This is a genomic window from Gilliamella sp. B3367, from assembly GCF_026536825.1.
Lineage (GTDB): Bacteria > Pseudomonadota > Gammaproteobacteria > Enterobacterales > Orbaceae > Gilliamella > Gilliamella apicola_E.
Map to the genome: position 1 here is coordinate 1 of NZ_JAFNNJ010000007.1, position 57,671 is coordinate 57,671.

Consider the following 57,671-nt stretch of genomic DNA (forward strand, 5'->3'; position numbering starts at 1 on the left):
ATTTTACTGGCCACTAAGTCGGTAATAGTTCCTTCAAGCCCATAGCCAACCTCAATTCGCATGAGTTTATCATCTTTAACAATAACTAATAAAATACCATTGTCTTGTCCTTTTCGACCGATTTTCCATTGAATAAAGACTCTATCTGCGTATTGTTCTACCGTTTCATCATCCAGTTTGGGAATCATTAAAATCGCAATCTGGGCGCCATCTGTTCGAGGCTTTTCAAAGCCAATTAGGCTTGATTCTAATGACTCTTTTTGAGAATCGGTTAAAGTATGAGTCGTGTCGATAACACGATGTGCAAATTCCGGGATGTCAGTTAGCCCATAACAAAAACAACTGAATATTAACAATAAACTACTTAGAAAATATCTTTTCATTATATTTTCTGCCTCATGACTAACAACGCTAAATAAAACTATTATATAGTCAAATCAAAATCTTACTATTAAAATTTAATGAGTATGATCTTTGTTCATCTCATTACCAACGACCAGATGCACCACCACTGCGGCCGCGGCCGCCACCTCGGCACTCGAATAGCTATATGAAGATCGACTGCTTCTGCCACTCCCGCTACGACTTCTTCTTATGCCGTTTTTACGACTGATAGCGATGAATAACAAGTTAGCAACCACATAATTTATACCAAAAATAACGACATCGGTAAGATATAAGTAACTAAAATCGTGAACATACCAAGTTACAATAAGGAGAAACAAACTATTTGATAGTGATGTGATGATAATGCGTTTAAATTCACTTTTTTCGAATTTAACCGTGAAAACGAACGAACAAAAAAGAAAACACTTTCCAGCTTTGTTGAATAATCCAGTTAAACATCATATCTAACATTTCACTTAACCCAATTCTATGATTATTCTGGGCTTGTTTCTCTGGATTAATTTCATTACCTATTATGACATCTTTTAATACCGTAATTGCATCATTAATACCCTGATAATAGTTCTTTTGCTTAAATTGTGTGGCTTACTGTTCCCGAATGATGTGGCTAGCGATTGTTCTAAAAAATAAACTGCTATTAATCGATATGATTAAGGCGCATATAGCGCCTTATTTATTATCCTATTTACCAGCTACCGGAAGCGCCACCGCCACCACTGCGACCACCACCGCCGCCGCTAAAGCCGCCACCTCCGCCGAAGCCACCGCTAGAACCACCAAAACCGCCTCCTCCTCGATGATTTCCTCTTCCGCCACCAGCTCCGGGAGTCACAATGCGGCTGGCAATGGTACTCAAAATAAATACCACAAACATGATAAATACTATAATAAATATATCGCGCATATGCCAAAGGGTAAATCCACCAACAGATAGTGCGTTAAATAAACCAGTAAGAAGACATTGATTGGTTTTATCTTTACGATACAATAATTTGGCAAGTATAAGACAAATAACGAATGACACCAGCGCATAATTACTCAACATGGAAGTAAAATCTTCTGATGATAACAAGTTAAAGCCTTGTTCGTTATCTTCACTTTTCGGGGCAGGATTATCGATTTTTTGTTTTAGCACAGATAAGGCATTATCAATACCTTGATAATAGTTATTTTGTCGAAATTCTGGCGCTAATTGCTCACGAATGATTTTACTGGCCACTAAGTCGGTAATAGTTCCTTCAAGCCCATAACCAACCTCAATTCGCATGAGTTTATCGTCTTTTACAATAAGCAATAAAATACCATTGTCTTGTCCTTTTCGACCGATTTTCCATTGAATAAAGACTCTATCTGCGTATTGTTCTACCGTTTCATCATCCAGTTTGGGAATCATTAAAACCGCTATCTGGGCACCATCTGTTCGAGGCTTTTCAAAGCCAATTAGGCTTGATTCTAATGACTCTTTTTGAGAATCGGTTAAAGTATGAGTCGTGTCGATAACACGATGTGCAAATTCCGGGATGTCTGTTAGCCCATAACAAAACCAACTGAATATTAACAATAAACTACTTAGAAAATATCTTTTCATTGTATTTTTTGCCTTATGATTAACAACGCTAAATAAAATTTTAATTTTTACAACAAACAGTTAATTGCGATCCATTTAATAAAGCGTTTAGACAAGATATCATTGGTTAACTAAAACTAGTATATAGCCGAATCAAAATCTTACTATTAAAACTTAATGAGTATTATCTTTGTTCATCTCATTACCAACGACCAGATGCACCGCCACCACCACTGCGGCCGCCGCCTCCGCCGGTTCGGGAACTTCTACTCGAATGGCTATATGAAGATCGGCTGCTACTGCCACTCCCGCTACGACTTCTTCTAGTGCCGTTTTTAAAACTGATAGCGATGAATAGCAAGTTAGCAACTACATAATTTATACCAAAAATAAAAACGACATCGATTAGATATAAGTAAGTAAAACCGTGAACACACCAAGTTACAATTAGGATAAATAAACTATTTGATAGTGATGTAATGATAATGCGTTTAAATACATTTTTTTCGAATTTAACCGTGAAGGCTAAACAAACAAAAAAGGAAAACACTTTCCAGCTTTGTTGAATAATCCAGTTAAACAACATATCTAACATTTCACTTAACCCAATTCTATGATTATTCTGGGTTTGTTTCTCTGGATGAATTTCATTACCTATTGTGACATCTTTTAATACCGAAATTGCATCATTAATACCTTGATAATAATTATTTTGCTTAAATTGTGGGGCTAACTGTTCCCGAATGATGTGGCTAGCGACTAAATCGGTAACAATGCCTTCAAGCCCATACCCCACTTCAATACGCATCTGTCGGTCATCTTTTGCTACTAACAATAAAATACCATTATCCAGCCCTTTTCTTCCAATTTTCCATTGGTTAAAAACTCTCTGCGCGTACTGCTCTATGGTTTCGTTGTCGAGTTTTGCGATCATCAAAACCGCTATTTGCGCCCCATCAGTTTTCGAGTGTTCAAATTGAATTAGGCTTGATTCTAAAGACTTGACTTGCGATGCACTTAAAGTATTGGTTGTATCAATAATATGACTATTAAAAGCAGGAATTTCAGTCAAACCATAACTAAACCAACTAAGCATTAACAACATACTAAAGAAAACATATTTTTTCATTATATTTTGACCAAAATGACCTGCAATAGAATAATATTATTACTTTTAAAAAACGCATATCAAAAGCTAATCTACTCTATTTTAGGTTTAAGTAGTATAAGACATCAATGGGTAGAAATGACTATTATATAGCCAGATAACAATTTTGCTATTAACATCAGCTTTTTTTATCAAGTTTTGCCGTCATGGAAATTTGGCACTATTTATTTTGTATTGGGGAAACTTAATAGAGCTTTATTGTAAAATATTTCTATGAGATCGAGTTAACGTATGGTCATAACTCGATCTTAAAGGAAGAGAATTTCAGTTGATCGATACCAACTGATGATTAACAGCAAACTTAACACTCAATATTTTTTGAGCAATTATGTTTATTGAAAGTTAACTGCGGGTGCATTTGAAATTTCTTTTTCATTATCAACCGTAAATTGCTGTTTAGGTTCTACACCTATAAAGCCAGCAATCCACTTATTTGGTATTTTTCGGATATAAATATTAAACGATTGAACTGCTTGTATATATCGTCCTCTGGCAACTGCGATCCGATTTTCAGTGCCTTCTAACTGGCTCATAAGATCCTGAAAAAGTGAACTGGCTTTAAGATCTGGATAGTTTTCACTGACAGCAATTAAGTGGCTTAAGGCAGTACTTAATTCTGATTGCGCTTGTTGGAATTTAGCAAATAAAGCCGGATCGGTTAGCTGATCAGCGTTGATTTGAATTGAGCCAACTTTACTTCTTGCTTCGGTCACTTGAGTTAACACTTCTTTTTCGTGTGTAGTATAACCTTTAACCGTATTAACTAAACTTGGAGTTAAATCAGCCCGACGCTTATATTGGTTGACAACTTCTGACCATGCAGCTGCTACACCTTCGTCACGGGTTTGGATATCATTGTATCGACTAAAACAAAAAAATGCTCCAACAATAATTAATACCAAAACACATAATAGAAATTTTGATTTCATTGTATATTCCTATAAATAGTTGAATTTATGGATAGCTTAACAAATGAATACATCAAAAAATAGAATTAAAATAAGCTATCTGCGATTTTTAAACACTTATTTATACCTCAAGTTTAAATCTCACTAACAAATTTATACCGATATTTCGATAAAAAGAACAAGCTCTGAAAAAAACAAGGAATGTAAGTTATCAATCTGTGGACTCACTAATATTGAATTGGCTATATTGCAAATTAATATCGCCTTAATCCACACCGTTTAAGATAATTTACTCAATATTATTATAGCCATTTTTATAATGCATGCTATGTATAATCCTAATTTACGCATAAAAAATATACCGCTTATTTTTATTCTTGATCATAAAACTTTTATTAATGATGATTTAGGTAGATTTTACCAATTTATAATAAGCGGTTTATTATTTGATAATTATTTATAATACACTTTCAAAGCATTCTAACTGTGCCGGCTCATAGTAAATATCGTTATTATTTGGTCTATTTCCGGTATTACGATGTGTATGTTTGAATTGTTCTGAGTTTACCCAAGCGTCGAAATCGGCTTTTGATTCCCATTCGGCAAATGATGAAAATAACGTATAATTTTCCTCAGTTTTCCCTTTTAAAAAATAAAAACGATTAAAGCCTTTCATCTCTTTTAAATGGGTATCACGATTACGCCATATTTCAATAAAAGCCTCTTCACTACCTCGTTTTACTTTAAATCGGTTCATGACAATATACATATCAAAACTCCTTTTTTTAAATACACATAAAAAAATAGCACGTGCTTACACGTGCTATTTTAATAACTTAGTCCTACTGACTATTGATTTTCTTCTGCAGAATTGAGTAATTCTGCTAAGTTAGCTGTTGCTTCTTCAGCTGAAACAGTTGGTTGAATTTCATCATCAATAGGCATTGTACGTTTACGCAAACGCTCTTTATGATAAGCATAACCAGTACCAGCTGGAATCAAGCGACCAACAATAACGTTTTCTTTCAAGCCACGAAGCTCATCATTTTTACCAGCAACTGCTGCTTCAGTTAATACGCGAGTCGTTTCTTGGAACGATGCCGCAGAAATAAATGATTCAGTAGTAAGTGATGCTTTAGTAATACCAAGCAAATCATGCAAGTAAACAATTGGCTCTTTACCTTGTGCCTCAAGCTCACGATTAATAATCTTCAAGCGTGAAACTTCAAGTTGTTCGCCGTCAAGTAAACGAGAACCACCCGGATGAATAACTGTCGCTTTACGTAACATCTGACGAACAATAACTTCAATATGTTTATCATTGATTTTTACACCTTGTAAGCGATAAACTTCTTGAACTTCGTTAACGATGTAACGTGTCACTGCATTAACACCACGTAAACGTAAAATGTCATGTGCAGATTCTGGACCGTCAGAAATCACATCACCACGTCCAACTTGTTCGCCTTCAAATACGTTGAGTTGACGCCATTTTGGAATCATCTCTTCATATGGATCACTACCATCTAGTGGAGTGATAATTAAGCGACGTTTACCTTTGGTTTCTTTACCAAACGAGATAATACCATCGATTTCAGCAAGAATTGCTGGCTCTTTAGGTTTACGTGCTTCAAATAAGTCAGCAACGCGTGGTAAACCACCGGTAATATCTTTAGTACCAACCGATGCTTGTGGAATACGTGCAAGTGTATCACCCACATTGATTTCAGCACCATCTTCTAATTGTACTAATGCTTTACCTGGTAAGAAATATTGAGCAAGCATCTCTGTACCTGCAACATAAATATCTTTACCTTTAGCATCAACAATCTTAATTGCTGGACGTAAATCTTTACCAACACCTGTTCGTTCAGCGACATCTAAAATAACAATTGATGATAAACCTGTTAATTCGTCGGTTTGACGGGTGATAGTTTGACCATCAACCATATCAACAAATTTAACAAAGCCTTTCGCTTCAGAGATAACTGGCATGGTATGTGGATCCCAGTTAGCAACTGTTTCACCGGCATCAACCGCTGCACCATTACCTTTAGTTAGAATCGAACCATAAGGAACTTTATAAGTTTCTTTCATTCGACCTAATTCATCGATAATCGTTAATTCAGCATTACGAGATGTAATAACCAGTTTCTTATCTGGGTTAGTTACAAATTTAGCATTAGATAATTTGATGCTACCTTTGTTTTTAACTTGAACACTTGATTCTGCTGCTGCTCGTGATGCCGCACCACCGATATGGAACGTACGCATGGTTAACTGTGTACCAGGCTCACCGATTGATTGAGCAGCGATAACACCGATTGCTTCACCTTTATTTACTAGGTGACCACGGGCTAAGTCACGACCATAACATTTCGCACAAACACCAAAGTCAGTATCACACGAAACAACTGAACGAACTTTAACGCTATCTACAGATTCTTCTTCAAGTAAATCACAATAGTTTTCATCAAGTAGTGTATTACGAGGAATTAAAATATCCGCACTACCTGGTTTCAATACATCTTCTGCTGTTACACGACCTAATACACGTTCACGAAGTGGCTCTTTAACATCTCCACCTTCGATAACTGGTGTCATCACTACGCCTTCTAACGTGCCACAGTCATCTTCAATAACGACTAGATCTTGAGCTACGTCAACTAAACGGCGAGTTAAGTAACCTGAGTTCGCAGTTTTTAATGCGGTATCGGCAAGACCTTTACGCGCACCATGGGTCGAGATAAAGTACTGAAGAACGTTTAACCCTTCACGGAAGTTTGCCGTAATTGGTGTTTCGATGATTGAACCATCCGGTTTTGCCATCAATCCACGCATACCAGCTAACTGACGAATCTGAGCTGCAGAACCCCGCGCACCAGAGTCGGCCATCATATAGATGCTGTTAAATGAAGATTGAACTTCTTCTTTACCTTCATGATTGATCACTTTTTCAGTTGATAAGTTATCCATCATCGCTTTAGCAACACGTTCATTGGCTGCTGCCCAGATATCGATAACTTTGTTATAACGTTCACCAGCGGTAACTAAACCTGATTGGAACTGTTCTTGAATTTCAGCAACTTCAATTTCAGCTTCATTGATGATTTGTAATTTTTTAGCTGGAATTTCCATATCATCAATACCAACCGATACACCAGAACGTGCTGCATAAGCAAATCCGGTATACATTACTTGGTCAGCCAAGATAACAGTTTCTTTCATACCTAATTGGCGATAACAAATATTTAAAATTCGTGAAATCGCCTTTTTACCAAGTGGTTGATTGATGACAGAGAAGCTCATACCTTTAGGCATAATTAACCATAAGATAGCACGACCAACTGTAGTATCAACCACAGAAGTTGTATCTTCCCACTCACCAATACTATTGCGGTGGCTTTCAGTAATACGTACTTTAACTTTAGCATGTAGCTCAACAAGACCTAAGCGATACAGTTTTTCTGCTTCTTTAGGTCCGGTTAAAATCATACCTTCACCTTTCGCATTAACTTTATCACGAGTCATGTAGTAAAGACCTAATACCACGTCCTGAGAAGGAACAATGATAGGCTCACCACTCGCAGGCGAAAGAATGTTGTTGGTTGACATCATTAACGCACGCGCTTCTAATTGAGCTTCTAACGTTAATGGTACGTGAACCGCCATTTGGTCACCATCGAAGTCAGCATTGAATGCCGCACAAACTAATGGATGTAATTGGATCGCTTTACCTTCAATTAGGATAGGTTCAAATGCCTGAATACCTAATCGGTGAAGTGTTGGTGCACGGTTTAGTAATACCGGATGCTCACGAATAACTTCATCTAAGATATCCCAAACAATTGCATCTTCACGTTCAACCATTTTCTTGGCTGCTTTAATGGTAGTTGCATAACCACGACGCTCTAATTTACCGTAAATAAATGGTTTGAATAATTCAAGAGCCATTTTCTTCGGTAAACCACATTGATGTAATCGTAAGTATGGACCTACAGTGATTACTGAACGACCTGAGTAGTCAACACGTTTACCTAATAAGTTTTGACGGAAACGACCTTGCTTACCTTTAATCATATCGGCAAGTGATTTTAATGGACGTTTGTTTGAACCGGTAATTGCACGGCCACGACGACCATTATCAAGTAATGCGTCAACAGATTCTTGTAACATACGTTTTTCGTTACGTACGATAATATCTGGCGCTGCCAAATCTAATAAACGTTTTAAACGATTATTACGGTTAATCACTCGACGATATAGATCGTTCAAATCTGATGTTGCAAAACGTCCGCCATCTAGTGGTACTAATGGACGTAAATCGGGTGGCAACACAGGTAATACGTTTAAGATCATCCATTCTGGTTTATTTTCTGATTGAATGAATGCTTCAATAATCTTAATACGTTTAGTCAGTTTTTTACGCTTAGTTTCAGAATTGGTAGTTTCAAGCTCATCACGTAGTGCTTCACATTCAGCTTGCACATCGATATTACGTAGTAATTCTTGAATTGCTTCGGCACCCATACGAGCATCGAATTCATCACCAAACTCTTCTAACGCATCTAAATATTGTTCTTCTGTTAAAATTTGACCGCGTTCTAAGTTTGTCATTCCGCCGTCAAGAACCATAAATGATTCAAAATAAAGCACACGTTCAATGTCACGAAGTGGCATATCTAATAATAGACCAATACGTGATGGTAATGATTTTAAAAACCAGATATGTGCAGTAGGTGATGCAAGCTCAATATGCCCCATACGCTCACGACGTACTTTGGCTTGAGTAACTTCAACACCACATTTTTCACAGATCACACCACGGTGTTTTAAACGTTTATATTTTCCACATAAACATTCATAATCTTTTACTGGTCCAAAAATACGTGCACAAAACAATCCGTCACGTTCCGGTTTGAACGTACGATAGTTAATTGTTTCAGGTTTTTTAACTTCACCAAAAGACCATGAACGAATCATATCAGGAGAAGCAAGGCCTATCTTGATAGCATCAAAATCTTCAGTTTTAGTTTGTGCTTTTAGAAACTTTAGTAAGTCTTTCACAATTGACTCCTATGGAGTTAAACCAATTAGATAACTTATCATTGCTGATAAGTTATCCCTATAAATAGAAATCATTTCAGTTAGTTAAGATTACTCTTCATCTAACTCGATATTAATACCTAACGAACGAATCTCTTTTAATAATACATTAAATGATTCTGGAATCGCAGGCTCCATACGATGATCACCATCTACAATATTTTTATACATCTTAGTACGACCATTCACATCATCTGATTTAACAGTTAACATTTCTTGTAGAGTATAAGCAGCACCATATGCTTCAAGTGCCCATACTTCCATCTCACCGAAACGTTGACCACCAAATTGAGCTTTACCACCCAATGGTTGTTGTGTAACCAGACTATATGAACCTGTAGAACGCGCATGCATCTTATCATCAACTAAGTGATTCAATTTCAGCATATACATGTAACCTACAGTTACTGGACGTTCAAATTGCTCACCTGTACGACCATCAAACAATGTAATTTGACCTGACGTTGGCAAATCACCAAGTTCAAGTAATGCTTTGATTTCTTGCTCTTTTGCACCATCAAAGACTGGCGTTGCAAGAGGCATACCATTACGTAAGTTTTGTGCCAATGTCATCACTTCTTGGTCAGTAAATTCAGCAACATTAACTTTCTGTGCTGCCCCTAAACCAAGGTCATAAGCTTTCTGAATGAAATCACGTAATTTAGCTAACTCTTGCTGTTCTTTTAGCATTGCATCGATCTTCTGACCAATACCTTTTGCCGCCATACCTAAGTGAGTTTCTAAAATCTGACCGATGTTCATACGAGACGGAACACCAAGTGGATTCAATACGATATCAACTGGACGTCCTTTATCATCATATGGCATATCTTCAATTGGGTTGATTTTAGAGATAACCCCTTTGTTACCATGGCGCCCCGCCATCTTATCACCAGGCTGAATTTGACGTTTAACTGCTAAGTAAACTTTAACAATTTTGAGAACTCCAGGTTGTAAATCATCACCTTGAGTAATCTTCATTCGTTTAGCTTCAAGCTTCTTATTAAATTCAGCTTTGATTTCATCATGTTGTTCAGCAAGTTGTTCTAATTGAGCTTGCTTACTTTCATTAGAAATACCAATGGTTAACCATTTTTCACGTGGTAAAGCATCTAATTTGTCTGCTTTAATACCACCAGAAATTAATACATCACGGATACGAGCAAACAATGCTGCTTCTAAAATTTTAAGTTCTTCAGTTAAGTCTTTTCTTACTTGCTTGAGTTGCATCTCTTCAATTTCAAGTGCACGTTTGTCTTTTTGTACACCATCACGAGTGAAGACTTGCACATCAATAACCGTACCTGAAACACCATTTGGTACACGTAATGAAGTATCTTTAACATCAGATGCTTTTTCACCGAAAATAGCACGTAGTAATTTCTCTTCTGGTGTTAATTGCGTTTCGCCTTTAGGCGTTACTTTACCAACAAGAATATCACCACCTTTTACTTCAGCGCCGATATAAACAATACCAGACTCATCAAGTTTAGAAAGTGCTGCTTCACCCACATTTGGAATATCAGCAGTAATTTCTTCAGCACCAAGTTTAGTATCACGAGATACACAAGATAGTTCTTGAATATGAATCGAAGTGAAACGATCATCTTGTACCACTTTTTCAGAGACTAAAATAGAATCCTCAAAGTTATAACCGTTCCATGGCATAAATGCCACACGCATATTTTGACCAAGTGCTAACTCACCTAAATCCGTTGATGGGCCGTCTGCAAGTACATCGCCACGCTCAACTTTTTCACCTAATTCCACGCATGGAATTTGGTTAATACAAGTATTTTGGTTAGAACGGGTATATTTAGTTAAGTTGTAAATATCAATACCTGTTTCACCGGCATACATTTCATCATCGTTAACGTTAATAACAATACGTGAAGCATCAACATATTGTACTGTACCGCCACGACGAGCAACCGCAGTTACACCTGAGTCAACCGCAACCGCACGTTCCATACCAGTACCAACAAAAGGTTTTTCTGCTTTTAATGTTGGTACAGCTTGACGTTGCATGTTCGCACCCATCAAGGCACGGTTCGCATCATCGTGCTCAAGGAATGGGATTAATGAAGCACCAACAGAAACGATTTGTTGTGTTGATACATCCATATAATGAACTTGTTCCGGGCTATATAAACCAGATTCACCATTTAAACGGCAAGTCACTAAATCTTCTTTAAAGCGACCATCGTCATCAAGATTTGAGTTAGCCTGAGCTATAACAAACTCACTTTCATCGATTGCTGATAAATAGTTAATCTCATCAGTCACAACACCGTCAATCACTCGACGATATGGCGTTTCTAAGAATCCATACTCATTGGTACGTGAATAAACCGCTAATGAGTTAATCAAACCGATGTTTGGACCTTCCGGCGTTTCAATCGGACATACACGACCATAATGTGTAGGATGTACGTCACGCACTTCAAAGCCTGCACGTTCACGAGTTAAACCACCTGGACCTAATGCAGAAATACGACGTTTGTGAGTAATTTCAGATAATGGATTGTTTTGATCCATAAACTGAGATAATTGGCTAGAACCAAAGAACTCACGAATTGCCGCTGAAATTGGTTTAGCATTGATCATATCTTGTGGCATTAATGAATCAAGATCACCTAAAGATAGACGCTCTTTTACAGCTCGTTCAACACGAACTAAACCAATACGGAATTGGTTTTCAGCCATTTCACCAACACTACGGATGCGACGATTGCCTAAGTGATCGATATCATCAACTTCACCATGACCATTACGGATGCTGATTAATTTCTTCATTACATCAACGATATCAGCTTTTGTTAAGACACTTTCGCCTTCAATATCGTCTCGTCCTAAAGAACGATTGAACTTCATACGACCTACCGCTGATAAGTCATAACGTTCGTCGGAGAAGAATAGATTATCAAATAACGCTTCGGCTGCTTCTTTTGTTGGTGGCTCGCCTGGACGCATCATTCGATAAATTTCAACTAATGCACCTAATCGATCACGTGTTGAATCAACATTTAATGTTTCAGAAATAAATGGTCCATGATCTAAATCATTAGTGAATAATGTTTCAATTTTCTTATAACCAGCATTGGTTAATTCAAGTAATAGTTCTAACGAAATTGGCGTATTGGCAAAAGCAATAACCTCACCAGTTTCTTCATCAACATAATTTTTTGCTAAAACTTTATTTACAATATATTCAACTGGAACGTCGATTTTAGTTACTTTATCTTTTTCAAGCTCACGAATATGACGAGCTGTAATACGACGACCTTTTTCTGCGTAAACTTTGCCTTTAGATTCGATATCAAATAGCGCTGTTTCACCACGTAAACGCTCTGGCACAAGTTCCATTTTTAATTTTGATTTGCCTACTTCGAAAATAGTTTTTTCGAAGAACATATCTAAAATTTCTTCAGTTTCATAACCTAACGCACGTAAAATAATTGTTGCTGGAAGTTTACGACGACGGTCGATACGAGCAAAAAGATTATCTTTTGGATCAAATTCGAAATCAAGCCAAGAGCCACGATAAGGAATAATCCGAGCATTATATAAAACTTTACCAGAAGAGTGCGTTTTACCTTTATCACTGTCAAAGAACACACCTGGACTACGATGTAATTGTGAAACGATAACACGTTCAGTACCGTTAATCACAAAAGTACCATTGTCCGTCATTAAAGGGATTTCGCCCATATAGACGTCTTGCTCTTTAATATCTTTAACTGTTCCTTCTGGCGCATCTTTATCATAAATAACTAAACGTAATTTAACGCGCAATGGTGCTGAGTAAGTGATCCCTCTGATTTGACATTCTTTTACATCAAACACAGGTTCGCCCATTTTAAAGCTTACGTATTGTAACTCAGCGCTACCACTATAACTTTTTATCGGAAATATTGAACGGAATGCGGCTTCTAAGCCATATTGACCTTCTGGGTCTTGCTCAATAAACTTCTGGAACGAATCAAGTTGAATAGAAAGAAGATACGGTATATCCAAGACTTGTGGACGCTTACCAAAATTCTTACGAATTCGTTTTTTCTCGGTATAAGAGTAAACCATTAGTTCCTCAACTTGCTTATCTGCTATTTTAGCATGATTAAATATTCATCAGGGTACTACGAAATGATAACGCCTGACACCTCATCGAAAATATCTATAAATATCAATTGATTAGGCTTAATAAATATATTATTTCTTTATTACTTTTTATTGATAATCTTCAAATAAAATTATTTGACTTATTACAGCGCAAAAAGGCTGGAGGTATAAAACCCCCAGCCGTTTAGCTTGCTATTGATAAACTTACTTAAGTTCGACAACTGCACCAGATTCTTCAAGTGCCTTTTTAAGTTCATCTGCGTCAGCTTTGCTAACACCTTCTTTAACTGTTGCTGGAGCTGATTCAACAAGATCTTTTGCTTCTTTTAAGCCTAAGCCTGTTGCACCACGAACTGCTTTGATAACAGCTACTTTGTTAGCGCCAACATCTTTTAAGATTACATCAAATTCAGATTTTTCTTCAGCTGATTCAGCTGGACCAGCTGCTGCAACTGCTACAGCTGCTGCTGCAGAAACGCCAAATTTTTCTTCCATCATTGATACAAGTTCAACAACATCCATTACAGACATTTCTGCAACTGCATCTAAAATTTGTTCTTTAGTGATAGACATAATATAGTTTCCCAAATTTACATTTTTTTAATTAATAAAATTCACAATCACAGCGCTATTAAGCAGCTTGTTTTTGATCGCGAACCGCTGCAAGAGTACGAACCAATTTGCCAGCTGCGGCTTCTTTCATGGTTGACATCAAGCGAGCTAATGCTTCTTCATAAGTAGGTAATGTTGCTAAGCGATCAATGTTCGCTGCAGTAATTAACTCACCTTCAAAGGCTGCGGCTTTAATCTCAAAATTATCATTTTCTTTTGCAAACGCTTTAAAAATACGCGCAGCAGCACCTGGGTGCTCATTTGAAAATGCAATTAGAGTTGGACCAACAAACGAATCTTTTAAGCACTCGTATTGAGTTCCCTCAACAACACGGCGTAATAAGGTGTTACGAACAACACGCATATAAACACCAGCTTCACGAGCAGATTTACGTAATGCAGTCATGTTTTCTACAGTTACGCCACGAGAGTCAGCTACAACTGCAGATAGCGCACCTTTGGCGATTTCATTAACTTCAGCAACAATTTCTTGTTTATTTTGAAGATTTAGTGCCATTGGTATTGCTCCTGGATTAAACTAGGCAAAGCCTAGAATTATTTAAACTAACTACAAATGTAGTTAGCACAATCACGATGAGCAGAATGCCTGTATTATATCTTATCAGGTTCTGTCACCGTCTACGTAGGAAGATTAAGTAATTAAATATCAATTACACCTACGGTCTTGGACGGGGTCTGGTTAAGGCCAGACACCAACCGATTCTTTGTTTAACAATTAATTAAACAGATGCATTTAAAGTTGCTTGGTCGATAGCAACACCAGCGCCCATTGTAGTAGAAAGACTAACTTTCTTCACAAATACACCTTTTGAAGATGCTGGTTTTGCACGTTTTAATGCAACAAGTAATGCTTCTAAATTCTCTTTAAGCTTATCTGCATCGAAATCAGCTTTACCGATAGTAGTATGGATAATACCATTTTTATCATTACGGTAACGGATTTGACCAGCTTTAGCGTTTTTCACTGCTTCAGCAACGTTAGGTGTTACAGTACCAACTTTAGGGTTTGGCATTAAACCACGTGGCCCTAAAATTTGACCTAATTGACCAACAACACGCATAGCGTCTGGAGATGCAATAACAACATCAAAGTCCATTTCGCCTTTTTTGATTTGATCCGCTAGATCATCCATACCAACTAATTCAGCACCAGCTTCTTTAGCAGCATCAGCGTTTGCACCTTGAGTAAATACAGCAACACGTACACTACGTCCAGTACCGTGAGGAAGAACGATAGCACCACGCACATTTTGATCTGATTTACGTGAATCAATACCTAAATTAACTGCAACATCAACGCTTTCAGTAAATTTAGCAGTAGCAAATTCTTTTAATAAAGCGATTGCTTCATTGATTTCATATTGTTTAGTCGCGTTTACTTTTTCGCGGATAAGTTTAGCTTTCTTAGATAATTTAGCCATGAATTAACCCTCCACTTCCAAGCCCATTGAACGAGCAGTACCTTCAATAGAACGCATCATCGTTTCAATAGTTGCACCATTCATATCAGCAGCTTTCAATTCAGCGATTTCACGAATTTGAGCGCTTGTTACTTTACCTACTTTTTTCTTATTAGGCTCACCAGAACCAGACTTGATTTTAGCTGCTTTCTTTAATAATACAGCCGCAGGAGGAGTCTTAGTTACAAAAGTAAATGAACGGTCAGAATATACTGTAATAACAACAGGAATAGGTAGACCTTTTTCCATGCTTTCTGTTTTAGCGTTAAATGCTTTACAGAATTCCATGATGTTAACACCATGTTGACCAAGTGCTGGACCAACTGGTGGACTAGGATTTGCTGCGCCAGCTGCAACTTGCAACTTGATGTAGGCTTGTACTTTTTTTGCCATTTTAGTTTCCTTTTTCTCGGGTGCAAACGCTTCTATTAATCAATAGACAGCTCCCCTAAGTTAAATGAGGGCGAAATTATCCTACAACTAATACAAAAATGCAAGACTTTTTATTAGCGGATAAAATAAAAGCAGGAATAACCCTGCTTTTATATAATAATAAATGAATGATATTAAAGTACGTCGATCGCATTAAGTTCTTTAAATGCAAGTTCTAAACGAGCAACTAAAGATTCTTGACCTTTACGTAACCATACGCGTGGATCATAATATTTTTTATTTGGAGCATCAACGCCTTCAGGGTTACCTAATTGACCTTGAAGGTAAGCTTCATTTGCTTTGTAATATTCTAGAACACCAGCCCAGTTTGCCCATTGCGTATCAGTATCGATGTTCATTTTAACAACACCGTAACTTACTGCTTCTGCAATTTCTTCAGGAGTAGAACCAGAACCACCATGGAACACAAAGTTCAATGATTTAGCTGGTAAATTGAATTTCTCAGATACATATTTTTGAGAGTTATCTAAAATTTTTGGCGTTAATTTAACATTACCTGGTTTATAAACACCATGAACGTTACCGAATGAAGCTGCGATAGTGAAACGTGGGCTAATTGCACTTAAACGTTCATAAGCATAAGCAACATCTTCAGGTTGAGTATAAAGTGCTGAACTATCCATATGGCTATTGTCAACACCATCTTCTTCACCACCAGTACAACCAAGCTCTAATTCTAATGTCATTTTCATCGCTGACATACGAGCAAGATATTGACAACAAATATCAATATTATCTTTTAAAGATTCTTCTGAAAGATCGATCATGTGAGAAGAGAATAGAGGTTTACCCGTTTTAGCAAAGTGAGCTTCACCTGCGTCAAGTAATCCATCAACCCATGGAAGAAGTTTTTTAGCACAGTGGTCGGTATGAACGATAACTGGCACGCCATATTTTTCAGCCATAAGGTGAACATGTTTAGCGCCAGAAATTGCACCTAAAACAGCAGTTTCTTGCCCATCTAATTTCAATCCTTTACCTGCGATGAATTGAGCACCACCATTAGAGAATTGAACGATAACAGCAGAACCAACTTTAGCCGCAGTTTCGATTACTGCATTAATTGTATTAGTGTCAACACAGTTAACAGCTGGTAATGCAAAATTATTTTCACGAGCAACTTGAAACACTTTTTGAACATCATCACCGGTTACAACACCAGGTTTAACGACATCAGAAATCTTTGTAGCCATTTTAATACCTATAGATTTATTTATATAAAAATTAAAGGATGAGTGATTGGCTCATCCTTCATATAGAAAATTATTACGCTTTTGCTCTCTCTTCTAGCATTGCAACAGCAGGAAGTTTTTTACCTTCTACAAACTCTAGGAAGGCACCACCACCAGTTGAAATATAAGAGATTTTATCTTCAATACCAAATAAATCAATTGCAGCTAATGTATCACCACCACCTGCGATTGAGAAACCTTGGCTGTCAGCAATTGCTTTAGCAACAATCTCGGTACCACGACGGAAATTAGGGAACTCAAATACGCCAACAGGGCCATTCCATAATATAGTTTTGGCTTTTTTGATAATGTCTGCTAATGCTTCAGCTGATTTATCACCTAAATCAAGAATTTGTTCATTCTCTTTTACATCAGCAACTGATTTTTCAGTAGCTGTCGCAGTTTCACTAAACTCTGTTGCTACACGAACATCAGTAGGAACTGGAATATGACAATTAGCCATTAATTTTTTTGCTTCAGGAATTAAATCAGCTTCATAAAGTGATTTACCCACATTATAGCCTTCAGCTGCGATGAATGTATTTGCGATACCACCACCAACAATAATTTGGTCAGCGATTTTTGATAAAGAATCAAGAACAGTCAATTTTGTTGATACTTTAGAACCAGCAACAATCGCAACCATTGGACGAGCTGGATTATCTAACGCTTTACCTAAAGCATCAAGTTCAGCTGCTAATAATGGACCTGCACAAGCAACTGGCGCAAATTTACCAGCTCCATGAGTTGAAGCTTGAGCACGGTGAGCAGTACCAAATGCATCCATTACATAGATATCACAAAGTGCTGCATATTTTTTAGATAAAGTTTCATCATCTTTACCTTCGCCTACATTAAAACGTACGTTTTCAAGAACAACTAGTTCGCCTTCTTTAACGTCAACACCGTTAAGATAATCTTTTACTAGACGAACAGGGAAAGAAACATGTTCTTTTAAATAATCAACCACTGGTTGTAGAGAGAACTCAGGGTTATATTCGCCTTCAGTAGGACGGCCAATATGAGAAGTAACCATTACTTTAGCGCCTTTTTTAATGGCTTCTTCAATAGTCGGTAATGATGCTTTAATTCGAGCATCAGAAGTAACCTTACCATTTTTGACCGGCACATTAAGATCTGAGCGAATAAATAAACGTTTCCCTTTTAGATCAAGATCTTGCATTCTAATGATAGACATGAGACTTCCTCTTTTAAATATAAAAACAATAAAATTTTTGCTATTCTAACATAAAATTTCTTTTTAGGTTACATCCATTATCGGTTATATAGTAAACATTTAGTAGAAATTAGTAATTTATACTATATAGGAAATTTTTTTATGTAACAGCATTGACAATAGAAAGAAAATCAGGCATATTTCCCCGCCTTATTAATATGTATTTTTTATCTAAACTTGGGAGTTGACTTTGGCTAATATCAAATCAGCTAAGAAGCGTGCGGTTCAGTCCGAAAAACGCCGTAAACATAATGCTAGTAACCGTTCAATGATGCGTACTTATATTAAAAAAGTTTACGCAGCTGTAGCAGCTGGTGATAAACAAACAGCTGAAGTAGCATTCAAAGACATGCAAGCAGTTGTTGACCGTCAAGCGGCTCGTGGTCTAATCCACAAAAACAAAGCAGCACGTCATAAAGCGAATTTAATTAAACAGATTAAAGCATTAGCTTAATTTTCTAATCTGTTGACAATAGAGTTAAAGAAAATTGAAAAAAAGTGGTGTAAGCCACTTTTTTTATTTATATACTATTATTTAAATTTATGTGAATAAAAGAAAAGAGAGCGTATTGTGGTTCAGCGTGATTATGTAAGAAAAAAGAGCCAATCAAAAGGAAAAGCTAAAAAAAATAAGTCACGATTATTCCCATCTTTAATGATATTCCTTGCAATCATCATTATTATTTTGTTTTCTTCTATTCTATATTATCTTTCAACCAATTCTTCTGAAAAACCAGTTGAAAAACCAAAAGTCAAAACTGAATCTCCAGCAATAACCCTGCCGGAAAAACCACAAGAACGCTGGACTTACCTTAAAGAATTGGAAACACCAAATGCTAGTAGTAACTCAAATAAAATGGCAAGTGAACGGCAACAAATATTAGATAGCTTTATGAATAACACCACGACCACATCGACTATATCATCAAGTAATGATAATAATAAATGGTTACTACAATGTGGTGCTTTTAAAGATAAAACAAATGCAGATACATTAAAAGCATCTTTGGCAATGACCGGTATTAGTGGTAACATATCTTTAAGTCAGCAGTTATATCGAGTTACCGTTGGGCCTTATACAAATAAAGGTGATGTGCAAAAAGCATTAAACACTTTAAAAACGAATGGAATTAATAACTGTATTATTTCTAATTAAATAAGATATATTATGAATATACTTAAGCATATACAGACCTTTTTGGTAATGTTATGGTCTCGTATAAATCATGATCGTTTAACCTCATCCTCGGCAGAACTAGCTTATACGACAATACTTGCATTAGTCCCATTAATAACTGTTGTGTTTTCTTTACTTTCTGCGTTTCCTATGTTTAATGAAGTTAGCCAATCATTAAAACAGCTCATTTATAGCAATCTTGTCCCTACTGCAAGTGACACCATTCAAAATTACCTAGAACAATTTATTGCCAATACAAAAAAAATGACATTTATTGGAATTATCGGTTTAATAGTAACATCATTACTACTTATTAACTCTATTAATAATGCACTAAACCGTATCTGGCAAACCAAACGCAAACGCTCATTCATGTATAACTTAACCATGTATTGGACAATTTTAACATTAGGTCCTATTTTAGTTGGTTCAAGTGTTGCAGTAAGTTCTTATATATTTTCCCTAAAATGGTTATCGAATGCAGCTAGTGGTGATCTCCTACTAAGTACTTTACCATTTATCATATCGGTTGTTGGATTTTGGTTGCTCTACAGCATTATTCCAACTGAATCAATTCCATTCAAAGAAGCAGCAATTGGTGCCTTAGTTGCAGCAATATTATTCGAAATTGGTAAACGTGCTTTTGCGCTATATGTTACTTCTTTTCCGACTTATCAACTCATTTATGGGGTAGTTTCCTCAATTCCAATTATGTTAGTTTGGATCTACTGCTCATGGTGTATTGTTTTGTTTGGCGCCGAATTCGCTGCAACACTCACTGACTATAATAAACAGCAAAAAGCGCTATTAAAGCCCCAATCTTAACTGGAATAATATAAATTATGATTGCCTTAATCCAACGTGTAAAACAAGCATCAGTTTCTGTTGATAATCAAATTATTGGTCAAATCGATCAGGGATTACTTGTTTTACTCGGTGTTGAACAAGATGACAACGAGCAAAAAGCAATACGCTTGAGTGAAAAAGTACTCGGCTATCGTATTTTCAGTGATATTAATGACAAAATGAATCTCAATGTTCAGCAAATAAATGGAAAATTGTTGGTTGTTTCTCAATTCACCCTGGTCGCTGATACTCAAAAAGGTATGCGCCCAAGTTTCACAAAAGGAGCTCCACCCGATAAAGCTAATGAACTTTATCAATTTTTTGTTAGACAATGTCAGCAACAAATTGAGACACAAACTGGACAATTTGCCGCTGACATGCAGGTTTCTCTTATTAACGATGGACCCGTAACTTTTTGGCTACAAGTTTAAAAATTATTTTACTTTATTTAGCCATTCTAAAGATGTGTTATTATCAGTAAGACCCAGTTTACTTAGCTTATTTTCATAAAACTGTTTTACCTCGTCCCAACGGTAGTACGGATAATTATCGGTTTTCAATGGTAAATGCACTTCTCTTTCATTTAACATCACTTTGATTAAAATGGGTTGATGGGGTTGATTGCTTTGGTAAAAAATCCATTGAATATTAGCGCCCATAGGAATAATTTTTTCTGCTTGCCAAACGAATGGATAATCCGCGACTGAGTTAACAGCAGTATAAGTGCCTTCAAGTTCAAGCAATGTTGCTAATGGCGAAATAGTTTCAGCATGAGCAAACCGTAAATTAGCATCAATATTTTTATCAGTTATTGCCTTATCAGCTGTTTTTAACATATCCAACAATAATGGCGCAGCAATTTTAATCTGGATACCATTCGCATCAAACGCTGGACCAATTTGTAAAAAATTTTTAGAAGTGACTACCGTGTCAAACCATGATAACTGATTTTTAGTGAAATAAAGGCTAAAATCAAGATGGTTATCAGCTAAAATTTCAGGAGAAAATGATAATAACTCCTGGTAAAGTTGATAAACTGCAATGACAAAATCTGCTGTTTTAATTGAAGATTTTTCAGGTAAAGAAATCCCATTATTCAACTCATTACAAAAGCCTTGAGTAAATATTAAACTTGCAACATTTTGACTCATCTCTACTGTTTTAGTCGAATTTTCTAGCGATTTTAAGGCATTTTTAACACTTTTACTCTTTTTATATTCTTTATAAGTCGGAGAATATTCAAAAAAACGTAATAGAGTTTGTTGATCTTCTGGTTGTTGATAAATATTGATATCAGAATAGTTATTTTTAAATGTTTTAATAAAAATTTCTGCTGTTTCTTTAGCTCTTGGTGAGGTTGATGATATCACTTCGATTTTTTGTCCTTTAAAAACCGTTGGGTTATTGGCTAACATGCGTTGACTAATTAAACTAATATCTTTTCGACCAAGATCAGTAAGCTGACCATAATGATTTTTATTCAATGCTTTAATACGAATAATTTGCCTTAATAATGATTTTCCCATTTCGGTTAATTGATTATTTTTATCAGCTAAAATTAATACGTTATAAGCAATATCTTCATATTTAGGTTTACTAATATAACGTGAACCATGCCGACCAATATGATCAATATAAAATGCTTGATATCCATCTGGTGCAGGAGTCTGTTGTTTATCATACTGATACGCGGTCTTTGAACCTGATGTTATCATTTCTGCAAAACTTAATGGTGAAAACATCAGTAAACTGATGACTAAGATTAAAAATTGGATAAAAAAAGATTGTTTTATAAAAGACATAATGACTCCTACCTAATAATATAAGAGCAAAATAACAAGAGCGTGCTTTTAAAGCATTTTATACCATTAATCACATAATTTAACTGAAAATCATACAATTATTTTTAGAATACTCTTTCAATTTTTTAAAAAAAGATTATCTTATTAGCTACTTTTTATAACTCATTTAACTGCTTTAAAACATAATGAAATTATATGGCCTTTCTGGTATTAAAATAAGCTGTGCGTTTATATCTGCATGCATAAATACTCCTTACAACACAACTCGTTTTCTTAAAGATTTAATTGCCGGAATAACGGTTGGCATTATTGCTATCCCACTTGCTATGGCTTTAGCTATTGCAAGTGGTGTTGCCCCTCAACATGGCCTCTATACCGCAATTATAGCAGGCTTCGTGATAGCTCTCACTGGAGGATCACGTTTTAGTGTTTCCGGCCCAACTGCGGCGTTTGTGGTCATTCTATATCCTGTTTCCATACAATTTGGCTTATCAGGTCTATTAATTGCCACTCTACTTTCAGGCATTTTTTTAATATTGATGGGTGTAATTCGTTTAGGTCGATTAATCGAATACATTCCTCTACCAGTGGTGCTAGGTTTTACTTCTGGTATTGCAATAACCATCGCCACCATGCAGATAAAAGATTTTTTTGGCTTAACGCTAGAACACATGCCAGAAAATTATGTTAATAAAGTTATTGAACTAGTTAAAGCTTTTCCAACCATTAATATCGCAGATACCTTTGTTGGCTTAGTTACACTGATTGTTTTAATCATGTGGCCAAAATTTCGAGTAAAAATATCTGGCCATTTACCGGCTTTAATTGCTGGCATATTAACCATGTTAGTATTCAATCAATTTGGCTATCAAATCGAAACAATCGGTTCACGATTCACTTATACATTAGCCGATAACACTGTTGGTCATGGTATTCCGCCTGTTTTACCAGAATTTATCTTACCATGGGAACATGCAAGTTTCACATGGGATTGGTCAATAATAACCGCTTTAATTCCAATCTCATTAACGATGGCTATGTTATGTGCGATTGAATCACTACTATGCGCAGTTGTATTAGATGAAATGACCCATACCAAACATCATTCAAATAGCGAACTGATTGGCCAAGGTTTAGGAAATATCATTGCGCCATTTTTTGGTGGCATTTCAGCAACAGCGGCTATTGCGCGTTCAGCGGCAAATGTCAAAGCGGGCGCAACATCGCCAATTGCCGCCGTATTGCATTCATTAATCGTATTATTGGCACTTATCTGTTTTGCCCCACTTTTATCATTTATTCCATTATCAGCTATGGCAGCATTATTATTAATTGTTGCATGGAATATGAGTGCCATTCAACGCGTTATCTACATTATTAAATGCGCACCTAAAGACGATATCATGATCATGCTTATTTGCATGTCCCTTACCGTATTATTCGACATGGTAATCGCTATTACGCTTGGAATTGTATTAGCCTCAATCTTGTTTATGCGTCGTATTGCTAGTATGACTCGTTTAGTCGAATTGAACCAAAGCAATGAAAAGACGTTAGTACTAAGAATTAATGGTCCATTATTCTTTGCGGCTGCTGAACGGACTTTTTTAGAGTTATACCAAAAAATCAATGGTTATCAACATATTGTTTTACAATGGGATGCGGTACCTATCCTAGATGCAGGAGGCTTAAATGCACTTATCCATTTTATTGATGAATTACCTGAGTCAGTTGATCTATCTATTTGCGAATTGCAATTCCAACCATTAAAAACCTTAGCTCGGGCGAGAATTGTACCTGTATCAAATAAATTAATGTTTTATTCAACTTTAGATGAAGCACTGAAAGATAAAATTTAATATCAAAATTGATTTTATTATATTGATTAAATATTATACTTAGTGAAAGTAAATCGTCCGAGTTTTCACTAAGTATTTTTTATCAGCTATGTACACTTCCCTTTTTCATATGAGTCAAGATTAACTCAGAAAGATGGTGTTCATTTAATACATTACATTAACAACAGGAAATAAATATGATAGCTAATGAAAACACTATTCAAAGTTTTAAACAAAAATCAAATTGGTTTATTATTATTGGTATAGTTTTAATTATTCTCGGTTGCTTGGCATTAGGGTATCAATTCATAGCCACCGTTTTTTCTGTTTATTTTATCGGTTCACTCCTTTTTATCGCAGGGATTATCCAAGTAATCCACTCTTTTAACATCAAAGGATTTGGCCAAACTGCTTTATGGGCAATCATGGGGATTTTATATATCTTCATTGGCGCTATGTCGTTTTTCCAACCGATCGCGGTCTCAAGCGCATTAACATTATTAATTTCTTTATTATTGACGATTAGTGGATTTACTCAAATTTTTGCTGCAATGAGCAACCGCAACATACCTCGTTGGGGATGGGTCGTCTTTTCTGGGATGATTAACATCATTTTAGGACTTATGTTAATGGCAGGCTGGCCATATGATAGCGTTTGGGTATTAGGAATGTTTTTAGGTATAGATTTAGTTTTCCAAGGCTTTGCTTATATTGCAATTGGTTTTGCACTAAAAAATCATAGATCTTAAATTTCATTTTATTGCTCACAACATGGCTTGTGAGCAATAAGCCTCAACAGTTCAAAAATAAAACTTTCTAACCAAAAGCAACTATTTATAACTTTTATTGGTTTTCGCTTTGACTTCGCGCATTGACTGTAATATTCGATGGTAATTATCTAACCTTGATGGTGCAATCGCGCCTTGTGCAACAGCTTTCTGGAGTAAACATCCCGGTGTATCTAAGTGATTACAATCACGAAATTGGCAACCTCCTAAATAATCATCAAATTCAACAAAACCAGCAATAACTTGCTCTGGCTCTAAATGCCATAAACCAAACTCACGAATTCCTGGTGAATCAATAATATCCCCGCCATTTGGTAAATGATAAAGCCGAGTTGAAGTTGTGGTATGTTGGCCAAGCCCAGATATTTCAGATACTTCACCAGTTAGCGTAGCTTGGTTGTAAGGCAATAGTAAATTGATGATACTGGATTTACCGACACCTGATTGACCAACTAAAATAGAAATTTTACCATCTAAAACCTTCTGTAAAGGTTCAATACCTTGTTGTGACTGACATGAAACAAATAAAACCTGATAACCAATTTTAGTGTAAATAAGAAACTTTTGCTCAATTTCTTGTTTTTTTTGCTCATCAAGTAAATCAATTTTATTCAATACGATAATAGGTTTAATTTTAGTCGCCTCACAAGCGACTAAATACCGATCGATGATATTAAACGATAATTCAGGTAAAACGGCTGAAATAATAACAATTTGATCGACATTTGCTGCAACAGGCTTAACTCCATCATAAAAATCAGGCCGTACTAACTCGGAATGACGAGGATGAACTGCTTCAATAATACCATTAGTATTCGGTTCCAAACTCTCACGCCACAATACTTTATCCCCCGTCACTAATGACGGTAAAGTACGGCGAATACTACATCGATAAATAATCCCAGCATTATCTTCAACATCCGCTGATTTGCCAAACCTACTTACCACCACCCCTTCACGAGGCGCAGAGAAATTTGATAGATTTTCATCCATCTTAGTTTCTAAACGTTGTTGATGCTTAGCGGCCATACGCCTTTTTTGATTTTTTGAAAGTTGATTTTTTGCCACGGTTGCTAATTTTTTTGGTCAAACAGTTTAGTACTTATGCTACACTACTCAGCATTAAAAAGAAAATTTATACCACAAATTATGACTACTCTATCAAATAATCTGATATGGATTGATCTGGAGATGACAGGCCTCAATCCAAATAGCGATCGCATTATCGAAATCGCAACTATTGTAACTGATTCTAATTTAAATATTCTCGCTGAAGGTCCAGTCATTGCCATTCATCAAACAGATGAACAACTTGCGCTTATGGATGATTGGAATCAAAAAACGCATGGCAAGTCAGGATTAATCGATCGTGTTCGTCAAAGTACGGTTTCAGAACAACAAGCTGAACAACAAACTCTTGCGTTTTTAAAACAATGGGTTCCCGAAAACTGTTCACCAATCTGTGGTAATACGATTGGTCAAGACCGACGTTTTCTGTTCAATTATATGCCAAATCTAGAAAAGTATTTTCATTACCGTTATTTAGATGTCAGTACGATTAAAGAATTAGCCAGACGCTGGAAACCTGAAATATTAAAAGGTATCAGTAAACAGAGTTCTCACCAAGCGTTAGATGATATTCGCGACTCAATCGCTGAATTACTTTATTACCGACAACACTTTTTCAATCTAACTAATGAGTAATCATGAATATTTTATATACGATTTTACTTTATTTAATCCAACCGCTTGTCTGGTTTAGACTGCTTTGGCGCAGTCGCAAAGCACCAGATTATCGTAAGCGTTGGTTAGAACGCTATGGATTTTGTAAAAATAAAGTCAAATCAGGTGGAATTTTAGTTCACGCGGTATCTGTCGGCGAAACACTCGCAGCAATTCCATTGATAAAAACACTTCAAAAACAATATCCGCAGTTACCAATTACCGTTACAACAATGACACCTACTGGCTCTAAACAAGTTAAGACGCTACTAAAAGATAGCGTTAGCCATGTCTATTTACCTTATGATTTACCCTGTTCAATACATCGTTTTCTAAAAGCAGTTAAACCTAAATTAGTCATAATCATGGAAACCGAACTTTGGCCAAACTTAATTAGCCAATGCCATAACAAAAAAATCCCATTAATTATTGCTAATGCGCGATTATCTGAACGTTCAGCCAATAGGTATCACAAATTAGGAAAAGCGATTAGTAAACTATTAACTAAAATCAGCACTGTCGCCGCTCAAAACGAACAAGATGGAGAGCGATTTTTATCGTTAGGTTTGCCAAAAGAGCATTTAACCGTAACCGGTAGTATTAAATTTGATATTGAACTAACTGATAAACAAAGTCTTGCGCAATTAAAACAGCAATGGCAATTACATCGACCAGTTCTTATAGCCGCGAGCACACATTCAGGTGAAGATGAAATCATTTTATCAGCATTTCAACGACTACTAAAAAATCACTCTAACTTATTACTTATCTTAGTTCCGCGTCATCCAGAACGTTTTAAAACTGTTGAAGAACTAATTTCCGATAATAAGATAAATTATATCAAACGAAGCACGAAGCAAATCCCAACTGAGCAGACGCAAGTGATTTTGGGCGACACCATGGGAGAACTATTAGAACTTTATGGCTTAGCTAATATCGCTTTTGTTGGCGGTAGCTTAATTGAACATGGTGGTCACAATCCATTAGAACCGGCACTACACCATATTCCAATTATTAGCGGTAAATACTTTTTTAACTTTAAAGTGATTTGTGAACAGTTAATTGAAGCTAATGGTATGTTGATATGTGACAGCACAGCTGATTCACTCTATTCAACTGTAAACAGCTTATTGAATGACGACAATCGTTGTCAGCAAATGGGCGAAAACGCATATCAAGTATTAAAAAGAAACCAAGGAGCACTAAATCGCCTACTTAAGGTTATCCATCACTATCTTGAACCATATAAGGATAACCGATGAAAAACAAACAGGGAGTATTAATTGTTAATTTAGGTACGCCAAGTGCTGCAACGCCAGAGGCAATACGCTCTTACTTAACAGAGTTTTTACTCGATCGTCATGTTGTCGATCTTCCTGCTTTTATTTGGTATCCAATACTAAAATACCTAGTATTACCTAAACGCGTTCCCTACATCATTAACCATTATCAAAAAATATGGATAAATGAGGAATCACCATTACTCCATTACAGTAAACGCTTGATGAATCAATTACAACAAGCATTACCGGATATACAATGCGAATTAGCCATGACCTATGGTGAACCGAGCTTACAATCCGCACTAAATAATTTAAAATCATGTGAAAAAATAACACTATTACCGTTATTTCCACAATATTCGACAACTACAACTCAGGCGGTATTAGATAAAGTTAAGCAACTTATTCGTGATTGTGCGTTCAAGATTAACTATATTCGTGATTATGCAGATGACGAAAGTTATATCGATGCGCTTTATTCACAAGTGCAACAAGCTTTTTCAACGCAAGGACAACCTGATGTATTGCTTCTTTCCTATCATGGCATACCTCAACGCTATATTAATAAACGGCAAGATGACTATGTGCAAAGATGCCAGTTAACAACCAAATTATTGATAAAAAAATGCCAAGATAATGGTATCGACTTACCAATCAAAATGGCTTATCAATCTAAATTTGGTAAGGGGAAATGGGTTGAACCAAACACCAGCGATATATTAGAAAACCTAGCTAAAACCGGGACCAAACATGTCCATGTTATCTGCCCGGGTTTTTCGGCGGATTGCATTGAAACACTTTATGAAATTGATGAGCAAAACAGAGAAATATTTTTAAATGCTGGTGGTAAACAGTTTTATTACATTCCAGCCTTAAACGATACGCCATTACAGGTGGAATTAATCAAAAATATACTTCAAAAACCCCGTTCCTCAACTTTTTTGACTAATTAATATTTATTCTAACGATAATAAACTACCCAAAATCACATCAGCTGAACGTAAAATTGATTAAGGTTAAAGCTAAATTACCAACTAATTTAACCTAGATGATAACCTGTGTTAGGATGATAGTAAAAATTATCTGCGCTCAAAGGAGAATTATCGATGAAAATAATCATCATTGGCGCTCAAGCAGCTGGAGCAAGTGCTGCTGCAAAAGCCAAAAGAAGGGACCCCAATGCGACAATTTGTATCTATGAAAAATCAGATATAGTTTCATTTGGAGCTTGTGGATTACCTTATTTTATTGGCAATCATTTTGGCGATGAAAATGAAATGATATCCAGAACGCCAGAACAATTTGCTAAAGATGGCATTGAAATCAAAACATTACATGAAGTTATCGCTATTGATCCTAATTTAAAAAAAGTCACCGTCAAAGATATCAAAAACAATAATTGCTTTGACGATGATTATGATAAGTTACTCATTGCCGTTGGGGCGATACCAATAATTCCACCTTTAGAAAATAGACAACTGGAAAATATTTTCACTTTACGCGATATGTATGATGGTCTAGCAATAAAAAAAGCCTTAAACCAAAATACCAATGTCGTGGTCATTGGTGCTGGCTATATCGGGCTAGAAATAACCGAATCGTTAGTAAAATTGAATAAAAACGTAAAATTAATTCAATTAGATGATAGAGTTTTGACCGATGCCTTCGATCCAGAACTTACTGAGATAATTGAAGAAAATCTAAAACAACATTGTGATTTACATCTACAAGAGCAAGTACAAGGCTTTGAAGGTGAACAAAAAGTTACTCATGTTATCACCGATAAAGCTAAATATCCCGCCGACATTGTCATTATTGCCACAGGAGTAAAGCCTAATAGCGAAGTTTATAAACACCTCAATATTGAAACTCTTAGTAATGGTGCAATTGTCGTTGATAATTATGGACAAACTAACATAGCTGATATTTATGCTGCAGGCGACTGTGTCGCGCTTCATCATCGCGTTAGCCAATCAATGACTTATATTCCATTAGCGACCGGAGCGAACAAATTAGGTAAAATTGTTGGTGACAATTTAGCAGGCGGTAACAATCAATTCCCAGGAACCCTTGGGACATCAGCATTAAGAGTATTTGATATTGAAGCTGGTCGAACAGGATTAACCGAACAACAAGCTATTAAAGCTGGTATCCCATACAAAACAGTAGTAGTTAAAGATAAAAATCATAGTAACTATGCTGAAGGGCAAACTAGCGTCACGGCTAAACTTATTTATCACGCCCAAACTCGTATTTTATTAGGTGGACAGATTGCTGGGGGCAGTGGTGCTGTATTAAGAACGAATAGTTTAGCCACCGCTATTTGGGCTAATATGAAAATTGATGAATTAGCCATGATGGATTTTTTATATGCACCACCTTTTTCAAGACCATGGGATATTTTAAATATCGCTGGGGGCATTGCTAAATAGTATTGAAATATTTCAAATATTTGCAAAATTATTAAAATTCAAAATATGTGGTTTGGTTTTAATCCAAACCATAAAAGATTATTAAAAATTAATTCAATTTTATCCAAAAGCTGGGGGTAAACATGTCAGATGCCATTTTTCAGGGCACTTTTTTCGAAAAGTTCTTATCCATCACCCATTATCAAACTTTAATCGGGATTGGTTTATTACTGCTTTGCTTTTTTGCCGTCATGCGACCGATGCAAACCAAAAAAGTTAATTTTTCCATTAGAATGTTAGTCGGATTGGTGCTTGGTGCTGTTATTGGTTTAGGTATTCAAGCTGCAGCCGGTTTTCCAGAAAGTTCAACTGTTTGGATGCAAGAAACAGCAACATGGTATGGTTTGTTTGGTCGTGCCTTTATTGCCTTCATACGCATGTTAGTGATTCCATTAATTTTTGTCTCAATTGTAAAAGTGATTATTGATTTTTCTGGTAAAGACAATTTGCCGAAAATAGCATTCAGAGGAATTTTTTGGTTACTATTCACTACAGCCATCGCTTGTATTGTCGGTATTATTTTAGCAAATTTATTATCATTAGGTGAGTTGAGTTCAGCATCAGCCAAAACGGCTACCGCCAAACAATATACCAATATTATTGACACTTTCGTGAATCTTATTCCAAGTAATATCATCGGCTCTATGGTAAAAGAGAATATTGTAGGCTTAGTTATCTTTTCAGCATTGATGGGACTTGCCGCAAACCGAATGGAAAAAAAGAATCCACAACCTATTGCTCTTTTTAAAACCTTTATTGAAGCACTTTATAAAATTATCATGTCAATTGCCATGACGGTTATTAAATATATGCCTTATGCGGTGATTGCTTTACTTGCTCGTACAATTATTTCAAACGGTATCCCAGCAATTATTGATGTATCAAGCTTTGTATTAGCGATTTACCTTGCAACCATAATAATGCTTGTTGTGCATATTGTGATTGTCATGCTTCATGGAATTTCACCTATCGTATTTATCAAAAAAGCACTTGGCACATGGTTACTTGCTTTCACTAGCCGCTCATCTGTTGGTACATTACCGATGACGATCTCAACATTGACCGTCAGAATGGGCGTCAATACAGGTACAGCGAATCTAGTTGGCTCACTCGGAAGTACAATGGGAATGAATGGCTGCGCTGGCTTTTTCCCAGCCTTACTTGCGGTTATGGTTGCTCATATGGTGGGTATTAATACTGATATTCAATTCTATATAATGCTAGTCATTGTGGTAGTTATCGGATCAATTGGTATCGCTGGTATTCCAGGCACTGCAACAGTTGCAGCAACTGTCGTACTTTCAGGCATGGGTATGGCTGAATACTTCCCATTAATTGGTATGGTGTTAGCCGTCGATCCAATCATTGATATGGCTAGAACGTTAGCTAATGTTTCTGGATCAATGACCGCTGCAATAGCAACCGATCATGAAGTCGGATTAATGAATATGGATATTTATAATGATCCTAATGTGACTTTGGATAATGAACAGTCTGAAGTTTAACAATAAAGATAATTTTCAGTTTAATTTAATTAACAAAAAGACGCCAATTGGCGTCTTTTTATATCAGCGGAAAAACAAAATTAAATGGTTTTTAACCATGCTTTAACATCATCACCCAAACTTTTGTGACGCATTGCGTATTGTACAAAAGTTTGTACATAACCCAATTTATTTCCACAGTCGTGGCTTCGGCCTTTAATACAGTATGCATCCACTCGATCTTCATCAAGTAACATCGCAATTGCATCAGTCAATTGAATTTCACCTCCAGCACCTAAAGGCGTTTTAGCTAAAAGTGGCCAAATTTTTTCAGATAAAACGTAACGCCCAACAACTGATTGGTTAGATGGAGCTTCTTCTATTGACGGTTTTTCAACTACACTATACATTTGCGCTATATTACCAGCTGATAACTCTTCACCACGGCAGTCAACAATACCATAAGATGAAACAAGATCTTTTGGTACAGGTTCGACCATGATTTGGCTATGTTTAGTGTTATGATAATTATTAATCATCGCCGCTAAATTATCTTGAGCAAGATCACTATCATACTCATCAATAATCACATCCGGTAATACTACAGCAAAAGGCTCATCACCAACTAAAGGATAAGCACAAAGTACAGCATGACCAAGTCCTTTTGCTAATCCTTGGCGAACACTAGTAATCGTCACGTTTTTTGGCAGAATCCCTTGTACTTCTTGCAAAAGTTGACGTTTAACTCGGGCCTCAAGCATAGCTTCAAGCTCAAAACTGGTGTCAAAGTGATTTTCTATAGAATTTTTAGACGAGTGCGTTACAAAAATAATTTCAGTTATCCCTGCCGCAATACACTCTTTGACAACATACTGAATAAGTGGTTTATCAACCACAGGTAACATCTCTTTAGGAATCGCTTTGGTTGCAGGTAACATTCTTGTGCCAAGACCAGCAACAGGAATAACTGCTTTTTTAACTTTTCCTTTAACAGATGATTCAAAATTTAATGGCATTTTAATTCCTTAAAATAATAAAATGATAAATTAATTAATTATATTGTTATGACTTTTACATTGTCCTTCAACAAAGGTATTTACAACTCGCTCTGATCTTAATATATAAGCAGCCCAAATACCGCTCCAAATGAGTTGTTTTACTGTTTTAGCTATCTCTCTTGATTCGATCGGAAGTTTAGTATAATGATAACAAAGATATTGGTCCAAAAGAAGAAATGAACATGAAGTGACTAGATAACCTATCATATAATAAGGAAATTTATAGTTTTTAGTAAAAAAAAGATAAAGCAAATAAATAGCAAAAAGAATTAAAATTGCGTTTAGACCTATTTCTACAAATAAAATCCAACTAATATTAGGAATATATTGGTCAGAAACTTGATTAATAAAATCACTCCCATGGAACTTCAAAGTCATTACAATAAAGCCAATAGTGAATAGATTTAGTACAAGCGTAAATACGATGAATATTGCAACAACTATAAGCCAGCCACCTAATCCTTTAAGTTTTGGATTATCCGTCATATAAAGATCCTTAATTAATAATAGATAAATCATTAAATTTAATTAATGACGAATTATCACTGTCTTTAGCTAAAGAATCAATGGAAATATAAACAATTTGACACGTTTCTAACACAGCTTCTTTAACAACAAACTTTGCTTTACGATCGCGTTCTTCTTTCTGTTTGGCGCTAATGTAAAGATCATCATAACCATCATCATACATTGATGCTCTTTCAAATATATTAGTACTACGCCAAAAAGTCTCTTTTGGATAATCTCGCTCAAAAGTTTGACCTGTTAATTTGCCTTTTAAGCCAGCATAACTCATGGGTAAGTGTCGACTAGCTCGACTTTGTGAAAGATAAATATGGGGATATTGTGTAAGATTGGATTCAAGTTGGTTTAACTTAAATTCAACACCAGAACGATTTTGATACTGGCAATTATCCATGATTAAAGGTGCAGTTCGAAAGTTCAACGAACCACACCCTACAAGTAAAAATGCTAAAATAAATAGTCGATACATATGGTTTTGTTTGCTTTTAAGAAGCTATAAGCAAACCCATTTATTATTTACAATTTTTCACTAACATCTTCGGCAGTATTGGTAATAGCTTTACCGCCTGATTGCACGTCTTTACCTACACCTTTAACCGTGTTACAACCTACTACAAGTGTTGTCATCGCGATACTTACCAATAAAATAAATACTTTACGTAACATGTGATTCTCCTCTAGTTAGTCACATTATGATTTGATTGTGGCAAATGCTTCTGCTACACGATGTATATTATGGTGATTTAAACCCGCCACACACATTCTTCCGCTGCCCACCAAATAAACAGCGAAATCATCTTTTAGTTGTGCGACTTGCTCTTTAGAAAAACCGGTATAACTAAACATACCTCTTTGTTTAAGTAGGTAGTCAAAATTCTGTTTAGGTGCTGCTGTTTTTAATAAATCGACTAATGTTGAGCGCATGCTAACAATACGATTACGCATTGATTCGACTTCTTTAAACCATAAAGCTTTAAGTTCAGCATTATTTAATACGTATGATACAAGTTGTGCACCGTAAGCGGCAGGACTAGAATAATTTCGACGAACCGTTGCTTGTAATTGACCAAACACTCGATTAGCCACTTGGTTATTATCACATAAAACGGATAAACCGCCCACTCGCTCACCATAAAGTGAAAAAGTTTTAGAAAACGAATTGCTGATAAACCCACACAATCCTCGCTCAGCCACTTTTTTTATTGCATAACTATCACTTTCGATACTTTCGCCAAAACCTTGGTAAGCGATATCCATAAATGGAATGAGATCTCGGTTTTGTAAAACATCAATCACTTTGTCCCATTGTTGGTTTGTTAATTCTGCACCAGTTGGGTTATGGCAGCAAGGATGCAATAACACAATACTTTTAGCTGGTAAGGTATTAAGTGTTTCAAGCATCGCATCAAAATTCACGCCACAAGTCTGAGGATCAAAATAAGGGTATTTATTTACCTTAAATCCTGCGCCATTAAAAATGGCAATATGATTCTCCCAAGTTGGATCACTAACCCAAACTTGAGAATCAGGAAAATAACGATATAAAAAGTCAGCACCGACTTTCAGCGCACCTGATCCCCCTAATGTTTGAACAGTGGCTATCCGCTTTGTTTGAAAAGCAGGATTATCTTCACCAAAAAGCAATGATTGGATTGCCTGACAATAACTCGGTAAGCCACTCATCGGCAAATAAAGTTGTGCGCCTTGTTGATGATGATAAATATAGTCACGAGCCGTTTTAATACACGATAATTGAGGAACCACACTATTTTCATCATAATAATAACCAATACTCAAATTGGTCTTGTTTTCGCGCTTATCATTATTGAATTCAGCGACTAATGATAATATTGGATCCCCTGCGTACGACTCTACTTTTTCAAACATTTTCCCAACCTAATTAAATCAGTAAATATCAATAGATAATTGTAGATTATTGCACCAACTTAATTGGCAATCAATCACTAAATAATAGTTTAAATATAAATAATTTTAGGATAATAAAATAGACCGTTTAAAAGACTGATTTGGATATAAAACGTTAGAATAGATGGTCAAAAAAGGGATTTTAAATAAAAAAAACCTCAAAAACCCCGTTCCTCAACTTTTTTTACTTCATTAGCACCTTTCGGTGCTAACAATTATAAGTCGATTATTTAACCGCAATAACTTCTATTTCAACTTTCGCATCTTTAGGAATGCGAGCAACTTGCACACAAGAACGAGCAGGGAATGTTGCCTGATTCTCTGTAAAAAATGCCTCATAGACACTATTCACATCCGCAAAATCATTCATATCCGCTAAAAAAATCGTCGTTTTAACGATATTTTTAACTTGATATCCTGCCTCAGTAACAATTGCTTTTACATTCGCTAAACTTTGTTTAGCTTGCTCTTTGACACAACTTGGCATCTCACCTGTAGCTGGATTAATTGGAATTTGACCTGAAGCAAATAACATGTTGCCCAAATCAACACCTTGAACATAAGGACCTATAGCTGCTGGTGCTTTGTTGGTATTAACAACTTTTACCATATATGATTTCTCCTTTCATCTTGTTATGCATCTCATTTCAACAGGAACCAAATTTGGTGTCAAGTCATGGTAAATTTATGATCATGGGACTTCTGCCAATTTTCTGATATGATAGTTGAAAATTTTTTCATTTGTTGAGAGTTAGCATGTTTGAGAATTTAACTGACCGTTTATCACAGACATTTCGCAATATTAGTGGGCGTGGACGCTTATCTGAAGATAATATCAAAGATGCCCTACGTGATGTCCGTATGGCATTACTTGAGGCTGATGTTGCCCTACCTGTGGTACGAGAATTTATTAACCAAGTTAAACAAAAAGCTGTTGGTTTAGATGTTAATAAAAGCCTAACACCAGGCCAAGAATTCATCAAAATCGTTCAAGCAGAACTTACTACAGCTATGGGTGAAGTTAATAGTTCACTTAACTTAGCCACCCAGCCTCCAGCCGTCATTCTCATGGCAGGTTTGCAAGGTGCGGGTAAAACTACCAGCGTCGCAAAACTAGCAAAATTTTTAAAAGAAAAACAGAAAAAGAAAGTGTTAGTTGTCTCTGCCGACGTTTATCGCCCTGCGGCAATAAAACAGTTAGAAACACTAGCTAAAGCAATTGATGTGGAGTTCTTCCCGTCAGATATCAATCAAAAACCTATTGATATTGTTAACAAAGCAATTTCACATGCTAAATTACAATTTTTTGATGTCCTTATTGTCGATACCGCTGGTCGATTACATGTCGATAGCGAGATGATGGATGAAATCAAAGCACTGCATGATGCAATCAATCCAATTGAAACATTATTTGTGGTCGATGCCATGACCGGGCAAGATGCTGCTAATACGGCAAAAGCATTTAATGACGCATTACCTTTGACCGGGGTTATTTTAACTAAGGTGGATGGTGATGCTCGTGGCGGTGCGGCGTTATCGATTCGTCATATTACCGGTAAACCAATCAAATTCTTAGGGATGGGTGAAAAGACGGATGCATTAGAACCTTTTTATCCTGACCGTATCGCTTCACGTATTTTAGGGATGGGTGATGTACTCTCTTTAATTGAAGAGTTACAGAGTAATGTTGATCGTGAAAAGGCAGAGAAAATCGCCAAGAAACTCAAAAAAGGCGATAAGTTTGATTTTAATGACTTCCAAGATCAACTTCGACAAATGCGTAATATGGGTGGAATGGGCGCTATGCTGGCTAAACTACCTGGCGTTGGTCAACTTCCTGATCATATCAAAGCACAGATGGATGATAAAATCACCATCAAGATGGAAGCCATAATTGGTTCGATGACATTAAAAGAACGAGCTAATCCCGAAATCATCAAAGGCTCACGCAAACGCCGTATTGCTAATGGTTCAGGTACCCAAGTGCAAGATGTTAACAAGCTGCTTAAGCAGTTTGAAGATATGCAAAAAATGATGAAAAAGATGAAAGGTGGTGGCATGATGAAGATGATGCGCCAAATGAAAGGTCTAATGGGTGGAGGCATGGGCTTCCCACCTAGATAACATTTTACTTCGCTTTTCTTTCAATAAAATACTATCGTGCAAAGTTACACGATAGTATTTCAATAAACTCAATTTTCTCGATTTAGCGCTTTAATTTTGGTTGGACGCTGCATAGTTAATACAGTACCAATCGATGAAACTATAATAAATAGAATAGCAATCCATTGATAATGAGTTAACTGCTCATGTAAAACAATTAATCCAGAAAACGCAGCAAATACAGGTGACAAGCTCATCAAAGTACTAAAAGTTTGTGCGGGTAATCGTGGCAAAGCGATCATATCCAGGCCATATGGAATAGCAGACGCCAATAATGAAACGACAAAAACGAGAGGCAACAGATCCATCGAAAACATGGTGCTACCACTGTGCCATACACCAATAGGAAAGAGTAATATTGAGGCAATAATCGAACCTACCGCAACACTTGAGGCACCATAAATTTCACCCGCTTTTCGCCCAAAAACAATATAGCCAGCCCAACAACTTCCTGCGCATAAGGCTAATAAGATACCGATAGGATCCAAATCATTAGAAGCCTGATGAATAGGAAGCAACATCACCAATCCAATGATCGCAATAGCTAACCAAACAAAATCAGTTAATCGGCGCCCAGAAAACATCGCAACCATAATTGGTCCAGTTAACTCTATTGCCACAGCAATTCCTATTGGGATTCGAGATATGGCATTATAAAAAGCCAAATTCATACATCCCATAGCGACACCATACAAAATAATATATTTAATGGCTGGCTTAGTAATAGTTTTACGCCAAGGTTTAAAGATTATTACCAATAAAATCGCTGAGAAAAACAACCGCCATGCTGTCATCGCCTCAGGCCCCAATACAGGAAACAAGTATTTAGCAAATGAAGCACTTGCTTGCACTGATATCATCGAAATAAAAATTAAAAAAACAGGCCAAGATCTTTTGAGCATAATGACTACCTAAATTAAAGTAATTGCATATTAAGGGAAGCAATTTGTTCATACAGCAACGTAAAATCAATTTTCGTATAAATAATATTTTTTAAATATCACATCACGTTTAGTTATCCCTTTTTACTGATAGTAAAGCCAGATCTTGTAGCGCTTTTTTATAAGGGGAATCAGGTAAGATTGAAATAACATTGAATGCTTTATTGGCCTCTTGTTGAGCCGTTTTTAAAGTAAATTCAAGAGATCCACATGACTGCATAACTTTTAAAATATGATCTAATAAATGCCTGCCATTACCTTGCTCGATAGCTTGACGGATTAATGTCGCATCTTCTGAATTAGCATGATGCATTGCATGCAATAATGGTAAGGTTGGTTTACCTTCATTGAGATCATCACCCAAATTTTTACCTAATTTTTGATTACTATCCGCACTATAATCTAATAAGTCATCAATAATTTGAAAGGCGGTACCCAAGTATTTTCCATACTCTTGCAGTGCAAATTCTTGCTCTGGTGTTGCTCCTGCTAATACTGCTGCTGAATGCGATGTTGCTTCAAACAGTCTTGCTGTTTTGCGATAAATAACTTGTAGGTATTGCTCTTTAGTAATATCAGGATCATTGCAATTTATCAGCTGTTGAACTTCACCTTCAGCAATAATATTTGTTGCTTCTGACATTATCTTCAATACTTTGAATGATTCTGTGCGTACCATCATTTGGAAAGATCTTGTGTAAATATAATCACCAACTAAGACACTTGCCGCATTACCAAATAGCGCATTAGCGGTTGATTTACCTCGCCGTAAATCAGATTCATCAACAACATCATCATGCAATAAAGTTGCAGTGTGAATAAATTCGATAAAAGCTGCGGTAATAATATGTTTATCACCCTGATAATTAAGCGCTTTAGCTATTAACAAGGCAATAACTGGGCGAATCCGTTTTCCACCACTACTAATGATGTAATTCCCTAATTGATTAATTAGTACAACATCGGAACTAAGTTCTGCTTGTATTGCTTCATTAACTTTAACTAAATCATCTTGCACTAGATCGAGTATTTGTTTTATCGATGGATTATTCATCAGTCTAACCACTACAAATGGGAGATATTTATTTACTATTATCTGATAAATATTTTTATGCAACAAGTACTGCTAAATCATATTTAAAAAAATACTACAAATGATAAGCATTTTCATTTAGAATACACACCTTAAATGAACATTAATTACTGTTATGAAGATCAACTTTGATATAGATATCAACAACGAAAAAGAGCCGCAATCACCTGCTTCTAATAAGCAAAAGGATGCCTATATATATACATCGATCTCTGTAATATCACATTTATTTTTATTTGGATTATTGTTCAGCTCTGCACTGTTTGCAAATAATATCGTTGTTGATGAAGGTGATAATTCAATTAAAGCTGTCATGATTGACCTTACTCAGTTAGCAGCTCCGGAACAATCATTGGTTGAAGAAACACCTGAAATCAAAGGTGCTGAAAACAGTGAAATCATTGACAATAAACCAATTGAAGAACCAGTCGTAGAGCCAGAAGTCGTTGAAGAAAAGATTCCGGAACCTACACCTGAAATAGAACAAAAAAAACCAGTAACAGAGCCAGATAAACCAGTTATTGTTAAACCTAAACCAAATAAGAAAAAACCACCGACACAAAAATCATCTCGTCAACAAGTTAGACAAGATGTGGTAAGTGATAATATAGCAAATACTTCAGTAGCTCCTAAAGTATCTGATAATCGACAATATTCTGGTAATCCCTCTCCAATTAGTCGTAATCGACCAGAATATCCTCGAAGAGCACTAGATATGCGCTTAGAAGGTTATGTTGTTGCTATGTTTGATGTAACTAGTGAGGGCCGTGTTGAAAATATTAGGATTATTGAAGCCCAACCTAATAATATTTTTAATCGCTCGGTTATCTCAGCAATGAAAATGTGGAAATATAAGCCGATTGCCGGAAAAGATCTCAAAATAAAAATTGTTTTCAATCGTGATAGTTCAATTAGCTTAGGAAGCAATTAATCACTCATTCCTCAATCAATAACCATTATTGAATAAAAAACTGAAAAAGCACTAATTTTATAATTCAATTAGTGCTTAGTTGATAAATAGTTTATCTATTCTTTTGCATTAAAAGTTCAATTTCCTGCGGTTGTTTAGGTACCGTTGAGGTTAAAATTTCGTTGCCAGCTTCGGTAACCAAAATATTATCTTCGATACGAATCCCAATACCTTTATAACATTCTGGCACATCAGCATCTTTATTAATATAAAGTCCAGGCTCAACGGTTAAGACCATACCCGGAGCGAGTATGCGATCACGATCACTGCCAACATCATGCACATCAATACCTAACCAGTGACCTAATCCATGCATATAGAATGCTAAATAAGCTTTGTTTGTAATCAATGTTTCAACATCACCTTGCATAATTCCAAGCTTAACTAATCCTTCAACCATAATCCGAATAATTTTTTGATTAACTAATGATATTGAGGTGCCTGGTTTCAATAATTTGATAGCTGTACATTGCGCAGTTAACACAATGTTATATATTTCGAGTTGTGCTTGACTAAATTTACCATTAATCGGAAATGTTCGAGTAATATCACCTGCATAATAATGATATTCACAACCTGCATCAATTAAGACTAAATCGCCATCTTTGAGCGTGTCGCTATTATTTTCATAATGCAATATACAACCATTATTACCTCCGCCAACAATAGTATTATATGACGGCCATCGAGCGCCATGCCATGCAAACTCATGTAATATTTCAGCTTCTAATTGATATTCATACCAATTAGCCTGGCATTTTTGCATTGCCCGAATATGTGCTTGAGCACTGATTTCGCACGCTTTACGTAAAAGAGCCATTTCATATTCAGACTTAAACATTCGCATTTCATGAACAATTGGTCGCCAATCAATAACTGTACTCGGCGCAGAAAGTTTGAATCGAGCACCTTGCCGTAATGTATTGATTGCTTTCTTAATTATCTCGTCAGCATAATCATATAGTTGGTCTGCATAATAAATTGCTTTTTTTCCATTTATTAAATTTGGTAAAACACTCTCTATATCATCGAAAAGATAAGCCTCATCGACTAAAATCTTTGTTAATGCCTCTTGCTGGCCTAAGCGGTAGCCAGTCCATGTTTCGGCTAAAGGATCTTTCTTGCGATTAAATAAAATATATCGTCCTTGACCGTCTTGTTGTTTAATTATTGCCAAAAGCGCTTCTGGCTCTGCAAAAAAAGTAAAATACCAAAAGTCACTATCTTGTCTATAAGGATAGTGGGTATCATTACTTCGTTTAACTTCTGGTGAAGCAAAAAATAAGGCAATGCTATTTGGCTCCATCTGAGCCAATAATTTATTTCGCCGATCTAGCAGTTCTGTCTTGGTCTGAATATCTATCATAGCGTTTACCTTGATAATCAGTAATATAGAATATTAGTGAAGTGTTGGTGTAATATCGGGTTCATTAAATTCATCAAAACATAACATCGCCGTAATGCGAACGTACTCTTTGATCTCTTCAAATGCAAAGCCCAGCTCTTGCTGATCTTCATCTTCATCATAACCGAGTTTAGCTATTTGTCTTAGATCATATATTGCTTCACCCACATCACCTTTAACTCGATTAAGTTTAGGTTGAACTAAACCAATACCCAATAAAAAATGATTTACCCATCCCACTAAATCGTCAATTTGCGTAAACAAATCTTGCTCACCAAGTAAAAGTTGGAACTCAAAATCTTCATCAATAAATTGTTGTTTAGTTGTATGATATAATTCTTCCACTTCCTTATTTAAAGGTTCGGCTATTTTTTGCCCATCATTCAACATGTCTTGAACTAACACTCTCCAACTTTCGTCATGATTTCCTCCAGCTAATAAGCCAGATAAGAATCCATGTAACTCGGCTGCAGTTATGCCAACTTTATTTTGGATAAGTTGACGATTAAGCTCGTCATAAATCTTGGTATTAGTCATTAACTCCACCTTATTAGTTTGTAATAATAGTGAAAATACATCCCTCTGCACTTTCACTCATTATTAGTATATAATTTGTGCCTAGCTGTAAATAATAAACAGGTTATTGTGCTTTATAAAGGAATTATTTTGAACATTTTTAGATTAATTTTAACATCACTGTATATAGTTATATCGTTAACTGCTTGTAGTTCATGGCTGAAAAATAAAGGTGTAATTGTTCTTGATGTACAGAATAATACCTATATAACCAGCCAAGACTTACCTAAAGATTATCAGTTAGGCAATGGAGAACAAGAACTTGATAAGTTTGAAGCTTTCTGCCGAGACGAGATCCGTGCCTCACAACTAGATGGTAGTGAAGAGATGGTATTTGAAAATATCAAACGAGGAATTCACGGTCAGGTTGAATTTAAAAAATGTAGTGATAGAGTCACTCGAATTTACCGATATTAATAAATATTTCAGCTTACTTTGTAAAGTATCGCTAATAAGATTGACTAATTGTCACATATCCGTGAAATCTTACTAGCCTTTCAAGCTGTTTTTATTTATATTGTCGCATGAACAAATATATTTTTGGGAGTAAAATAATTATGTACAAGCAAGATGTAACCATTACTGCATCGAACGGTCTTCACACCCGCCCTGCTGCACAATTTGTAAAGGAAGCTAAAAACTTCAATTCTGAAATTACTGTCACATCAAATGGAAAAAGTGCAAGTGCTAAAAGCTTATTCAAATTACAAACATTAGGCTTAACTCAAGGTACAACTATTACTATTTCAGCCGAAGGTGAAGATGAAAAAGAAGCAGTAACTCATTTAGTAAAATTAATTCCTGAATTGGAATAATACTCCCATGTTAGCGTTGAACGGTTTTAATATTAGATAAGGATTAAATGTTATGGTATCAGGTATACTTGTTTCCCCAGGTATCGCTTTTGCAAAAGCGCTATTATTAAAAGAAGAACCTATTGTTATAAATAATAGGCAAATTCTTGATAACAAAATTGACGCTGAAATTGATCGTTTTAAAGAAGCACGTGAAAAATCAAGCGAACAATTACATGCGATCATGGAACGAGCTAAAACCACTTTAGGTGAGGATAAAGCTGCTATTTTTGAAGGTCATATCATGCTTCTTGAAGATGAAGATCTTGAACAAGAAGTTATTTCACGCATCAAAAGTAAACACTCAAGTGCTGACGCAGCTGTCCAATCTGTATTTGAAACCCAAGCAAAAGAGTTAGAAAATCTAGATGATGAATATCTAAAAGAACGTGCTGCCGATATCCGTGATATTGGTAAACGACTGCTAAAAAATATTTTAGGCATCGAAATTGTTGATCTAAGTGCTATTAGCCAACCTTGTATTTTAGTTGCGACTGATTTAACACCGTCTGAAACTGCTCAATTAAATTTAGATATGGTGTTAGGTTTCATCACTGATGCGGGAGGGCGCACTTCACATACATCAATCATGGCCCGTTCATTAGAAATTCCAGCAATCGTGGGTACATCTAATGCAACACAAGAAATCAAACAAGGTGATTTTGTTATTTTAGATGCAATCAACAATGCTATCTACATTAATCCAGATCATGCAACTCAAGAAAAACTTAAACAAGTACAAACAAAATATCTTGCTGATAAAGAAGAGTTAGCAAAATTAAAAGATCTACCAGCTGTAACACTTGATGGTCATCAAGTTGAAATTTGTGCAAATATTGGTACTGTTCGTGATATTGCTGGTGCAGATCGTAATGGTTATGAAGGTGTTGGGCTTTATCGTACAGAATTCTTATTCATGGATCGTGAAGCTTATCCTAATGAAGATGAACAATTCAAAGCATATAAAGAAGTTGCTGAATCAACTAATGGCCTATCAGTTATTGTTCGTACAATGGATATCGGTGGTGACAAAGATGTACCATATATGCATTTACCAAAAGAAGAAAATCCATTCTTAGGTTGGCGTGCAATTCGTATCTGTTTAGATCGTAAAGAAATACTACATGCACAGTTACGAGCAATCTTACGCGCTTCTGCATTTGGTAAATTGCGTATTATGTTCCCAATGATTATTTCGGTAGAAGAAATTCGTATTCTAAAATCTGAAATTAATATCCTTAAAGAACAATTAACATCTGAAGGTAAAGCATTCGATAAAAGCATTGAAATTGGTGTGATGATCGAAACACCAGCCGCTGCGGTTATTGCTAGACATTTAGCTAAAGAAGTTGATTTCTTTAGTATTGGAACTAACGATTTAACCCAATATACACTTGCTGTTGACCGTGGTAATGAGCTTATTTCACATCTTTATAATCCACTTTCACCATCAGTATTAACATTGATTAAAAATGTAATCGATGCTTCTCACAAAGAAGGTAAATGGACAGGAATGTGTGGAGAGCTTGCTGGTGATGAAAGAGCAACAATTTTATTACTAGGTATGGGGCTTGATGAGTTCAGTATGAGTGCAGTATCAATTCCTAAAATCAAAAAATTAATTCGTAATACTAATTATGAAGAAGCGAAGAAATTTGCTGATACTGTTCTTGAAAAAGCAACAGCTAAAGAAATAACCGATTTAATTGAAAAATATACTGCTGAAAAGCAAATTTGTTAGGAGGCAATGATGGGTTTATTCGATAAAATAAAGCAATTTGTATCTGATGATAACAAAAACAGCATCGAAATTATTGCACCTCTTAGTGGTGAAATCGTTAAGATCGAAGATGTGCCAGATGTAGTTTTTGCAGAAAAAATCGTTGGTGATGGTGTTGCTATAAAACCTTCTGGTAATAAAATTGTAGCACCATTAAATGGTAAAATTGGTAAAATTTTTGAAACCAATCATGCATTTGCTATTGAATCAGATGAAGGTATCGAACTTTTTGTTCATTTCGGTATAGATACGGTGGAATTAAAAGGTGAAGGTTTTACACGAGTTGCCGAAGAAGGACAACAAGTTAAAATTGGAGATACTATCATCGAAATCGATCTGCCTTTACTTGAAAGTAAAGCGAAATCAGTGTTAACACCAGTTGTGATATCTAATATGGAAACTGTTGTTGAATTAACTAAGTTATCCGGCTCAGTTGAGGCAGGTAAAACACCAATTATGCGTGTTAAAAAATAACATCGCACAACGTTACTACTCATAAAAAAACCTTCAGTTTTCGCTGAAGGTTTTTTGTTGAAAATAATCAAACATAGAGTTCAAATAATTCGTTTAACGCCATTTTTTGTATTGATTAATCAAGCTGTTGGTTGATTCATCATGCGAGCTGACTGGTTTATCATCAGCAAGTTCAGGTAAAATGCGACCAGCTAACTGTTTACCCAATTCAACCCCCCACTGATCGAAGCTAAAGATATTTAAAATAACACCTTGCGTGAAGATTTTGTGCTCATACATCGCCACTAATGCGCCTAAAGTGTACGGTGTAATTTTTTTCACTAAAATAGAGTTAGTCGGTTTATTGCCTTCAAAAACTTTAAATGGAACAATAGATTTAACTTCTTCAAGCTTTTTACCAGCAGCAAGAAACTCTTGTTCTACTTGTTGAGCAGTCTTACCAAAAGCTAAAGCTTCTGTTTGAGCAAAAAAGTTAGAAAGCAATTTAGGATGATGATCGCCAACTGGATTATGACTAATTGCCGGTGCAATAAAATCACAAGGAATAAGTTTAGTACCTTGGTGAATTAATTGATAAAACGCATGTTGACCATTTGTCCCTGGTTCACCCCAAATAATAGGGCCTGTAGTATAAGTAGTCTTGTTGCCATTACGATCAACACTTTTACCATTTGATTCCATATTCCCTTGCTGAAAATAAGCTGCAAAGCGATGCATATATTGATCATAAGGTAGAATAGCCTCGGTTTCTGCACCATAGAAGTTATTGTACCAAATCCCAATTAAAGCAAGTAATGTTGGGATATTTTTTTCAATTGGTGTGCTTTGGAAATGTTTATCCATCGCATGTCCACCAGCTAAAAACTGTTTAAAGTTTTCAAAACCAATTGAAAGTACAATTGATAAGCCGATTGCAGACCAAGAAGAATAACGACCACCAACCCAATCCCAAAATTCAAACATATTGGCAGTATCAATACCAAATTTTTCTACTTCTTTGGCATTGGTTGATAAAGCTACAAAGTGAAGCGCAACAGCTTTATCATCTTTTGCAGCATCAAGTAACCATTGACGAGCGGTTTGTGCATTAGTCATAGTTTCTTGAGTTGTAAAGGTCTTCGATGCAACTAAAAATAGCGTTGTTTCTGGATTTAAACCTTTTAAAGCTTCAACAATGTGAGTACCATCGACATTAGAGACAAAGTGCATAGTTAGATGGTTTTTATAAGGGCGTAATGCTTCGGTAATCATCACTGGCCCTAAATCTGAACCTCCAATTCCGATATTAACTACATCAGTAATCGCTTTACCAGTATAGCCTTTCCATTCACCACTAATAATTTTTTTACTAAAGGATTCCATCTTCGCCAGCACAGCATTGACGTCATCCATAACATTTTTACCATCAACATAAATTGGTGAATTTGATACATTGCGAAGCGCAATATGTAAAACGGCTCGGTTTTCGGTCCGATTAATTTTTTCACCACTGTACATGGCATTAATAGCCCCGCTTAAATCACACTCGTCAGCGAGCTGATAAAGTTGCTTTAAGGTCTCCTCAGTAATGCGGTTTTTAGACAGATCAACCAAGAACTCATCTTCAAAAGGAATACTTAACTTTTCAACTCGTTTAGGTTCATCTTTTAGAATTTGAGCAATCGTCTTATCGCAATGCTTCTGATAACTAACTTGAAGGGACTTCCAAGCGGATGTAGTAGTTGGATCTATTGACTTTAACATAACTTATTCCTTAATTAATATAGCACTATTAACCATGATATAACTATGGATAACATGATGCAAGATAAGGATTTATCCTTTCAAATCGAGTTGATAGAAAAATAATAGAAGTTATTTTCTTTTCCAAATCAAATAACTTGAATATAATGTAAAAAATAAGATATTTGATACACATAACCGTTCAAAAAATGATTTTTTAATAAATTAGAACCAATAAACTAAATAAATTTCTTACATTATTATATTAGGATATTTCATGCCAAATATTCAGACTCTAGTACCAGCCTTGGATAAAATTGTTCGCATTTGTGATTATTTAGATGGAAATAAAGGTGCAACTTTTAGTCAAATATTTCAAGACCTTAATTTACCTAAAAGTAGTACTTCGACACTGCTTAATGCGTTAGTTATGCATGGTATTTTACGTCAAGATCAAAATAAGTTTTATCTTGGACTAAAATTGCATGAATGGGGAGACAAATCGTTAGAACAGTTCGATATCACAAAAATCGCAGAACCATTGATGACTAAATTAAGAGATCAGACCAACTTAACCTGTCATCTAGGTGTTCTTGATGGGCTTTACTCTGTCTATATTGCAAAAATTGAAAATGACCAAGCTATTGGTATTCGTACTTGGATTGGCAAAAAATTACCATTACATAGTTCTGGTATTGGTAAAGCATTAATAGCTTGGTTACCTGATGAGAAAATCGATCAACTGATACCCGAAGACAAATTGCCCAAATATACCGATACCACTATAACCAGCAAAAAACAGTTAAAAAAAGAGCTAGCTAAAATCCGGTCGCAAGGTTGGGCTTACGATAATCAGGAAGATGTAAAAGGCGTACATTGTATCGCAGCACCGATATTTAATAAAAATCATGAACCAATTGCGGCTATAAGTATTTCCGGCGTTCTTTTTCAGCTACCGGTAGAGAAAATCGAAAAATACTCAGAGTTAGTCCGTAAAGCCTGCCAACAGTTAACCAATAAGTTTTAAAATAATATTGAATAATTATAATTCAATATTATTTTAACTATTTTATTCAAGAAGTTATTAAGCGATCTGTTTAAATAGCTCAATAAGTTTTTGTTTATCAAAAAATACGGGATTGGCACCAGCACAGGCATCTTTCATTGAATTTTCCGCCAATAATTCAAAATCAGGATTATTAACCCCCAATTCCTTTAATGATTTAGGAATACCGACTTCTTGCGCTAAATCTTCAATTCTTTTTATCACATAATCAACACATTCTTGATCACTTCTATCTTTTGTATCAAACCCGATTGTTTCAGCAATCACTCTAAATTTTTGTGGTGCATGTTTAGCATTTTCTTTTTCGACTACCGACAATAGCATCGCATTACAAACACCATGAGGTAAATCATAAAGCCCACCTAATTGATGTGCCATAGCATGCACATTACCTAGCCCAGCATTACTAAAAGCGATACCATTTAAAAAGCAGGCATAACTCATCTGTTCTCTGGCTTGAATGTCATTACCGTTTTTAACTGCTCTGGCTAAATATTTAAAAGTTTGAGCTATGGCATATAATGCGGTTGAATCAGTAACATCCATCGCACCTTTAGCAACTACCGCTTCAATTGCATGAGTTAACGCATCCATACCTGTTGCAGCGGTTAAATTGGCAGGTTTGGAAATCATTAAATCAGGATCGCTAACGGTTATTGATGCCAGCGTATTGGGATCGACCATAATCATTTTTACATGTCTACTTTCATCGGTAATAACATAATTAATGGTAACTTCAGCAGAAGTACCAGCAGTGGTTGCTATTGCCACAATAGGTAAACATTTTTGTTTACTTTTATGCATCCCTTCATAATCAGTAATTTTGCCACCGTTGGTGGCCAAAACAGCAACGGCTTTACCACAATCTTGAGGTGAACCTCCACCGATTGATACAATAAAATCACACTCTGATTCTTGACATAATTTTAATGCATTTTCAACATTGGCAACCGTTGGATTTGGTTTCACATCATAAAAAATAACTGATTCAATACCCTCTTTTTTTAAGATATCAACCACTCTATCTACAGTGCCATTACCAATTAAAAACTTATCACTAACAACGAATGCTTTTTTGCAATTTAATTTTTTCACTGGTACGCCTAACTCAGACAGGCAACCTTTACCTAATAAATTAACGGGTGGAATGTAATAAATCATATTTACCTCTTAAATTAATAACACTTTAAAAAATTCCCAGAAAAGAACTTAATTTCATTATACGGAAAAAATAAACTTCCAAAAAAAATAATCTTTACAATGAGAGAATGATCACAAAATTAATTTTCTTTTGTATTAATTGATTGCAATTCGAAATTTTTTCACCAATAATTTGTTCACAACAAAGAAATTATGTTCTACTCAGTGAACAAGGAGAAGAGATGAATATAGAAAAATTTAAAGGGATATTCCCTCCCGTTCCGACAATCGTAAATAAACAAGGAAAACTAGATAAAAAAGGAATGGCCAACCTATTAGATCATCTTATTAAAAATGAAGCGGATGGCGTTTTGATTTTAGGTAGCGGTGGTGAGTTTTGTCATATGCCACCTAAACTAAGGCTCGAAGTCGCTGAATTTGCGGTGAGGCATATCAATAAACGTATTCCCGTTATGATTGGAATATCAAGCCCAAGTACCAAAGAAACGATTGAATATGGTCAACATGCTGCTCAAATAGGTGCGGACGCTGTTTTAGTTGTGAATCCTTACTATGCCTTATTGAATAGTGATGCAATTTATCACCATTATAAAACTGTCGCTGAAAATATTAGTATACCGATCCTACTTTACAATTTTCCTGCACTAACTGGTCAAGACATTGGTATTGATGTAATTACCCGGTTGGCAAAGGATCTGCCAAATATCATCGGGCTAAAAGATACTATTGATAACATTAGCCATACACGAGAAGTGATCAACAAAGTCCATTCTTTCCGACCCGATTTTATCATCTTTAGTGGTTTTGACGAATATATGCTAGACACGCTGATTTTAGGTGGTCATGGTGGTATTCCGGCAACGTTTAATTTTGCACCTAAAATTACTAAGGGAATTTATAAAGCGTTCATACAAAAAGATTATGAAACAGCATTTAAATTACAACGTCAATTAGCAAAATTGATGCCTATCTATGCCATTGAAACCCCTTTCTTTGGTGTGATTAAACAAGCAATCAAACTAACAGGTGTGAATATATCAACTGAAGTTTTAGCTCCAGTAATGCCATTAACTTCCGATAAAAAGAAAATACTTAAAAAATTATTATCTGATTCAAAAATTTTATAAGAATTTATTATTAATTAGTTTTAGGAGCAAATTATGAGCGAAGTATCTAAAGTAATTATACTTCATCCTAATGATGATGTTGCCATAGCTCGTTTTCCGGTAACCAAAGGGTATGTAATTCAAGAAAAAAATATTTCAGTATTAGCTGATATTAAAGAAGGCCATAAAATAGCACTACACAATATTGAAAAAAATCAACCAATCAAACGCTATAATCAAATTATAGGTTATGCAATTTGCAATATCCAAGCAGGAGAACACATACATTTACATAATCTAAAAATGGGTGATTATGGACATGAATATGACTTTTGTGCAGATAAGAATGAAACCCCAAAAGCCAGTGAAAAAAGGACTTTCATGGGCTATAAGCGTAAAAATGGAAAAGTAGCAACTCGTAACTATATCGGCATATTGACATCGGTTAACTGCAGTGCAACAGTTGCACGCCGCCTTGAAGATCACTTTAAAGCAAAAGGATTAGACGATTATCCAAATATAGATGGCATCGTAGCGCTTCCACAAAGTTTTGGCTGTGCCATGGATATGAAAGGTGATTTGATGAAGATTATGCAACGCACAATGAGTGGTTATGCAAATCATCCAAATTTCGCTGGCATTTTAATAATTGGGCTTGGATGTGAATCTAATCAAATCAAAGATCTTATCCAAGTAAAAGAATTGAATGAAGGTCCTATGTTACAACACATGACTATTCAAGAAACTGGTGGTTCACAAAAAACTTTCGATAAGGGAATTTCTATTATTGAAAGCATGTTAAATGAAGCAAACCAATACACCAGAGAGGAGGTGCCTGCATCGGAATTAGTCTTAGCCCTTGAATGTGGTGGTTCTGATAGTTACTCAGGTATTTCTGCTAATCCAGCCCTTGGCGTAGCTGTTGATTTACTTGTACAACAAGGTGGAACAGCAATACTCGCCGAAACTCCTGAAATTTATGGTGCTGAATATATCCTTACTCGCCGAGCAGACTCGAAAGAAGTAGGTGAAAAACTTATTAATCGAATCTTATGGTGGGAGGATTATGCCAAAAGATGCCACGCAGAATTAAATAACAATCCATCCGCAGGCAATAAAGAAGGTGGACTTACAACTATTCTTGAAAAATCGCTTGGTGCTATTTGTAAAGCAGGAAGTACAAATCTTATGGATGTATATGAATATGCAGAACCAGTAACCGCAAAAGGTTTAGTATTTATGGACACTCCAGGATATGACGCATTTGCATGTACAGGTCAAATTGCTGGTGGTGCAAACATTATGTGTTTTACCACAGGGAGGGGGTCAGCCTATGGTTCAAAACCGACACCGTGTATAAAAATTGCATCTAATAATTTTTTATGGCGGCGCCAAGAAGAAGATATGGATATTAATTGTGGTGATGTAGCCGAAGGACAAGAAACATTGGAGCAAGCAGGTAAACGTATTTTTGAAAAGATATTAGCTGTCGCTTCTGGTGAGAAAACAAAAAGTGAAAAATTTGGATATGGATCACTTGAATTTGTCCCATGGCAACCGGGTGCAATTATGTAAATATGAATAATCTTACCTCTATTAGCAGTGCATATTAAAGAGAAGTAATGAATGAGCAATATAAGTCCTATAATTAAATTAAATGAGAAAGATGACGTTGTTATAGCCAGAATTCCTATTAGCAAAGGAACGTGTTTATCCAATGAACTTGTAGTATTAAATAACATACCCGAAGGTCATAAAATTGCTATTCGCAATATTGAACAAGGAGCACAAATCAAACGTTATGGACAAACCTTTGGATTTGCAACAAAACCGATTCTAAAAGGCGAACATGTCCATGTTCACAACGTTGGCGTAGGTAATTTTGATAAAGACTATGCGTTTGGTAAAGACGTACATACACTCCCCCCTACAGATAAAATTGATACTTTTTTAGGTATCAGAAGAAAAAATGGCAAAATCGCTACCCGTAATTATATTGGGGTAATGTCGTCAGTAAATTGTAGTGCAACTGTAGCTAAGGCAGTTGAAATTTACTATAACAAAGTTGGACTAGTCAATTACCCCAATGTTGATGGTGTCATCGCTTTACCTCAAAGTTTTGGTTGCGGTATTGGACAAGACGGACCTTCCATGACGAATATGAGAAGAACTTTATCAGGTTACGCAACACATCCTAATTTTGCAGGTATGATTATTGTTGGCCTCGGATGCGAATCATCACAAATAAAAGATATGATGAATTTTGCTCATTTAACTGAAAATGAAAATTTACACACACTAACTATCCAAGAAACAGGCGGTTCCAAAAAAACAATTGATAAAATTATATCAATTATTGAGGAAATGTTACCTATAGCCAATCAAGTTCAACGCCAAGAAACCCCTGTATCAGAACTTATCCTCGCTTTAGAGTGTGGTGGTTCTGATGGTTATTCGGGTATATCAGCCAACCCTACTTTGGGTTATGTAGCAGATAAAATTATTCAACAAGGTGGAACGGCTATTTTATCTGAAACTCCCGAAATATACGGCGCAGAGCATCTACTCACCCGACGAGCCGTATCTCAACAAGTTGGTGAAAAACTGATTCAACGAATCAAATGGTGGGAAGAGCATTGTAAACAAAATAAAAGTGAAATTAACAATAATCCTTCTGTAGGAAATAAAGCCGGTGGTTTGACCACAATTTTAGAAAAATCACTTGGAGCAATCACAAAAGGAGGAACATCAAATTTAGTCGCTGTTTATGAATATGCAGAACCTGTCACAAGTAAAGGATTAGTGTTTATGGACACGCCCGGATTTGATCCTATGGCTGTAACGGGCCAAATTGCAGGTGGAGCTAATATTCTTTGTTTTACAACTGGACGAGGCTCAGCACTAGGTTCATCTCCAACACCCACCCTAAAAGTCGCTTCAAATAATTTCTTATGGAACAGACAACAGGAAGATATGGATATGAATTGCGGAGATATTATCGAAGGAAATGAATCAATTGCTCAGGCAGGAGAACGCCTATATTCAATGCTCCTTGAATTTGCATCAGGGGAAAAAAGTAAAAGTGAAAAATTTGGTTATGGAAGTTTGGAATTTGTGCCATGGCAAATGGGCGCTTTTATGTAATGTATTGCTTTAAATTTTAATGATATTCCAAGTTAGGAGAAAACTATGTCATTTGTTGATGAACTACTCAATGATATAAAACTACCAAGAATGGTAAGGATCAGACAGCGCTTCGAATCGCCTGCTGAAATTCAGGATATTGATGAAAAAATTCACATTGAATTTTCTAAACCAGAAATAAAAAATACAATAAAAAAAGATATGGTGATTGCAGTGGGTTTAGGTAGCCGTGGTGTTGCTAAAATAGACTTAATTGCAAGAGCTGTAATTAATGAATTAAAAGCCTTAGGGGCTAAACCTTATGGTGTACCAGCAATGGGAAGTCATGGAGGAGCCACTGCTGAAGGACAAATCCATGTTTTAGAAAAATTAGGCATGACAGAAGAGTTTCTTGGTTGTGAAATACGTTCCTCGATGGAAACAGTAAAAGTAGGAGAGCTACCTAACGGGTTAGAAGTATTAATGGATAAAAATGCGATGCAAGCTGATGGCATTATTTGTATCAACCGAATCAAAGCTCACAACGCATTTACTGCACCTATTGAAAGTGGCATTATCAAAATGCTATCTATTGGATTTGCGAAACAAAAAGGTGCTGATTCCTGCCACACTTATGGTTTTGGCTGTATGGCGCAAAATATCGTCAATATGGCAAGAATTAAAGTCGCTAATACTCCTTTCCTGTTTGGTATTGGCACTATTGAAAATGCCTTTGATCAGGTCGTTGACATTGAAGCTATCCCCGCTAATAAACTTGAAGAACGCGAAAAAGCCTTACTGGCAAAATCAAAAACTTACTTTCCTAAAGTAATGTTTGATAACGTTGATATCTGTATTGTTGATTTAATGGGTAAAATTTACTCTGGTGGAGGTATGGATTGCCATGTTACAGGCAGAGCCTGTACACCATTTATGCAACCCATTGCCTCAATACGCCCAGATAGAATAGTGGTACTCGATCTTCATGAAAAAAGCGGCGGCAATGCAACCGGTATGGGATTTGCTGATTTCTCTACAAAACGTTTACTTGATAAAGTCGATTTTCCTGAAACATACCCAAATGTACTTACATCACGCTTAAGCCAGGACGGTTACGTTCCGGTGATACTAGCTAATGATAAGCAAGCCATACAAGCTGCTGTTAAAACCTGCATTATTTTAGATGGACGAAAAGAAGCACGTATTATCAGGATTGCCAACACTTTACATATCGATGAATTATATATCTCAGAAAATATGCTTGAAGATGCAAAAGCAAATGCACAAATCGAGATTTTAAGTGAGCCTGAATATATTGCATTTGATGAAAATAACAATGTAACTGATATAGGAATTAACTTATAGATATGTAATTTCTAACAGCTTAACAATCAAATTATAACAAAATTAATATAGTCTATATAACGAGGCTAGGGAGTCCCCTTATGAGTAATATTACATTATTGTCGGTAATAAAAAAGACAAAACTTCGCTTAATTCCTTTTATGTTAATACTTTACGTCTTAGCATTTTTGGATCGTTCAAATATCGGCTTCGCCAAAGAGAGTTATCAAATTGACATTGGTTTAAGCAATGAAGCTTATGCTTTAGGTGCTGGATTATTCTTCGTAGTATACGCATTTTTAGGTGCACCAGCTAATTTATGTTTAAAAAAGTTTGGCGCCAGATACTGGATCGGTGCAACAACCTTAGCTTGGGGGCTTTTATCTGCTGGTATGGGATTTGCCGACAGTGAAGCGAAATTCTTAACCATTCGTATTTTATTAGGTATCACCGAGGCTGGTTTCTTTCCTGGTATGATCTATTTAACATCACAATGGTTCCCGCAAGCCAATCGTGCAGCAGTAATGGGATTGTTTTATATGGGAGCGCCTTTGGCAATGGCATTTGGTTCACCGCTTTCTGGTGCTCTTTTAGAATTACATGGTTTCCTTGGTCATCCGGGATGGTTTTGGATGTTTGTAATTGAAGGTGCATTAGCATTTATTGCAGGTATTTGGACATTCTTCTATTTAGATGACACTCCTGCAACCGCTAGATTCCTCTCTAAAGAAGAAAAAACCTTACTAGCTAATCAAATGCTATCAGAAGAGAACAATAAAAAAGCAGCGTCAGCTAAACTTATGGATGCATTGAAAAACCCAAGAATATGGCACTTTGCTATTATTTATGGTTGTATTCAATGTGGTGTATATGGACTTATCTTCTTTTTACCAAGCCAAGTGGCCAGTATTATGTCAAGTAAAGTTAACTTTATGACTTCTCTCGTCACTTCACTACCATGGTTATGTGCATTATTAGGGACATTTTTTATACCTCGATACTCAGATAGAGTTCAAGAGAGACGTAATACCTGTGCAGTCACATTATTAGTAGGCGGAGTTGCATTAGGTTTATCTGCTTACGTTGGCCCTATACCAGCCATTATTGCCTTATGCATTGCCGGTACGGCTTATTTTGCCTGCCAACCTATTTTCTGGATCATGCCTTCATCAATTTTAACTGGTAACGCGTTAGCTGCTGGTATTGGATTTGTCAATATGTTTGGTGCACTGTTTAGTTTTGGAGCCCCTATTTTAAGACAACACTCTGAAAATGTTGTAGGTACTCCTGCAGCTGGTTTATTGTCAATCGGTCTAGTTGTGGTAATTGGTTCAATCCTGATTTTCATTTTACCGAAAAATGTGGGTACAAGTGAGTAGAAACTATTAGTAAAATAATCAATAAATTAATTAATATACGATCGAAGTAACTAGTATAACTAATACAATGTATTTAGAATTAATGTTAAGTACATTGTATTTTAGAAAAATCTGAAAGGTTACATAATGCATATTCATCTAGACATAGTGGGCGGTATAGCTGGAGATATGTTCTGTTCAGCAATGCTAGATGCATTTCCTGAACTGGAAACCCCATTACGTACATTTTTATCTTCATTAGCTATTTTTAAAAAATATCAACTCGAAATAAAGGCTACACGACAAAAAGAGATCTTGGGTAAACAATTTATTATCTTGAAAAATCAACAAGCAATCGAGGATACCCAACATCTCATTTTGAAGCCATTAAACGATCAATCTCACTCAATAATAAAAAATAGATTATTAATGAACGATCAGCATGAACATTATAGCTGGCAAGAGATTTTAACAAAATTAGATCAAATTAAAGATAATGATAAGATTTACCAATGCACTAAAGCAATTTATACCATTTTGGCTAAAGCTGAAAGCGAAGTACACGGCATTACACTAGAAAATATAGGATTACATGAAGTCGGCGCGGATGATGCTATTATCGATATTATTGCAGCGGCATTTCTGATCACTCAGAGCAACGTATCGAGTTGGTCTTGCTCTGCTCTACCTTGGGGGCAAGGCACAATAAAGTGCTCACATGGCACTTTACCTGTACCCGCGCCAGCAACTTTAAAGATACTCACCAATTTTCAGTGGACTTATGATGATGAAATCGGTGAACGAATTACACCAACTGGGGCTGCTATTCTAGCTTGGATTATGCAACATTGTCCTGGCCCTATAAATGGTACGTTCATTAAAAGTGGTTATGGTTGTGGTAATCGGTCTTTTAAACAAAAACCTAATATAATGAGGGCAAACGTTTTTACCACTAACCCCCAAACAAATTTAGAACATGATAGTGTCTATATTATTCAGTGTGATATTGATGATATGACCGCTGAAAGCCTGGCAATATCTGAAGATAAATTAAGATTATCATCGGGGGTACTTGATTTAGTCAGTCAACAAATAAAAGGCAAAAAAGGACGTTGGATGAGCAGAATAGAAATACTGTGCCAGCCAGATAAATTAACTGATATATGTCTTCAACTATTTACTGAAACAACAACTCTAGGTGTAAGGTATTGGCAAGTTAAGCGTTCTAAACTACCAAGAGAACAAATCACGATAAATGCAGATCAACAATCCTGGCCGATTAAAATTGCTGCCCGACCCAATCACAACTTCACTGCAAAATTAG

51 protein-coding genes (1 of these 51 running past the window's edge) are annotated in these 57,671 nt (G+C 35.9%); 24 read left to right on the forward strand and 27 right to left on the reverse strand.

Annotation, left to right across the window (positions count from 1 at the left end):
- The 13 genes from J3U23_RS09850 to pgk all read right to left on the reverse strand — a co-directional run.
- Positions 1-383 (reverse strand): TPM domain-containing protein (locus J3U23_RS09850; protein ID WP_267339151.1); only part of this gene is annotated, 383 nt, incomplete at its 3' end.
- A 710-nt stretch (positions 384-1,093) separates the two neighbouring features.
- Positions 1,094-1,996, reverse strand: a complete 903-nt coding sequence (locus J3U23_RS09855) for a TPM domain-containing protein (RefSeq protein WP_267339152.1) — start codon at positions 1,994-1,996, stop codon at positions 1,094-1,096.
- Between the two features lie 181 nt (positions 1,997-2,177).
- Complete coding sequence (locus J3U23_RS09860; RefSeq protein WP_267339153.1) at positions 2,178-3,104, reverse strand: TPM domain-containing protein; 927 nt, start codon at positions 3,102-3,104, stop codon at positions 2,178-2,180.
- Between the two features lie 371 nt (positions 3,105-3,475).
- Positions 3,476-4,072, reverse strand: coding sequence for a LemA family protein (locus J3U23_RS09865; RefSeq protein WP_065561819.1), 597 nt, complete (start codon positions 4,070-4,072; stop codon positions 3,476-3,478).
- Positions 4,073-4,508: 436 nt separating this feature from the next.
- Positions 4,509-4,820, reverse strand: a complete 312-nt coding sequence (locus J3U23_RS09870) for an antibiotic biosynthesis monooxygenase family protein (protein WP_065735208.1) — start codon at positions 4,818-4,820, stop codon at positions 4,509-4,511.
- An 80-nt stretch (positions 4,821-4,900) separates the two neighbouring features.
- Positions 4,901-9,118, reverse strand: a complete 4,218-nt coding sequence (gene rpoC, locus J3U23_RS09875; protein WP_065561817.1) for a DNA-directed RNA polymerase subunit beta' — start codon at positions 9,116-9,118, stop codon at positions 4,901-4,903.
- A gap of 90 nt (positions 9,119-9,208) precedes the next feature.
- Positions 9,209-13,237 (reverse strand): DNA-directed RNA polymerase subunit beta, encoded by a 4,029-nt coding sequence (rpoB, locus tag J3U23_RS09880; protein ID WP_267331018.1) that lies wholly within the window; start codon positions 13,235-13,237, stop codon positions 9,209-9,211.
- Between the two features lie 243 nt (positions 13,238-13,480).
- Positions 13,481-13,849: a 50S ribosomal protein L7/L12 gene (gene rplL / locus J3U23_RS09885; RefSeq protein ID WP_065561815.1), complete on the reverse strand. Its 369-nt coding sequence runs from the start codon at positions 13,847-13,849 to the stop codon at positions 13,481-13,483.
- A gap of 58 nt (positions 13,850-13,907) precedes the next feature.
- Positions 13,908-14,405 carry a 50S ribosomal protein L10 gene (gene rplJ / locus J3U23_RS09890; RefSeq protein ID WP_065561814.1) on the reverse strand — a complete coding sequence of 166 codons (498 nt, stop codon included), beginning with the start codon at positions 14,403-14,405 and terminating at the stop codon, positions 13,908-13,910.
- 223 nt (positions 14,406-14,628) lie between these two features.
- Positions 14,629-15,330 carry a 50S ribosomal protein L1 gene (rplA, locus tag J3U23_RS09895; RefSeq protein WP_065561813.1) on the reverse strand — a complete coding sequence of 234 codons (702 nt, stop codon included), beginning with the start codon at positions 15,328-15,330 and terminating at the stop codon, positions 14,629-14,631.
- A gap of 3 nt (positions 15,331-15,333) precedes the next feature.
- Positions 15,334-15,762, reverse strand: a complete 429-nt coding sequence (rplK, locus tag J3U23_RS09900; protein ID WP_034884321.1) for a 50S ribosomal protein L11 — start codon at positions 15,760-15,762, stop codon at positions 15,334-15,336.
- Between the two features lie 173 nt (positions 15,763-15,935).
- Entirely contained in the window at positions 15,936-17,015 is a 1,080-nt protein-coding gene (gene fbaA / locus J3U23_RS09905; RefSeq protein ID WP_065561812.1) for a class II fructose-bisphosphate aldolase, read from the reverse strand.
- Between the two features lie 73 nt (positions 17,016-17,088).
- On the reverse strand, positions 17,089-18,252 hold the full coding sequence (pgk, locus tag J3U23_RS09910; RefSeq protein ID WP_065561811.1) for a phosphoglycerate kinase: 1,164 nt from the start codon (positions 18,250-18,252) through the stop codon (positions 17,089-17,091).
- 229 nt (positions 18,253-18,481) lie between these two features.
- Between pgk and rpsT the strand changes: the two genes are divergently transcribed.
- From rpsT to dtd, 4 genes are all read left to right on the forward strand, one after another.
- Positions 18,482-18,745, forward strand: coding sequence for a 30S ribosomal protein S20 (gene rpsT, locus J3U23_RS09915; RefSeq protein ID WP_025316521.1), 264 nt, complete (start codon positions 18,482-18,484; stop codon positions 18,743-18,745).
- Between the two features lie 117 nt (positions 18,746-18,862).
- Complete coding sequence (locus tag J3U23_RS09920) at positions 18,863-19,447, forward strand: SPOR domain-containing protein (protein ID WP_065735209.1); 585 nt, start codon at positions 18,863-18,865, stop codon at positions 19,445-19,447.
- 12 nt (positions 19,448-19,459) lie between these two features.
- A complete protein-coding gene (locus J3U23_RS09925) occupies positions 19,460-20,293 on the forward strand; it encodes a virulence factor BrkB family protein (protein ID WP_220225536.1) in 834 nt (277 codons plus the stop codon).
- Positions 20,294-20,310: 17 nt separating this feature from the next.
- A complete protein-coding gene (dtd, locus tag J3U23_RS09930) occupies positions 20,311-20,745 on the forward strand; it encodes a D-aminoacyl-tRNA deacylase (RefSeq protein WP_267337647.1) in 435 nt (144 codons plus the stop codon).
- Between the two features lie 3 nt (positions 20,746-20,748).
- Here dtd and J3U23_RS09935 read toward each other — a convergent pair whose 3' ends face one another.
- Positions 20,749-22,116 (reverse strand): histidine-type phosphatase, encoded by a 1,368-nt coding sequence (locus tag J3U23_RS09935; protein ID WP_267339154.1) that lies wholly within the window; start codon positions 22,114-22,116, stop codon positions 20,749-20,751.
- 185 nt (positions 22,117-22,301) lie between these two features.
- On the opposite strand from J3U23_RS09935, the gene dauA reads away from it, so the two are divergent.
- Together dauA and J3U23_RS09945 are read left to right on the forward strand one after the other, a co-directional pair.
- Positions 22,302-23,975 (forward strand): C4-dicarboxylic acid transporter DauA, encoded by a 1,674-nt coding sequence (gene dauA / locus J3U23_RS09940; protein ID WP_267339156.1) that lies wholly within the window; start codon positions 22,302-22,304, stop codon positions 23,973-23,975.
- Positions 23,976-24,151: 176 nt separating this feature from the next.
- Positions 24,152-24,703, forward strand: a complete 552-nt coding sequence (locus J3U23_RS09945) for an HdeD family acid-resistance protein (protein WP_267339158.1) — start codon at positions 24,152-24,154, stop codon at positions 24,701-24,703.
- 81 nt (positions 24,704-24,784) lie between these two features.
- On the opposite strand, the gene rsgA is transcribed toward J3U23_RS09945, so the two are convergent.
- Positions 24,785-25,810 (reverse strand): small ribosomal subunit biogenesis GTPase RsgA, encoded by a 1,026-nt coding sequence (gene rsgA / locus J3U23_RS09950; RefSeq protein WP_267339160.1) that lies wholly within the window; start codon positions 25,808-25,810, stop codon positions 24,785-24,787.
- A gap of 81 nt (positions 25,811-25,891) precedes the next feature.
- Between rsgA and orn the strand changes: the two genes are divergently transcribed.
- The 5 genes from orn to J3U23_RS09975 all read left to right on the forward strand — a co-directional run bounded on the left by orn (position 25,892) and on the right by J3U23_RS09975 (position 31,723).
- On the forward strand, positions 25,892-26,446 hold the full coding sequence (orn, locus tag J3U23_RS09955) for an oligoribonuclease (protein ID WP_416380113.1): 555 nt from the start codon (positions 25,892-25,894) through the stop codon (positions 26,444-26,446).
- 2 nt (positions 26,447-26,448) lie between these two features.
- Positions 26,449-27,726, forward strand: a complete 1,278-nt coding sequence (waaA, locus tag J3U23_RS09960; protein ID WP_267339162.1) for a lipid IV(A) 3-deoxy-D-manno-octulosonic acid transferase — start codon at positions 26,449-26,451, stop codon at positions 27,724-27,726.
- The gene (gene hemH, locus J3U23_RS09965) at positions 27,723-28,700 is read left to right on the forward strand and encodes a ferrochelatase (protein ID WP_267339164.1); all 978 of its coding nucleotides are present in this window, start codon (positions 27,723-27,725) and stop codon (positions 28,698-28,700) included. Before waaA ends, hemH begins: the two co-directional genes overlap by 4 nt.
- Positions 28,701-28,853: 153 nt before the next feature.
- Positions 28,854-30,179, forward strand: a complete 1,326-nt coding sequence (locus J3U23_RS09970) for a CoA-disulfide reductase (RefSeq protein WP_267339166.1) — start codon at positions 28,854-28,856, stop codon at positions 30,177-30,179.
- Between the two features lie 122 nt (positions 30,180-30,301).
- Positions 30,302-31,723 carry a cation:dicarboxylate symporter family transporter gene (locus J3U23_RS09975; protein ID WP_065735219.1) on the forward strand — a complete coding sequence of 474 codons (1,422 nt, stop codon included), beginning with the start codon at positions 30,302-30,304 and terminating at the stop codon, positions 31,721-31,723.
- An 80-nt stretch (positions 31,724-31,803) separates the two neighbouring features.
- Here the strand turns inward: J3U23_RS09975 and galU are convergent, their stop codons facing one another.
- The 6 genes from galU to J3U23_RS10005 all read right to left on the reverse strand — a co-directional run bounded on the left by galU (position 31,804) and on the right by J3U23_RS10005 (position 35,821).
- A complete protein-coding gene (galU, locus tag J3U23_RS09980; RefSeq protein ID WP_065561799.1) occupies positions 31,804-32,718 on the reverse strand; it encodes a UTP--glucose-1-phosphate uridylyltransferase GalU in 915 nt (304 codons plus the stop codon).
- Between the two features lie 30 nt (positions 32,719-32,748).
- Positions 32,749-33,246, reverse strand: a complete 498-nt coding sequence (locus J3U23_RS09985) for a DUF2569 domain-containing protein (protein ID WP_267339169.1) — start codon at positions 33,244-33,246, stop codon at positions 32,749-32,751.
- Positions 33,247-33,256: 10 nt separating this feature from the next.
- Positions 33,257-33,706 carry a hypothetical protein gene (locus tag J3U23_RS09990; RefSeq protein WP_267339171.1) on the reverse strand — a complete coding sequence of 150 codons (450 nt, stop codon included), beginning with the start codon at positions 33,704-33,706 and terminating at the stop codon, positions 33,257-33,259.
- 95 nt (positions 33,707-33,801) lie between these two features.
- Complete coding sequence (locus J3U23_RS09995; protein WP_370632592.1) at positions 33,802-33,912, reverse strand: entericidin A/B family lipoprotein; 111 nt, start codon at positions 33,910-33,912, stop codon at positions 33,802-33,804.
- 63 nt (positions 33,913-33,975) lie between these two features.
- Complete coding sequence (locus J3U23_RS10000; RefSeq protein ID WP_267339173.1) at positions 33,976-35,172, reverse strand: aromatic amino acid transaminase; 1,197 nt, start codon at positions 35,170-35,172, stop codon at positions 33,976-33,978.
- Between the two features lie 265 nt (positions 35,173-35,437).
- The gene (locus J3U23_RS10005; RefSeq protein ID WP_065735223.1) at positions 35,438-35,821 is read right to left on the reverse strand and encodes a RidA family protein; all 384 of its coding nucleotides are present in this window, start codon (positions 35,819-35,821) and stop codon (positions 35,438-35,440) included.
- Between the two features lie 146 nt (positions 35,822-35,967).
- On the opposite strand from J3U23_RS10005, the gene ffh reads away from it, so the two are divergent.
- Complete coding sequence (gene ffh / locus J3U23_RS10010; protein WP_065561794.1) at positions 35,968-37,335, forward strand: signal recognition particle protein; 1,368 nt, start codon at positions 35,968-35,970, stop codon at positions 37,333-37,335.
- A gap of 68 nt (positions 37,336-37,403) precedes the next feature.
- Here the strand turns inward: ffh and J3U23_RS10015 are convergent, their stop codons facing one another.
- Together J3U23_RS10015 and ispB are read right to left on the reverse strand one after the other, a co-directional pair.
- The gene (locus tag J3U23_RS10015) at positions 37,404-38,276 is read right to left on the reverse strand and encodes an EamA family transporter (RefSeq protein ID WP_267332384.1); all 873 of its coding nucleotides are present in this window, start codon (positions 38,274-38,276) and stop codon (positions 37,404-37,406) included.
- 109 nt (positions 38,277-38,385) lie between these two features.
- Positions 38,386-39,369 carry an octaprenyl diphosphate synthase gene (gene ispB / locus J3U23_RS10020; protein ID WP_065561792.1) on the reverse strand — a complete coding sequence of 328 codons (984 nt, stop codon included), beginning with the start codon at positions 39,367-39,369 and terminating at the stop codon, positions 38,386-38,388.
- A 154-nt stretch (positions 39,370-39,523) separates the two neighbouring features.
- Here ispB and J3U23_RS10025 point away from each other — a divergent pair, with 154 nt between their 5' ends.
- Positions 39,524-40,339 carry a TonB family protein gene (locus J3U23_RS10025; protein WP_267339175.1) on the forward strand — a complete coding sequence of 272 codons (816 nt, stop codon included), beginning with the start codon at positions 39,524-39,526 and terminating at the stop codon, positions 40,337-40,339.
- 91 nt (positions 40,340-40,430) lie between these two features.
- Here the strand turns inward: J3U23_RS10025 and pepP are convergent, their stop codons facing one another.
- Together pepP and J3U23_RS10035 are read right to left on the reverse strand one after the other, a co-directional pair.
- A complete protein-coding gene (gene pepP, locus J3U23_RS10030; RefSeq protein ID WP_065735226.1) occupies positions 40,431-41,744 on the reverse strand; it encodes a Xaa-Pro aminopeptidase in 1,314 nt (437 codons plus the stop codon).
- A gap of 33 nt (positions 41,745-41,777) precedes the next feature.
- A complete protein-coding gene (locus tag J3U23_RS10035) occupies positions 41,778-42,320 on the reverse strand; it encodes a YecA family protein (protein WP_065561789.1) in 543 nt (180 codons plus the stop codon).
- Between the two features lie 129 nt (positions 42,321-42,449).
- On the opposite strand from J3U23_RS10035, the gene J3U23_RS10040 reads away from it, so the two are divergent.
- The 4 genes from J3U23_RS10040 (at position 42,450) to crr (ending at position 45,467) form a co-directional block, all read left to right on the forward strand.
- On the forward strand, positions 42,450-42,776 hold the full coding sequence (locus J3U23_RS10040; RefSeq protein ID WP_065561788.1) for a hypothetical protein: 327 nt from the start codon (positions 42,450-42,452) through the stop codon (positions 42,774-42,776).
- A gap of 140 nt (positions 42,777-42,916) precedes the next feature.
- Positions 42,917-43,174, forward strand: a complete 258-nt coding sequence (ptsH, locus tag J3U23_RS10045) for a phosphocarrier protein Hpr (RefSeq protein WP_065561787.1) — start codon at positions 42,917-42,919, stop codon at positions 43,172-43,174.
- A 52-nt stretch (positions 43,175-43,226) separates the two neighbouring features.
- Positions 43,227-44,954, forward strand: a complete 1,728-nt coding sequence (ptsI, locus tag J3U23_RS10050; RefSeq protein WP_220225519.1) for a phosphoenolpyruvate-protein phosphotransferase PtsI — start codon at positions 43,227-43,229, stop codon at positions 44,952-44,954.
- A gap of 9 nt (positions 44,955-44,963) precedes the next feature.
- The gene (gene crr / locus J3U23_RS10055; protein WP_065561785.1) at positions 44,964-45,467 is read left to right on the forward strand and encodes a PTS glucose transporter subunit IIA; all 504 of its coding nucleotides are present in this window, start codon (positions 44,964-44,966) and stop codon (positions 45,465-45,467) included.
- Between the two features lie 93 nt (positions 45,468-45,560).
- Here the strand turns inward: crr and pgi are convergent, their stop codons facing one another.
- Complete coding sequence (gene pgi, locus J3U23_RS10060) at positions 45,561-47,210, reverse strand: glucose-6-phosphate isomerase (RefSeq protein WP_220225518.1); 1,650 nt, start codon at positions 47,208-47,210, stop codon at positions 45,561-45,563.
- A gap of 256 nt (positions 47,211-47,466) precedes the next feature.
- Here pgi and J3U23_RS10065 point away from each other — a divergent pair, with 256 nt between their 5' ends.
- The gene (locus J3U23_RS10065; RefSeq protein WP_065735229.1) at positions 47,467-48,216 is read left to right on the forward strand and encodes an IclR family transcriptional regulator; all 750 of its coding nucleotides are present in this window, start codon (positions 47,467-47,469) and stop codon (positions 48,214-48,216) included.
- A gap of 57 nt (positions 48,217-48,273) precedes the next feature.
- On the opposite strand, the gene J3U23_RS10070 is transcribed toward J3U23_RS10065, so the two are convergent.
- Positions 48,274-49,416 carry an iron-containing alcohol dehydrogenase gene (locus tag J3U23_RS10070; RefSeq protein ID WP_065735230.1) on the reverse strand — a complete coding sequence of 381 codons (1,143 nt, stop codon included), beginning with the start codon at positions 49,414-49,416 and terminating at the stop codon, positions 48,274-48,276.
- 221 nt (positions 49,417-49,637) lie between these two features.
- Here J3U23_RS10070 and J3U23_RS10075 point away from each other — a divergent pair, with 221 nt between their 5' ends.
- The 6 genes from J3U23_RS10075 to J3U23_RS10100 form a co-directional block, all read left to right on the forward strand.
- Entirely contained in the window at positions 49,638-50,543 is a 906-nt protein-coding gene (locus J3U23_RS10075; RefSeq protein ID WP_065735231.1) for a dihydrodipicolinate synthase family protein, read from the forward strand.
- A 33-nt stretch (positions 50,544-50,576) separates the two neighbouring features.
- Positions 50,577-52,097: a UxaA family hydrolase gene (locus tag J3U23_RS10080; RefSeq protein ID WP_065735232.1), complete on the forward strand. Its 1,521-nt coding sequence runs from the start codon at positions 50,577-50,579 to the stop codon at positions 52,095-52,097.
- Between the two features lie 51 nt (positions 52,098-52,148).
- Complete coding sequence (locus J3U23_RS10085; RefSeq protein WP_267331003.1) at positions 52,149-53,666, forward strand: UxaA family hydrolase; 1,518 nt, start codon at positions 52,149-52,151, stop codon at positions 53,664-53,666.
- Positions 53,667-53,711: 45 nt separating this feature from the next.
- Positions 53,712-55,010 (forward strand): lactate racemase domain-containing protein, encoded by a 1,299-nt coding sequence (locus tag J3U23_RS10090; RefSeq protein WP_065735233.1) that lies wholly within the window; start codon positions 53,712-53,714, stop codon positions 55,008-55,010.
- An 80-nt stretch (positions 55,011-55,090) separates the two neighbouring features.
- Positions 55,091-56,368: an MFS transporter gene (locus tag J3U23_RS10095; protein WP_065735234.1), complete on the forward strand. Its 1,278-nt coding sequence runs from the start codon at positions 55,091-55,093 to the stop codon at positions 56,366-56,368.
- A 126-nt stretch (positions 56,369-56,494) separates the two neighbouring features.
- Positions 56,495-57,671: the 5' portion of a LarC family nickel insertion protein gene (locus tag J3U23_RS10100; protein ID WP_065735235.1), read on the forward strand. It continues 143 nt past the right edge of the window; the window shows 1,177 of its 1,320 coding nt (coding positions 1-1,177); the start codon lies at positions 56,495-56,497; its stop codon lies beyond the right edge, outside the window.

Excerpts from the sequence above, each read along its gene's own strand:
- crr (WP_065561785.1), top strand. The coding sequence starts at position 44,964 with ATGGGTTTATTCGATAAAATAAAGCAATTTGTATCTGATGATAACAAA.
- J3U23_RS09945 (WP_267339158.1), top strand. The coding sequence starts at position 24,152 with ATGATAGCTAATGAAAACACTATTCAAAGTTTTAAACAAAAATCAAAT.
- rplA (WP_065561813.1), bottom strand. The coding sequence starts at position 15,330 with ATGGCTAAATTATCTAAGAAAGCTAAACTTATCCGCGAAAAAGTAAAC.
- J3U23_RS10080 (WP_065735232.1), top strand. The coding sequence starts at position 50,577 with ATGAGCGAAGTATCTAAAGTAATTATACTTCATCCTAATGATGATGTT.
- J3U23_RS09925 (WP_220225536.1), top strand. The coding sequence starts at position 19,460 with ATGAATATACTTAAGCATATACAGACCTTTTTGGTAATGTTATGGTCT.
- J3U23_RS09970 (WP_267339166.1), top strand. The coding sequence starts at position 28,854 with ATGAAAATAATCATCATTGGCGCTCAAGCAGCTGGAGCAAGTGCTGCT.
- J3U23_RS10025 (WP_267339175.1), top strand. The coding sequence starts at position 39,524 with ATGAAGATCAACTTTGATATAGATATCAACAACGAAAAAGAGCCGCAA.
- J3U23_RS10015 (WP_267332384.1), bottom strand. The coding sequence starts at position 38,276 with ATGCTCAAAAGATCTTGGCCTGTTTTTTTAATTTTTATTTCGATGATA.
- J3U23_RS10065 (WP_065735229.1), top strand. The coding sequence starts at position 47,467 with ATGCCAAATATTCAGACTCTAGTACCAGCCTTGGATAAAATTGTTCGC.
- J3U23_RS10000 (WP_267339173.1), bottom strand. The coding sequence starts at position 35,172 with ATGTTTGAAAAAGTAGAGTCGTACGCAGGGGATCCAATATTATCATTA.
- J3U23_RS09985 (WP_267339169.1), bottom strand. The coding sequence starts at position 33,246 with ATGACGGATAATCCAAAACTTAAAGGATTAGGTGGCTGGCTTATAGTT.
- fbaA (WP_065561812.1), bottom strand. The coding sequence starts at position 17,015 with ATGGCTACAAAGATTTCTGATGTCGTTAAACCTGGTGTTGTAACCGGT.
- J3U23_RS09865 (WP_065561819.1), bottom strand. The coding sequence starts at position 4,072 with ATGAAATCAAAATTTCTATTATGTGTTTTGGTATTAATTATTGTTGGA.
- hemH (WP_267339164.1), top strand. The coding sequence starts at position 27,723 with ATGAAAAACAAACAGGGAGTATTAATTGTTAATTTAGGTACGCCAAGT.
- waaA (WP_267339162.1), top strand. The coding sequence starts at position 26,449 with ATGAATATTTTATATACGATTTTACTTTATTTAATCCAACCGCTTGTC.
- dauA (WP_267339156.1), top strand. The coding sequence starts at position 22,302 with ATGAAATTATATGGCCTTTCTGGTATTAAAATAAGCTGTGCGTTTATA.
- rplL (WP_065561815.1), bottom strand. The coding sequence starts at position 13,849 with ATGTCTATCACTAAAGAACAAATTTTAGATGCAGTTGCAGAAATGTCT.
- J3U23_RS10095 (WP_065735234.1), top strand. The coding sequence starts at position 55,091 with ATGAGTAATATTACATTATTGTCGGTAATAAAAAAGACAAAACTTCGC.
- ffh (WP_065561794.1), top strand. The coding sequence starts at position 35,968 with ATGTTTGAGAATTTAACTGACCGTTTATCACAGACATTTCGCAATATT.
- ispB (WP_065561792.1), bottom strand. The coding sequence starts at position 39,369 with ATGAATAATCCATCGATAAAACAAATACTCGATCTAGTGCAAGATGAT.
- J3U23_RS09860 (WP_267339153.1), bottom strand. The coding sequence starts at position 3,104 with ATGAAAAAATATGTTTTCTTTAGTATGTTGTTAATGCTTAGTTGGTTT.
- J3U23_RS09975 (WP_065735219.1), top strand. The coding sequence starts at position 30,302 with ATGTCAGATGCCATTTTTCAGGGCACTTTTTTCGAAAAGTTCTTATCC.
- dtd (WP_267337647.1), top strand. The coding sequence starts at position 20,311 with ATGATTGCCTTAATCCAACGTGTAAAACAAGCATCAGTTTCTGTTGAT.
- J3U23_RS10035 (WP_065561789.1), bottom strand. The coding sequence starts at position 42,320 with ATGACTAATACCAAGATTTATGACGAGCTTAATCGTCAACTTATCCAA.
- J3U23_RS09995 (WP_370632592.1), bottom strand. The coding sequence starts at position 33,912 with ATGACAACACTTGTAGTAGGTTGTAACACGGTTAAAGGTGTAGGTAAA.
- J3U23_RS10085 (WP_267331003.1), top strand. The coding sequence starts at position 52,149 with ATGAGCAATATAAGTCCTATAATTAAATTAAATGAGAAAGATGACGTT.
- pgk (WP_065561811.1), bottom strand. The coding sequence starts at position 18,252 with ATGTCTATCATTAGAATGCAAGATCTTGATCTAAAAGGGAAACGTTTA.
- ptsH (WP_065561787.1), top strand. The coding sequence starts at position 42,917 with ATGTACAAGCAAGATGTAACCATTACTGCATCGAACGGTCTTCACACC.
- J3U23_RS09870 (WP_065735208.1), bottom strand. The coding sequence starts at position 4,820 with ATGTATATTGTCATGAACCGATTTAAAGTAAAACGAGGTAGTGAAGAG.
- rplJ (WP_065561814.1), bottom strand. The coding sequence starts at position 14,405 with ATGGCACTAAATCTTCAAAATAAACAAGAAATTGTTGCTGAAGTTAAT.
- J3U23_RS09935 (WP_267339154.1), bottom strand. The coding sequence starts at position 22,116 with ATGTCTTTTATAAAACAATCTTTTTTTATCCAATTTTTAATCTTAGTC.
- orn (WP_416380113.1), top strand. The coding sequence starts at position 25,892 with ATGACTACTCTATCAAATAATCTGATATGGATTGATCTGGAGATGACA.
- J3U23_RS09855 (WP_267339152.1), bottom strand. The coding sequence starts at position 1,996 with ATGAAAAGATATTTTCTAAGTAGTTTATTGTTAATATTCAGTTGGTTT.
- J3U23_RS10005 (WP_065735223.1), bottom strand. The coding sequence starts at position 35,821 with ATGGTAAAAGTTGTTAATACCAACAAAGCACCAGCAGCTATAGGTCCT.
- rplK (WP_034884321.1), bottom strand. The coding sequence starts at position 15,762 with ATGGCAAAAAAAGTACAAGCCTACATCAAGTTGCAAGTTGCAGCTGGC.
- J3U23_RS10075 (WP_065735231.1), top strand. The coding sequence starts at position 49,638 with ATGAATATAGAAAAATTTAAAGGGATATTCCCTCCCGTTCCGACAATC.
- J3U23_RS10070 (WP_065735230.1), bottom strand. The coding sequence starts at position 49,416 with ATGATTTATTACATTCCACCCGTTAATTTATTAGGTAAAGGTTGCCTG.
- pgi (WP_220225518.1), bottom strand. The coding sequence starts at position 47,210 with ATGTTAAAGTCAATAGATCCAACTACTACATCCGCTTGGAAGTCCCTT.
- rpoB (WP_267331018.1), bottom strand. The coding sequence starts at position 13,237 with ATGGTTTACTCTTATACCGAGAAAAAACGAATTCGTAAGAATTTTGGT.
- J3U23_RS10090 (WP_065735233.1), top strand. The coding sequence starts at position 53,712 with ATGTCATTTGTTGATGAACTACTCAATGATATAAAACTACCAAGAATG.
- pepP (WP_065735226.1), bottom strand. The coding sequence starts at position 41,744 with ATGATAGATATTCAGACCAAGACAGAACTGCTAGATCGGCGAAATAAA.
- galU (WP_065561799.1), bottom strand. The coding sequence starts at position 32,718 with ATGCCATTAAATTTTGAATCATCTGTTAAAGGAAAAGTTAAAAAAGCA.
- ptsI (WP_220225519.1), top strand. The coding sequence starts at position 43,227 with ATGGTATCAGGTATACTTGTTTCCCCAGGTATCGCTTTTGCAAAAGCG.